This window comes from Castellaniella sp. (genome assembly GCF_041675725.1).
Lineage (GTDB): Bacteria > Pseudomonadota > Gammaproteobacteria > Burkholderiales > Burkholderiaceae_B > Castellaniella.
This window is the reverse complement of sequence record NZ_JBAYTI010000024.1, coordinates 1-41,117: the sequence shown is the minus strand read 5'-3', so window position 1 is coordinate 41,117 and position 41,117 is coordinate 1. Positions and strand designations below refer to the sequence as shown.

Here is a 41,117-nt window from a genome sequence, read left to right as displayed (position 1 = left end):
TTCCCTGGATCACGTTCCGTCAGAGGTCATCGACTACGCCCGTCATCTGGTGCTGGATGCCGTGGGTTGTGCGCTGGCGGCCCGGCCCGAAGCGTTCGCACACGTGTATTCAGCCGCTATTACCGAATTGGCGGGCGTATCGGGTGCCGCCTCGGATGCAGCGCACGGATGCGCCGTGATCGGCCAGGCGTTCCGCCTGCCGGTTCGTGAAGCGGCCCTGCTGAACGGCATCTTGGCGCATGGGCTGGACTTCGACGACACCCACATCGCCGGCATCGCGCATCTCAGCGTCGCGGTATGGCCTGCCGTGATGGCGCTTGCGGCGCACCATCAACGCTCTGGGCGACAGGCATTTCTGGCGTATGTCGTCGGGCTCGAGGTCGGATCCAGGGTGGCTGCCGCGGCGCCCGGGCTGTTTCACGCGCGCGGTTTCCACCCGACCCTGACCGTGGGGCTGTTCGCGGCTGCGGTGGCTTGCGCCCAGTTGCTGGGGCTCGATCGCGACGGCATTCATCGTGCCCAGGGTTTTGCGCTCTCCATGACGGGCGGCAGTCTCCAGTTCGTCGAGGATGGCGCCTGGACCAAACGCCTGCATCCAGGCTGGGCCGCCAGTTCAGGGATTGCATGCGCCATCCTGGCCCGCCATCCGATCCCGACGCCGGGCAAGGTCTACGAGGGCCGTTTCGGCCTGTTTCGTGCGTTTCTCGGCGATGCGAATCAGGATCAGGTCGCCCTGGGCCAGATCACCGATCACCTGGGCGCCCATTGGCAGCTCAAGGGCATCGGCGTCAAGCCCTTTCCGGTATGTCACTTCAATCACGCCTGTGCGGATGCGTCGATCGCGCTGCACCGGCGCCTGTTCCAGGCCGGTGCCAGCATCCGTTCCATCCGGCGCATCGAGGTGCGCGCTCCAAAGGGGGTGATGCCGTCGGTCTGCGAGCCAGCGGACATAAAACGGCATCCAACGACCGAATACGAAGCAAAGTTCAGTATGCATTATGCCGTCGCCTGCGGGCTGTTGCGCGGGCATCTTGGCTTGGAGGACCTGGCGCCCGACGCGATCGCCGATCCAGAGGTCGGGGCCTTGATGCGTCGGGTGGATTGCGTCGCGGATCCGGCGTCGACGTTTCCCCGGCACTACACAGGCGAAGTCGTGCTGTTCTTCGAAGACGGCACGACGATGGCGCACCGCGAAAACGTCAACCGCGGCCATGCAGAGCGCCCATTGGACAACGACGCGATCCAGGCCAAGTTTCGGGCCAATGCCGCGCGTGCCTTGTCGGCTGCACAGGTTCAGGCGCTCGAGCGCTTCATCGTGTCGATGGACGCGGATCTGCGCAGCCTGCGCACAATGGATTCGCTCGTCACCCCGGAGCCTCCTTCACCCCTATCCATTCAGGAGTCCCGCCCATGAACCAGCCTTCCGTTTCCAATCACGCGACACCGGCTCGGACGCCGCCGCTCCAGGGTATGCGCATCCTGGCCGTCGAGCAGTATGGCGCGGGTCCATTCGGCACTTCGTACCTGGCCGATCTGGGCGCAGAAGTCATCAAAATCGAAAACCCGGCCGGCGGGGGCGACGTCGGTCGTTATGTGGGGCCTTACTTCTTCGGGCCGGACGACAGCCATTTTTTCGAGACGTTCAACCGCAACAAGCGCAGTTTGACTCTCGATCTCAAGCAGCCCGATGGCCTGCAGGTATTTCATCGGCTCGTGAAGCGTGCCGACGCGGTGATCAACAATCTGCGGGGCGATCTGCCGGAAAAGATGGGCCTGACCTATGACGCATTGAAAGCGGTCAACCCGCGCATCGTGTGCACGCATTTGTCCGCCTATGGCCGCGAAGGCGCGCGCGCCTCATGGCCTGGGTACGACTATCTCATGCAGGCGGAAGCGGGCCACATGATGTTGACCGGCGAACCCGATGGCCCGCCGGTCCGGTACGGTCTCTCCATCGTCGACCTGATGACGGGCCTGGTTGCGGCGTTCGGCCTGCTGGCGGCCATCTGCAGCGCACGGGACACCGGAATCGGCGCGGATGTCGACACCTCTCTCTTTGACGTTTCCATCCATAATCTGAACTATCCGGGCACCTGGTATCTCAATTCGGCCGTCGTCACGGATCGTGCGCCCCGTTCTGGCCATCCGAGTCTGGTCCCCAGCGAGCTCTATTGCACGGCCGATGGCTGGATATTCGTCATGTGCAACAAGGAGAAGTTCTGGCCGTTGCTGTGCCACGAGCTCGGGCACGACGAATGGGCCACGGATGCCAGATTCTCGACTTTCAAGGACCGGCTCCAGAATCGGCAGGCCCTGACAGACCTGCTCGATTCGGTATTCACGACCCAAACGACGGCTTATTGGATCGAAAAACTATCCGGTACGGTTCCGGTCGCGCCCGTGCTTGGCATCGATCAGGCGCTGGATTCCAAGTTTGTGGCAGAGCGGGGCGCGGTTCGTCCCTTCGAACGTTCCGATGGCCAGGACATGCGTCTGTTGCGCAATCCGATCCGGATCGCCGATACCGCATTGCCAATGCGGGGCGCGCCGGGCCTCGGAGAAGACAACCAGAGCCTGCTCGAGGAAGTCGGCTTCAGCCAGGAAGAAATCCGCGCGTTGCGCAGCAGAAAGATCATCGGCGCCTAGCATCTCGGTCGCAAAGGCGCCGAGTCGCGGCCACTACATCGTGTTCAATGAAAATGCAAAATTCCTTTCTGTTTGTGCCGGGTGACCGGCCGGAACGTTTTGGCAAGGCGTTCCAGTCGGGGGCCCACAGGGTCATTCTGGATCTGGAAGACGCCGTGGCGCCAGAGCACAAGGCCGTCGCCCGGTCCGCGGTGCGGGCATTCCTGGCATCCGAAAAGGACTGCGTCGTGCGCATCAATGGCGTCGATTCCGCGTGGTTTGCATCAGACCTGGAGATGCTGCGCGACATGCAGCCGGCGGCGGTCATGTTGCCGAAGGCCGAATCGTGCGAGATGGTGGCCGAACTGGTTGCCGGCGTGGACGAGTCGGTGCCGGTGATCGCACTCATCGAAACTGCACAAGGGTTGGCGTCGTGCCGGACCCTGCTGCGCTCGCCGCAGGTGATGCGCCTGGCATTCGGTTCCGTGGATTTCATGTCCGACCTGGACATCCTGGATGATGATCAGGGCTTGCTGCTGGCGCGTTCCGAACTGGTGCTGGCGTCCCGGTTGGCCGGGCGCGCCGGCCCGATCGACGGCGTGACGCTCGCGCTCGATGATGACGCGATGCTCGAGGCGGACGTGGCGCGCGCGCGCCAACTGGGCTTTTCTGGAAAGCTGTGTATCCATCCGCGCCAAATCCCGATCGTCAATGCGGGTTTCCTGCCAGACCCGGCCGAGGTTGAATGGGCCCGGCGCGTTCTCGAGGCATCCAGTGCCCCAGGATCGGCAGGGGCCATTCGCGTCGACGGCAAGCTGGTCGACAGGCCGGTGATCGAGCGCGCAGCGCGGCTGGTGGCGGCGAGCCGGGCGCCTGGCGGTGGCGGGTAATGGGTAAAAGGGAATCATGGCGCCCGGCGTCCGACATGTCCGGACGCACGGATTCGGCCTCGGGCGGCCAGCGGCTGTATCAATTGAAACAGGAGAACAGGCATCGTGCACGCACATAAACAACTGGACAAACAGCGTTACCGGGAAACCTTTGGACGCTACTACGAGGAATTTACGGTCGGGGACGTCTACGAGCACCGGCCCGGCCGGACGATCACTGAAACAGACAACATCTGGTTCACCCTGCTGACCATGAACACCCATCCCATGCATTTCGACGAGGAATATGCCAAGGCCAGTGAGTTCGGGAAATGCATTATTTGCAGTCCCCTGACGGTGGCGCTGATGGTCGGCATGAGCGTCAGCGACGTCAGCCAGAAGGCGATTGCCAATCTGGGCTGGACCGACATCAAACTGGTGCACCCGCTGTTTGCCGGTGACACCCTGTATGCGGCATCCGAAGTCATCGGCAAGCGCGAGTCCGCTTCACGGCCGGATTCAGGGATTGTGACGGTCGAGACGGTCGGCAGCAATCAGGATGGCAAGACCGTTTGCACCTTCAGTCGGACGATACTCGTCGCAAAGAAGGGGCATAGCGTGGAAGACCGCGTCAATTACTGAGAGGCACGATATGGTCAGGGAAGCCAGGGCAGAGGAACAGCAGGCGTTTGTGGATGCCGTCGACGTCTGGGTACAGAAAGAATTGCGGCCCGTCGCCCGGAAATTCGATCAGGCTGACGAGTATCCGCATGAAATCGTCGAACAGATGAAGGCGATGGGCTTATTTGGCGCGACCATCAGCGAGCAATATGGCGGGCTGGGTCTCTCCGCGTGGACCTACGCGCAGATCGTCGTCAAGGTCGCATCGGTGTGGATGGCCCCCTGTGGCATTTTCAATTCCCATTTGATCATGGCCTCCGCGATCGAGCGAAATGGCACCGAGGCGCAGAAGGAACACTATCTGCCGCGCATGGCCACCGGCGAGTACCGGGGCAGCATCGGCCTGACCGAGCCCAATGCCGGCTCCGATCTGCAGGCCATCCGCACGGTCGCAAAGCGCGTGGGCGACGGCTATGTCGTGAACGGCGCCAAGACCTGGATCACCAACAGCATGTACGGCGACGGCACGCTCCTTCTGGTAAAGACCGATCCTGCCGCGCGGCCGGCCCACAAGGGCATGAGCCTGTTCATCGCAGACAAGGGGCCCGGCTTTACCGTGGTGGGCAAGCTGCAAAAACTGGGATACCGCGCGATCGACACCTGTGAGCTGACCTTCGATGACTATCACGTAGCGGCTGCCAGCCTCCTGGGGGGCGTCGAGGGGCGCGGCTTCATACAGATTGCCGGCGGGCTCGAGCTGGGGCGCATCAACGTGGCGGCCCGCGGCGCTGGCATTGCCGAAGGGGCTTTGAAGCTGGCCCTGGACTACGCCCAGCAGCGTACGGCATTTGGCAAGCCAATCTGCCAGCATCAGGCCATCCAGCTCAAGCTGGCCGACATGGTCACCCGCGTAGAAGGGGCGAAGCTGTTGATCCAGCAGGCGGCCACAAAGTACGACCTTGGCGAGCGCTGCGACCTCGAGGCGGCCATGGCCAAGCTGGCTGGTTCGGAAGCCGGCGCGTTCTGCGCGCAGGAGGCCATGCGAATCTTTGGCGGATACAGTTATTCCCTGGAATATGAAATAGAGCGCTTCTATCGCGACGCCATGCTGATGTGCATAGGCGAGGGCACGAACGAGATTCTTCGCCAGGTGATTGCGAAGCAGCTCGTCGCGCGTCACGCGGCCTGAGGCGCCCAGGCTGCCTGCCGGACGTCGGGCCTGGATGGCGGGGGTCGCAGGCCTCTTTGGGTTTTTCATTGAAAATTCCGGTGCGCATGGCAGGGCGTACCGGGCGTGGATTCAGCAACACAAGGACGAGATCACATGGACGTGCAGGAGCTGGCAGGCAGAACATTGCTCGATATGGGGGTGGAAACGGTTTTTGGTGTCATGGGCGAGGTCAATATGTACACCATGCACCATTTTGTGGCCGGCGGGGGCCGTTACGTCAAAGCCGCAGGCGAGGCGGGCGCCGTGCAGATGGCCATGGGGTATGCAAGCATCAGCGGGCGCATCGGGGTGGCGACCACGACCTGCGGGCCAGGTTTCACCAATACCATAACGGCGCTGACCGAAGGGGCCAGGGCGCATCATCCGCTCGTGGTACTCACTGGTCAGGGCCGCGACGATCTGCGTGGCTACATGCAGAGCGTGGATCAGCAGGCTTTCACCCGGCCGACCGGCGCGGGTTTCGAGCGCCCCGACAACATGGCCGACATCCAGCCCAGCCTCGTGCGCGCTTTTCGGCGGGCCCATGCCGAAAAACGGCCCATCGTGCATGAGCTGCCGCCCTACAACCTGCACAATGCGGTCGATATTCCTTACAGGCGCTACGCGTTGGATGCGCAACCAATCAGGGCGGAGCTCATACCGGGCGACGCATGGGACAGCGCCATCGGCATGATTGCGACCGCCAAGCGACCCCTGATTCTGGTGGGCTATGGCGCCGTGCTCGAGGGGGTGAGCCAAGAACTCTCCGCGTTGGCGGACAGGCTGGGGGCACCGATCGTCACGACCTTGCGTGCCAAGGACTACCTGCGCGATTCGGGCGCCTACCTGGGGTTGATGGGGGTTTCGTGCCGTTCGGAAGCGGTCGAGGCGATGCTTGCCAGCGATTGCGTCATCGCGTTCGGGGCCAGCCTGAATACCTACACCACGAGCAACGGCACGTACCTGCGGGGCAAGCGGGTCATTGCGTTCGACGGCATGGTGCGTGACGTCTCCAAGTATGTCATCCCGGACGTGGCCATTCACGTCAATCTCAGAGCGGCCATCAACTACATCATGCACTGGCTCGACGAAGCGGAGGTGCCGAACTCCGGATTTGCCGCCGAAGAGGTGGTCGTCAAGGCCTGCAGGGCGATCCGCACGCGCCGCACCCTCCAGAATCCCGAGTTCAACGCAGCCGACTTCCTGACGTACGACAAGGCGCTGGCCGTCATAGATGAAACAGTCGGTAAAAGGATTTTAGTGACCGAGGGCGGCCGGTACAAATACAGTGCGTGGCACAACCTGTTCGTGGACGACCCGCGGAATTTCGTCCCGAGCCTGAGCTACGGGTGCATCGGCGTCGGCCTGGGGCACGGGATTGGCGCTGCGGTGGCGGACCCCGAGTCGACGGTCGTCGTGGTGGTGGGGGATGGCGGCCTGATGAATGCCGGCCTGTCCGAATTGCAGACCATCCAAAATGAAAATCTCAAGGTTGTGGTGGTGGTTTGCAATGACAGTGCATACGGGGCCGAGTACCACAAGTTCGTCGAGCAAGGGCTCGATCCCGGGTTGACGCGGCTCAGGCAACCGGTATTTTCAACGGTGGCCGGCGCGCTGCAGGGCACCGGGATCCGGGTGGCCACGGTTGCCGATCTGCCGCGCCTGAAGCAGGCGATCGAGCAATGGAAGGGCGACGGCTTGCTGCTCGTCGAGCTCGTCGTGGACACGCGATCGTCCGAGTAAAAGCCATGATTTCGACCCCGTGCGGGCTGTGATACGCCGAGCGCATCCCATGGCGCCGGAGCCCGCCCGAAATCTGTTGACACTCGCAGATCACCATGTTAATTTGTACGGACCATTCAAATATAAGAGTGGATCACAATACTAGAGACATTAAAAAGTTTGCATAAAGCTGCGCTGAAAATGTCCGGTCAAAGAAGTACTCATTCATGACGGAGATCAGACTTGAGCAACAAAGGCAAGAACTATCGTCTTGGTTTCGACACCGGTGGCACTTTCACCGACTTCGCGCTGTTCGATGAATCCAGCAGCACGTTGCACGTCCACAAGGTGCTCAGCACCCCCCAAGATCCGGCGCTGGCTGTGATCCAAGGCGTACAGGATCTGGTTGGCCAATTGGGTATAGACCCCGCGCGCGACCAGCTGACCATCTACGGGGCCACCACCGTGGTCACCAATGCCGCGATCGAGCGCAAAGGCGCGGTCACAGCCTTGCTGGTCACCGAGGGCTTCAGAGACGTCCTCGAATTCCGCCGCGAGCAGCGCTACGACATCTACAACCTGTTCATGGAGCTGCCCAAGCCGGTGGTGCCGCGACATTTGGTGTACGGGATCAAGGGGCGCATCAACGCCGACGGGCACGAGGTCATGCCGCTGGATGAAGCATCGCTCGACCAGGCAATCGCCCAAATGCGTGAAGACGGGGTGCAGTCGGTCGCGGTCTGCTTTTTGCATTCCTACATCAACGGTGCGCACGAAGTCCAGGCGCGGGCGCGGATCGAATCCGCGCTGCCTGGTATCGACGTGACCCTGTCTTCAGAGCTCGTGCCCGAAATGCGCGAATTCGAAAGGGCATCCACAACCAGCCTGAATGCCTACACACTGCCGCTGCTGCGCGAGCACACCCAGAGCCTGAGGCGCCACCTCGGTGCGCTGGGTTTCAAAGACGACTTCTATCTGATGCTGTCCAGCGGCGGGATCCTCAGCTCCGAGCTCGCCCACAAAACGCCTGTCAAGGCCATCGAATCGGGCCCGGCCGCCGGCGCCATTGCGTGTACGTATTACAGCGCCTCGATGGGCTTTCCCAATATATTGTCGTTCGACATGGGGGGGACCACGGCCAAGGTATGCGTCATTTCCGAAGGGCAACCTTCCGTGACGAACCAGTTCGAGGTGGCGCGGGTCGCCCGCTTCGAGCGGGGCAGCGGCCTGCCCGTGCGCATACCGGTGATCAACATGATTGAAATCGGCACGGGTGGCGGCTCCATTGCGCGGGTAGACCATCTCGGCCTGATCCAGGTCGGGCCGCGCAGTGCGGGTGCCAGCCCCGGCCCGGCCTGTTATGGGCAGGGCGGGCGCGCGCCCACCGTAACCGACGCGAATCTCGTGCTTGGCTATCTCAATCCAGACTATTTTCTTGGCGGCTCGATGAATCTGGACCTCGATGCGGCCACTGGCGTCATCGAAACCGAGGTTGCCAAGCCTTCGGGGATCTCTCTTCAAGAAGCGGCGTGGGGGATCTACGCCATTGCCAACCAGAGCATGGTGCGCGCGGCCTCCGTTCACGTGGTCGAGCAGGCCAAAGATCCGCGCAATTTCACGATGATCGCATTCGGCGGGGCCGGTCCGCTGCACGCCTGCCGGGTGGCCAAGTCACTGGGCATCCGTACCGTCGTCTGCCCGTACGGCGCCGGGGTCACGTCGGCGGTCGGCCTGCTGGTCGCGCCGCTGGTGATCGACTTCGGTTTCACGCGTCGAATGCCGCTGGCGGATCTCGGTTGGGGCCAGGTGGCGGCCATCTACGCCGAGCATGAAGAATCGGCCAGGCAGCAAGTCATTCAGGCCGGCGCCGATCCCCAGAAAATAGCCGTCACCCGAACCTGCGACATGCGATATGTGGGTCAGGGCTACGAGATTTCCGTGTCATTTCCCGACACCGTCACCGGCGATACCGTTGCAGATACCCTGCGGGCAGCCTTCAATGAAGAATACCGCAGAATATTTGGCCATGAAATCGGCGGGGTCCCGATCGAGGTGCTGAACTGGCGCGGGGCGGTGCGGGGGGATTCGAACGCCCTGACGCTCCGGTCGGCGGCGCGCCAGGGCACCCAGACACTTCAAGACGCACTGCGGGGTACGCGCAAAATATACCTGCCCGAGCAGAACGGTTATGCGGACGTGCCGGTGTACGACCATGACCGGTTGCCATCGGGTGCAGAATTCCATGGCCCCGCCATTGTCGAGCAAAAGGAATCGACCACGGTCGTGATTCCCGGCAGCCACGTCAAAGTGGATGATCAACTCAATCTAATCGTTCAGCTGAACTAGGTGGGACGTTTCATGGCTTACGATCCTGTTACTTTGAAAATGATGTGGGACCGCCTGATCGCGGTTGTCGATGAAGCCGATACGGCCCTGGGCCGCATGGCATTCTCGACCGTGGTGCGCGAGGCGCATGACTATGTCACGGTCCTGCTCGACGACACCGGGCGATCCATCGCGCAGTGTACCTATAGCATTCCTTCGTTCATCGGCACGCTGCCGACGACGGCACGGCATATCCTCGAACGCATACCGGCCGACACGCTGCGTCCGGGCGACGTGGTGATCACAAATGACCCATGGCTGGGTACGGGGCACTTGCCAGACATCACGATGCTGTCGCCCATATTCCACCAGGGCCGGCTGATTGCGTTCGCCGGCAACGTGGCCCACATGCCGGACATCGGCGGCCGGGCGTTCTCGGCGGATGCCCGCGAAGTATTCGAAGAAGGCCTGCGTTTACCGCCCATGTTCCTGTACCGTGGCGGCGAGCCCGCACAAGAGCTTTTCTCGATCATCCGGCATAACGTCAGGGTACCCGAACAGGTTCTGGGCGATCTCGAGGCCGGCCGCAGCGCCAACGAGGTCATGGCGCGCCGGCTCGAAGGGTTCCTGACGGATTACGGCCTGACGGATCTGCGCGAACTGGGCGAAGAAATGTTCAGCCGCTCAGAAGCCAATATGCGTGCCAAGATCTCCGAGCTGCCCGATGGCGAATATTGCGATTCGCTGATCATGGACGGGTTCGACGAACCCCTGAAGATCAATACGCGGATCGTGATCAAGGGCGATCAGATTCTGGTCGATTATGCCGGCAGTTCGCCACAGATCGACCGGGCCATGAATTCGGTGCATAACTATACGTATGCCTACACAGTCTACCCCCTCAAGTGCATTCTGGACCCGGAGACCCCCAACAACGAAGGCTCGTTCCGGCCCCTCGAAATCACGGCGCCCGAAGGCAGCTTTTTGAACCCGCGCCTGCCGGCCGCGGTCAATGGGCGTCACCTCGTGGGCCATCTGCTCAGTTTCGCCATCTACGGCGCCCTGCGGAACATTATCCCCGAGAAAATCCTGGCAGATGGCGGTTGCGCGCCATCCTGGGTGCTGGTGCTCAATGGCCAGCACGACACCGGTCGGCCATTCTCCAGCTTCATGTTCTTTGCGGGTGGCCAGGGGGCGCGCCGTGGCATGGATGGGCCCGCCTCTCTTCATTTCCCGACGAATATCTCCTCGGTGCCGGCCGAACACATGGAAGCCACCTGTCCTGTACGCATAGAATTTCGCGAACAGATCCCCGACTCCGGCGGTGGTGGCCAGTGGCGGGGCGGCAACGGGGTGCGCATCATCTTGCGCAGTCTCGCGACCCGGCCGTGCGCCGTGACCCTGCAGTGCGAACGCATTCAGCATCCGCCCCAAGGGCTGTTCGGGGGCCAGGCCGGCTCGCCGGGGCGCGCGATCCTGAACGGCGAACCCATTGCGAAGCCTAAGGAACAATTCATACTGCAGCCCAACGATGTTCTGATGCTGGATTTGCCCGGCGGGGCGGGTTATGGAGACCCCTTGCTGCGCGCACCGGATGCGGTGCTGGATGACGTGCGTGCCGGCGTCATCACGGCTGCCAGTGCGAAAAAGGTCTTTGGGGTGGCGCTGTCGCCCGATGGCCGGCAGCTCGACGCCAAGGCAACGGAACGTCACCGCGCGGCGACCGCACAGGCCTAGCGGGTCCGGCCGATCGTCGTAACGAAAGTGTCCGCCGTGCTGACCTGGATGCCGAGCAGTTGGCCAAGGCGGACGTGTATACGATTGTGTTTCATGTCTCGTGATTCATGAAAACATTGTGGAGCCCCTGAATGCAAAAATCGGAACTGCAAGATCTGACGATCCATCAAATCAGACAGCACATTCGCGAAGGTGCCTATACCAGCGATACCATGGGCGTTGCGGATGGCTATGTCCAGGCCAACCTGGTGATCCTGCCAAAGGACGTCGCCTTTGATTTCCTGGTCTTTTGCCAACGAAACCCCAAACCCTGTCCGCTGCTGGACGTGACCCTGCCGGGTTCGCCCACGCCGGAATTGCTGGCGCCCGGGGCGGATCTGCGCACGGATGTCCCACGCTATCGGGTATTTCGGCAGGGTGAACTGGTCGATGAGCCCACCGACATCCGGTCTTATTGGCGGGATGATCTCGTAGCCTTTCTCCTGGGTTGCAGTGCAACCTTCGACAACGCATTGCGAAATGCCCGGATGCCCCTGAGCTTCCTCGAGCAAGGCATGGTGCCACCCGTATTCGAGACGAATGTGCAATGTTTGCCGGTCGGGCCATTTCATGGGCCCATCGTGGCAACGATGCGTCCCATACCCGATCATCTGGTGGTCAAGGCAGTCCAGTTGTCCGGCCGGTTCCCCTCGGCCCATGGCACGCCGATCCAGGTCGGGTACCCCGAAAAAGTCGGGGTGACCGACCTGTCCAAGCCGAAATATGGCACGCCTTTGGTAATGCAACCCACCGATGTACCGGTGTTCTGGGCCTGCGGCGTCACCCCCCAGGAAGTCGCGATGGCCTCGAAAACCGACTGGATGATCACGCATGCGCCGGGGCATATGTTCCTGAGTGACCGGCACTACGAACAGGACGCGGTCGTGTAACCAGGGTCGCATGGGCGGCCAGAATGAATCGTATACAAGGAAATTCATGATGAACGTGAAAATGGTGTACCTGAACGGTGACGTCGTTCCGTATGAACAGGCGTCCGTGCCATTGCTGAATACATCGTTCCGATATGGCGCGATGGTATTCGAAGGCATTCGTGCCTATTGGGACGACAAAACCAAGGCACTCAATCTGTTCCGGTTGGATGAGCACGCCGTCAGGTTGCTGGAATCCATCAAGCTCATGCGGTTTGAGGCCGCCTATACTCAAGAGCAGATCAGCCAGGCCGTGGTTGATTATCTGAAGGTGCTGGCCCCGACACAAGACGTCCATCTCCGGCAGATGGTCTTTCTGGACAGCGACGAATTCTATTACGCGCGCGGCCCGTTGCAGATGGCTGTTGCCGCCGTGCCCATGGGCCGTCGGCGCGGATTCGAAAAGGGCATCCATTGCAACATCTCATCCTGGCGGCGCATATCCGACCAGTCGGTTCCGCCGCGCATCAAGTGCGCGGGCAACTATCAGAACAGCCGGCTCGCGCATATCGAATCGATTGAATCGGGGTATGACTATCCGCTGATCCTGAACGATCGCGGCAAAGTATCCGAGGGCGCGGGTTCGGCGGTCATGCTGGTGCGCCATGGCGCGCTGGTGACCCCGCCCGTCACCGCCGATCTGCTCGAATCCATCACGCGCCAGACCCTGATCGAACTGGCACGAGACCGGCTGGGGCTCCGGGTCGAGGAGCGAGAGGTGGATCGGACCGAATTGCTGCTGGCCGAGGAAGTATTCCTGTGCGGCACAGCAGAAGAAGTGGTGCCGGTCGTCAGCGTGGATCGTGTGACCATCGGCGACGGCCGTCCGGGGTCGGTGACGTGCGGGCTTCAGGAAGAACTGCTGGCGGCTGCGCGCGGCGATTCCGAGCGCTATTCAGAGTGGCGCACCCGGGTACCGAACTAAAGCCATCTTCGAAGAGCCGGCATCGAGCTCTGGAAATCTGCAGCATCCACACTGGACGAATCAGGAAACGCCCAATGAGTTCAAACACCAGCTCCTTCGTCATTGCGGTCAGCAGGGTGTTGGCGTGGTTGGCCGGCCTGCTGCTTCTCGCGTCAGCGCTCATCGTCTCCATCGATGTGATCACCCGGGGCCTCGTGAGCCTGACGTTCCTGCAGAGTTTCGAGCTGAGCAGCTATGCTTTTGCGGCCGCCGTGACGCTTGGGCTGGCGTATACCCTGATTTCGCGTACCCATATCCGCATCGAGGTCATTTACGTCCTCCTGAAGCCCCGCCTGCGGGCCGTGCTCGATCTGTTGGCGATCTCGACGATGGCGGTCACCGCCATTGCCCTGGCCTGGTTCTCTTTCCAGACGGTCTGGTATTCATGGAGCATCAATTCGCACTCCAATACGACATTGGCGGTGCCCCTTGCGCTTCCGCAGGGGATCTGGCTTCTTGGGATCATCTGGTTCGCCTTTACGGCCGTCTGGCTCACCGTCCGGTCCATCAGGCACCTCATCCGCGGGCAATACCGGCTTCTGGCCAGCGAGATCGGGGTGCTGGCACTGCAAGACGAGCTTGATCAATCCGACATTCCGCTGGCCGACGTCGCCCAGGAAGATTCCGACGGGCGGGAAGGCGGATCCTCCTTACCCGGAAGCTGAGAACATCCATGCTATTTGTCGCTCTCGCCCTGCTGCTGGTCCTGATTGCTGCAAGCCTGCATGTTGCGGTGGTGCTGGGCCTGTTGGGCACTACGCTGGCCGACTTGTACAGCCCATTTCCGGTCTTTCGGGCGCTGGGCGAGCTGACCTGGAGCTCGAGCACCAACTTTTTGCTGCTTGCGGTTCCGCTTTTCATCATGATGGGTGAACTGCTGCTGCGTTCCGGCCTGACGGAAAAGATGTACGAGTGCCTGGATGCCTGGGTCGGGCGGATCCCGGGCGGGTTGATGCACACCAATGTGGCCGCTTCGGCCGTGTTTGCCGCCACATCCGGTTCAAGCCTGGCGACGGCGGCAACGATCGGGACGGTCTCGATCCCGAACATGAAGAAACATGGGTACAACCCCGCGTTGTTCCTGGGTTCGATTGCGGCAGGCGGCACCCTGGGGATCCTGATTCCACCCAGCATCAACATGATTCTTTATGGCAGCCTGTCCGATACGTCGGTATCGGCGCTCTATCTCGCGTCGTTCATACCGGGGGTTCTGCTGGCCGTGGCGTTTTCTGCCATCATCGCCCTCATCTGCATCATCAGGCCCGCCTTTGGCGGCGCACCCGCAAGAAAATACAGCTGGCCAGAACGCTTGCGCAGCCTGGTGCACCTTGGCCCGCCCACCATTCTTTTCCTGCTCGTCGTCGGCTCTATTTACGCGGGCCTGGCCACGCCCACCGAGGCCGCGTCGCTCGGGGTGATCGCCACGCTGCTGTTTACTTACGTTCGGGGCCGCTTGTCGGTACAGGTCTTGCTGCGCACCTTCGAGGCCACCGTGCGTACCACGTCCATGATCATCCTGATCGTGGTGGCCGCGTTGTTCCTGAATTTCGTGCTGTCGACGCTGGGGCTGACGAACCGCATCGTCGGGGCGGTCACGTCGCTTCAATGGCCGCCGCTGGGCGTATTGTTTGCCATTATCTGCCTCTATCTGGTTTTAGGCTGCTTTATTGAGACGATTACGCTCATGATCGCGACCACGCCCCTGGTGGTGCCTGTCATCAAGAGCCTTGGCTACGATCCCGTGTGGTTCGGTGTCGTGTTCGTCATTCTCATCGAGGCAGCGCTGATCACCGCGCCCATCGGCATGAACCTGTTCGTCGTCCAGACGATTCGTGGCGAAGGCCCCTTCAGAGACGTAATGATCGGTTCCTTGCCGTTTTTGTTCATGATGTTCTTCATGATTGCTTTGCTGATTCTCTTTCCGGATCTGGCTCTACTGCTTCCCAGGCTGTTCAATACGGGCTGAATGCCGTCCTGAATAGCCTCTCGCATACCTATACCCATTAGGAGACATTGAAATGAAAAAGACCCTACGTACGCTGCTTGGCGTCACCATCGCGAGCCTTTCGCTGATATCGGTGGCCGGCGCTGCCGAGGACATGCCAAAGGTGGAACTGGCTGCCGTGGGCAATCTCGGGATCACGACCCAATACAATGAGCTGGAAGCGCCCTTTTGGAACAAATGGATCCCCGAAGCCACGAACGGTGCGGTCACTGCCACGGTTCGCCCATGGAACGAAATGGGCCTGACGGGCCAGGAAGTATTCCGGCTTTTGCGGCTGGGCACCTACGATGTAGGCAATACCGTAATGGGATTTCTGGCGGGGGATGCGCCGATTCACGAAGGAACGGACCTTCCAGGGCTGACCTCTTCGATCGAAGAGCTGCGTGAAGTAACCAATGCGTTCCGGCCCGTACTCGAGGCCTATTACGCCAAAGACAACCAGGTCAAGGTTCTGGCGCTGACCTCGTACCAGCGTCAGGTTCTTTATTGCAGAGATGAACTCAAAGGGCTGGCCGACCTGAAAGGGCGGAAAATCCGCGTGGGCGGTACGTCTCAGGCGGATTTCATCGGGTTTTTCGGTGCAACAGGCATCCCGATGCCGTTTGCCGAGGTTCAGCAGGCGCTGGCAACCGGTGTGCTCGATTGTGCCATTACCGGAACGCTGGGTGGCTACAAGGCCAAGTGGTTTCAACCGGCGAAATACCTTTATACCCTGCCCATCAGCTGGGCCAGCTCGATCCAGGGCATGAACATCCATGCCTGGAACAAATTGTCGCCCGCCGAGCAGACCATCCTGATGGAGCAGGTGCATCGTCTCGAAAAGGCGATCGACGAGCAGAACATTCGTGAAGACGAGCTTGGCATCCAGTGCAATACGGGTGGCGCCTGTTCGGAAGGGCCGGCGGCCGATATGAAACTCGTGCCGGTAACCGACGAAGACCTCAAACTGAAGCGCGAGGTGCTGCTCGAGGTGGTTTTGCCCAAGTGGGCGCAGCGCTGCGGGGAAGCCTGTGCTGAATCATGGAACGAAACCGTCGGGAAAATGCTGAATCTCCAGGCTAAAGCCAAGTAAATCGTTTTCCGCATGCATCCTGGTGCCGCCCGATCATGCACGATGTGATACCTTGAAAAGCAGAGTGTATCGTTAGGAGATTGCAGGCATGGTTGTGCGGCTGGCTGAAAGCTCGACGTCGAATCTAACGCCAGAAGAAAACCAGGGGCTGGACGGCGGCTTTGGGGATGGTGGCACGGGCATGGAAATATCCGACAACGCTCAGCCGCGCTACCAGCAGGTGGCGCGGCAACTGACGGCGGCCATCGCCGACGGGCGTTTTCCGATCGGTTCGCAATTGCCCACCGAGATGGAAATCTGCAAGCAGTTGAGCCTCAGCCGGTTTACGGTCCGTGAAGCGATCCGGGTACTGGTCGATCGCGGTCTCGTCGTTCGCCGGCCCCGGGTGGGCACGATCGTCATCGCAACACCAGACGAAAGCCGCTATACCGTCAATCTGTCGTCCATCAAAGACCTGTTCCAGTACGCACAGCACACGGATTTGGTGCTTTCCAACATCAGGCAGGAATACGTGGACACAGACCTCGCGCTCGAGCTGGGCCTGCCTACCGACGAATCCTGGATATGCGCGACCGGGCTGCGCAGTGACACGGAAACATCCTCGCCCTTTTGCGTGACGCACCTGTACGTCAACCCACGGCTGAGCGGCATCGAGAAAAGACTGCGCAAACGCAAGACGGCGGTCTATTCGCTGCTCGAAAAAGAATATGGGGTGCGGATCAAGCGGGTGGAGCAGGAGCTGCAAGGCGTGATTTTCAACCAGGGCGACGCCGCGCTCCTGGGCCTCGATGGCTGTCATGCCGGGCTGCGCATCATCCGCCGTTATTTCGACGGCAGCGGGCGGCTGCTCGAGGTGGCCGACAATATTCACCGCAGCGATCGATTCAACTATCGCATGCACTTGTCCCGTTAGCGGGCCGGGATCCTGCCCGCCGGGCGCGATCCGAAGTGCTATATTGCACGCTGTCTTACGCGTCTTTCGGTTGTGCAGTGTCTCAGCAATCATCTGGTTCATGGTCCGAGCTGCTATCGGGTCGCAATGGCCTGCGCTCTCTGGCTCTGGCGGGCGGGGTCGCGCTGCATGCAGTCAATGTCTACATTGTGGCAACCGTGCTGCCCTCTGTGGTGGCAGACATCGGCGGCCTGGAATACTACGCATGGAACATGACGCTGTTCGTCGTGGCGTCCATCGTCGGCTCGGCGGTGACGCCCAAGGCGATCAGCGACGTCGGGCTGCGGCGCTCGTTTCTGGGGGCCATCGTGCTGTTCTCCGCGGCCACGGCAGTGTGCGCCACGGCGCCCTTCATGGGCTGGATGATCTTCGGCCGTAGCTTGCAGGGTTTTGGCGGCGGGATGCTCCTGGGCCTGAGCTATTCGAGCACGCGCATTTTGTTCCCAGAGCGGCTGTGGCCGCGGGCCATGGCTTTGCTGTCCAGCATGTGGGGCGTGGCGACGTTCATCGGGCCGGCAGTCGGGGGCATCTTCGCCGAAGCCGGCGCATGGCGCTGGGCCTTCTGGTCGGTGATTCTGGTCAGCGCCGGCTTGGCCGCGCTGGTGGTCACGCAGATAGACCGTCGCGACGCGGGGCGCAGCCAAGAGCGCGTGGGTGTGCCAATCCACCAGTTGCTCTGGATGGTCGCGGCCGTGCTGCTGGTATCGGTGGCCAGCCTGGCCGATCACTTGGCATGGAGCCTGTCGGGGGTGCTGGCCGGCGTGCTGATCACCGTCCATATCGCACGCATCGACCGCCGGTCGGCCACGCCCCTGATGCCGGCCGGCGGCTATCGCCTGGGCGGCCACCTGGGCAGCCTGTATGCCTGCCTGGCGCTGCTGAGCCTGGTGATGACCGCCGAGATCTTCATCCCTTATTTTCTGCAGATCATCCAGGGGTTTTCACCCTTGCTCGCAGGCTACTTCATGGTTCTGATGTCCGCGGGCTGGTCCACCGGATCGATCATCAGCTCGAGTCGGGCGCGGCCCACCACGAATTGGCTGATGCAGGTCGGTCCTGTGCTGACGACGTTCTCGCTGCTTGGGCTCGCATTGGTGCTGCCGTTGTATCGGCCGGCCGAACTGCAGCTGGTATCGGCCGGTATCGGTGTGCTCCTGTTTGGGGTGGGCCTGGGCATTGGCGTGATCTGGCCCCACTTGTTGACCCAACTGTTCCATGATTCGCCCAAGGGGCAGGAAAACATCGCTTCGGCCGCCATCATCACGGTTCAGCTATATGCCCTGGCGTTCGGGGCGGCGATTGGCGGCATGGTGACCAACGCCGCCGGGTTCACCGAACCGGGCGGGCTCGATGGTACCCGGCATGCCGCGCTGGCGTTGATGTGGGTGCTCGCTCTGGGGCCGGCCATGGCCGCCTGGCTGGTGCGGCCGGTCATCAGGCGCCGGCGGTCTGAATGACGCGATTGGCGCTATGCGATCCGCCCTTTATCCGCTGTGGCCGATCTGTATCCGTTGTGGCTGGCCAGAAATGGCGCGACCGAAATGCCCGCGGCCCGCAGCCGCTCACGAATCGATCTGGCCATGGCCACCGCGCCTTTCGTGTCCCCGTGTACGCAGACCGAGTCGACGGCCAAGCGGACGGATGAGCCGTCCAGGGTCGGCATGTAACCCGTGTCGAGAAACTGGATGAGCCGTTGGGCTGCCGCATCCGCATCGTGCAGGACGGCGCCTGCGCGGGTGCGCGGCACCAGCTGACCGTCTGGCAGATAGGCGCGGTCGGCGAAGACCTCGGCATACACCGGCAGGCCAGCGGATCGCCCTGCGTGTTCGAGCGCTGTTCCGGAGATGGCGAGAATGGCGAGCGCGCCGGGCAGTGCCTTGACGGCTGTGACGATGGCCTGTGCGACGTTGGCGTCGGCCGCCGCCAGATTGCTCAGCGCCCCGTGCGGTTTGACGTAGCGCACGGCCGTGCCGGCCAGCGCTGCGATGCCCTGCAGTGCCCCGACTTGGGATGCGACGAGGCGCGTGATTTCCCCAGGCGACAAAGCCATGGGCCGGCGGCCAAAGCCTTCGCGGTCCGGGTAGCCGGGGTGCGCGCCCACCACGACACCGCGCTGCACCGCGCGCTGCAGGGTCAGAAACATGGTTTCCGGGTCGCCCGCGTGCCCGCCGCAGGCGACGTTGGCCGAGCTGACCACGTCGAGCATGGCGGCGTCATCCCCCATCACCCACGGGCCGTAGGCTTCTCCCAGATCCGAATTGAGGTCGATTTGCATAGTGTGCCGTGGTGGTCCCAAAATGAGGCAGGGTTCGGCGGGCTCGGCATGCTTGCCGCGCACCGGGTCAAGACCGGTGGCCGGGTCTGCGTATCCTGCTTATCATAACGGAGTCCCGAGTGGGCGCATCGCCCGTGGTGCGCGCGGCGGGTCTGCCGCAAAGGCGGGTTGGCACCAGAGACGCAGAAAAGAGTATCCTGAATCCGTCTGTGAATGGAGATGACACATGCAACGATTCAACAATTTGATCGGCGGCGTATCGACACCCCCAGAGTCGGGCCGGTGGATGCCCAGCCTGGATCCATACAAGAACGAAAACTGGTGCGAAATCCCGGCCAGCGGGCCGGCCGATGTCGACAAGGCGGTGGCGGCCGCGCGGCAGGCATTCGAGTCACCCGCCTGGGCCGGCCTGTCGGCCACGGCGCGGGGGGCCCTGCTGCGCCGCCTGGGCGACTTGATCACCGAAAATGCCCAGCGCTTGGCTGAACTCGAAGTGCGCGACAACGGCAAGTTGCTGAACGAAATGCTGCTGCAATTGCGCACGATCCCACAGTGGTTCTATTACTATGCCGGCCTGGCCGACAAGGTCGAAGGGTCGGTGCTGCCGATCGACAAGGCCGATCAGTTCGTCTACACCCGCTGGGAACCCCTGGGGGTGGTGGCCGCCATTACGGCCTGGAACTCGCCACTGCTGCTGCTCACCTGGAAGATCGCGCCGGGTCTTGCCGCCGGCAACACGTTCGTGGTCAAGCCCTCCGAGTTCACCAGCACGTCCACCCTGGCTTTTGCCGAACTCTTCGAGCAGGCTGGTTTTCCGCCCGGGGTGGTCAACGTGATCTGCGGCACGGGCCAGGAGACCGGCGCCGCGCTGGTGGCTCATCCGGACGTGGCCAAGATCGCCTTCACCGGGTCGGACGGCGCGGGCAAGGCGATCAACCAGGCGGCCGCCGGCATGCTCAAGCAAGTGACGCTCGAACTGGGCGGCAAGTCGCCCAACATCGTCTTCGAGGATGCCGACCTGGATGCCGCGCTCGCGGGGGTTGCCTCGGGCATTTTTGCAGCGGCGGGGCAAACCTGCATCGCAGGCTCGCGGCTACTGTTGCAGCGCTCCGTGCATGACGCGTTCCTCGAAAAGCTGCGCACCATGATGCAGGGCGTGCGCATCGGCGATCCGTTCGATCCCGAAACCCAGATCGGTCCGATCGCCAATCGCCCCCAGTACGACAAAATCCTGACCTGCATCAACGAAGCGCGCGACGAAGGGGCCAACGTCTTCTGGGGGGGCCAGGCGCTCGAACACCCCAGTGGCGGCCTATTCGTCGAGCCCACCATCTTCACCGCCGTCGACAATACCTCTGTGCTGGCGCAGCGCGAGATTTTCGGGCCGGTGCTGGCCGTGATTCCCTTCGAAGACGAAGCCGAGGCGGTACAGATCGCCAATGGCTCGCGCTATGGGTTGGCGGCCGGTGTCTGGACCCAGAACATGCCCCGTGCGTTCCGCATGTCCAAGGCTTTGCAGGCGGGTACCGTGTGGATCAACACGTACCGCGCCGTGAATTTCATGGCGCCGTTTGGCGGGTACAAGGATAGTGGCCTGGGCCGCGAGAACGGACAAGAGATGATCAAAGCCTACCTGCAGCCCAAGACCGTCTGGATCAACAACTCCGCCCAGCCGCCCGGCAACCCGTTCGTGATGCGTCTCAACTAGCCCGCAGGGGGCCGGGGGCCGATTCATTCATTTTTTACCTTACTTTCGGATGGAGCCATTGCATGGTCACGCCAGAATCCCTCAGGGCCACGGCCGAGCGCTTGAAGTCAAAGATCAAAGTCGTGATGTTCGACCAATACGGGACGGTGGTGGACATGCAGCAGGGCCTGACCGACGTGGCCGCCCCCTTCCTGAAGGAAAAGGGCTGGGCCGGCAAGCCGGGTTCGTTCGTCACCTGGTGGCGTCGAACCCATTTCGAAAATTCCATGATCGACGCCCTGCTGCACAAGCAGCACACTTCTTACCGGGAAATCGGTGAGCGGGCCGTCGCCTACACCATGGATCGTGCCGGCATCCCGTACACCCAGGACGAGGTCCGCTACCTGGTGGGCTGCATCGAACGCCTGAAATGCTTTCCCGAGGTGCCCGAGGCCTTGGCCCGGCTACAGGCCCGGTACCCGCTCGTCGTCCTGTCCAATGGGGATCCCGACATGCTTGAAAATGCGAAACCCCATCACGGCATTCCGTTCGACCGGATCATTTCCGTGGCCGAGGCCAACAGCTTCAAACCCCATGTGGCCACTTACACCAAGGCCGCCGACATCATGGGCGTGGCAATGGACGAAGTCTTGTTCGTCGCCAACCACGCGTTTGATTGCCTGGGCGCCAAGGCGGCCGGCATGCACTCGGCGTTCATCGACCGGCGCCAGCGGCCGTTTGGCGCAACCCCCTACCAGCCAGACCTGTGGCTGGACAACATGACGTCGCTGGCCGACCTGATGGCATGATGCGGGGGCGTGCCCAGGCGGGGGCGCACCCTAGCCGTGGCGGGCGGTCACGGTCTTGATCCGCGTAAACCCATACAAGGCCTCGAAGCCTTTTTCGCGGCCATGGCCCGACTGGCCCACCCCGCCAAAGGGCAGCTCGACGCCGCCACCCGCCCCGTAGTTGTTCAGATAGACCTGGCCGACGTTCAACTGCCGCGCCATGCGCATCTGACGCCCGCCATCGCGGGTCCAGACCCCGGCGATCAGGCCATACACCGTGCCGTTGGCAATGCGCAAGGCATCGGCCTCGTCTTCGAACGGGATAAGCACCTGCACCGGGCCGAAGATTTCCTCCTGGGCGAGCCGGTGGTCGGGGGGCACTTCGGAAAACAGCGTGGCGCGCACGAAATGACCGTCCGGGCTGGCGTCGGGCCGGATGCTGCCCTCTGCGGCCAGGTTGAGTTCGGCCTTGCCCCATTCGATGTAGCGGCCGACCAGCGCCTTTTGTCTGGCCGAGATGAGGGGGCCCAGGTCATGGCCATCGATGGCCGGGCCGGCCACCAGCCCACGATACATGTCCGCCATGCGGTGCTTGACCTCATCGTACAGGCCCCGCTGGACCAGCACCCGCGACGCGGCCGAGCAGGTCTGGCCGGCATTCTGCATGCAGGCGCCCACCAGTGTCGGCATGGCATCGTCGAGGTCGCAGTCGTCGAACACGATGTGGGGTGATTTGCCACCCAGTTCGAGCGTGACGGGGACCACGTTGCGCCCCGCCGCGGCCTGAATGCGCTGGCCGGTGGCCACGGACCCCGTGAAGGACAGGTGGTCCAGGCCCGGGTGCTCGGAAAGCGCTGCCCCCGCCTCGGCGCCCAACCCGGTGACCACATTCAGTACGCCGGCCGGCAGACCGGCCTCTTGTGCGATTGCGGCAACGGCCAGGGTGGATACGGACGCGTCTTCGGCTGGCTTGACCACGCAGGTGTTGCCCGCCGCCAGGGCGGCCGCCACGCCGCGCCCCAGGATTTGCATCGGATAGTTCCATGGGATGATGATGCCCGCCACCCCGTGCGGCTCGCGCAGGGTATAGACGGTGAACCCATGTTGGTACGGAATGGTGGTGCCCATGAGCTTGTCGGCCGCCCCCGCGTAGAATTCCAGGTAACGGGCCAATGCCCTGGCGTCATTCAGCGACTGGTGCAGCGGCTTGCCGACGTCGAGCGCCTCGATCATGGCCAGGGCTTCTGCGCGTTGCTGCACCAGTTTGGACATCTCCATCAGGATGCGCCCGCGCTCGGCGGCCGGGGTGCGGCCCCAGGGGCCTTCGAACGCGTGGCGCGCGGCGTCGATCGCCGCGTCGATGTCGGCGGCATCGCCGCGGGCGATCTGGCCCATGACCTGGCCTGTCGAGGGGTTTTCGACCGGCAGGACGTGGCCCGAAGCGCATGGGCGCCATTGCCCGTCAATGAGGATTTTGGCTGGGTCAAACCAGAGTACCGACTGCAGTTCGGTGGACGTGCGCGCGCTGGCTGGGGTATGGGGTGCGGATGCCATGATCATGTTGGATGGATTGAATGTAAAAGGGCGCATGCCCGGTGGCGCGCGCAAGCTGCCATTATCGCTCCGCGCACGCCGGCTGTGCACGTGGCCTTTGCGCCAGCGCCGTGCCACCGCCCTGCAAAGGAAAGCGGGACAGTGCAAAATAACGGATGCAGCATCATGACGGCCCCGCGGTCTGGCCGCGCAACCCTGTTTTCGGGCCCTGCATGGATGGCTCGGGCACGCTTTTACTGGAGAATACACATGTCGATTACTCATGACCCGCAGACTCATCCCGAACTGTGGGTGGGCGGGCAATGGCGTCGGGCGAGCCGTACCGGCCGGATCGACGTCATCGATCCGGCCACGGGCGCCGCGATGGGGTCGGTGGCCGATGCCAGCGCCGCCGATGCCATGGCGGCAGTCGATGCCGCAGATTCGGCGGCCGCTGCCTGGGCGGCCACGGCGCCGCGCCAGCGTTGCGAAATCCTGCGCAAGTGCTTCGAACTCATGATGCGCGATGCCGAGGCGCTGGCCCGGCTGATTGCACTCGAAAACGGCAAGGCGATCAAGGATGCGCGGGGCGAGGTGGCCTATGCGGCCGAATTCTTTCGCTGGTTTTCCGAAGAAGGGGTGCGCGTGCGCGGTGATCTGGGCACGGCGCCTTCGGGCAACAATCAGATTCTCGTGCAATATCAGCCGATCGGCGTGTCTCTGCTGATCACGCCCTGGAATTTTCCGGCGGCCATGGCCACCCGCAAGATTGCGCCGGCCCTGGCCGCAGGCTGCACCTGCATCCTCAAGCCGGCCACGGCCACTCCCCTGACCGCCTATGCCGTGGCCAGGATCCTGGCCGAGGCCGGGGTGCCAGACGGCGTCGTCAACGTGGTCACGTCGTCGACCACGGCCGAGGTCGTCGATGCCATGCTGGACGATCCCCGCGTACGCAAGCTTTCGTTCACCGGCTCCACCGAGGTCGGGCGGGTGCTGCTGCGCAAGGCGGCCGGGCAGGTCATCCACAGCTCCATGGAATTGGGCGGCAATGCCCCGTTCCTGGTGTTCGAAGACGCCGACATCGACCAGGCGGTCGAGGGGGCCCTGATCGCCAAGATGCGCAACGGCGGCGAAGCCTGTACGGCGGCCAACCGCTTCCTGGTCCAGCGGTCGGTGGCCGACGCTTTTACCGAGCGCCTGACGCAGGCCATGTCGGCCCTGAAGTTGGGCCCCGGCATCGAGGATCAGACCGATTGTGGCCCCCTGCTGGATGCGCCGGCCCTGAACAAAGTCTCCGAACTGGTCGATGACGCCAAGGCTCGCGGTGCGCGGGTGCGCTGTGGCGGCGAGCGCCCAGCCGGGCCAGGCTACTACTATCCGCCGACCGTGCTGGACCAGGTGCCGGTCGACGCAAAAATGTTCCGTGAAGAAATCTTCGGGCCGGTGGCGCCGATTTACGTCTTCGATACCGAAGAAGAGGCGGTTCGCATGGCCAATGACACCGAGTATGGCCTGATCGCCTATCTCTATACGGGGGACACCGGCCGCGGGATGCGGGTGTCCACGGCGCTCGAGGCCGGCATGGTGGCCCTGAACCGTGGGTTGGTATCCGATCCGGCCGCGCCGTTTGGGGGCGTCAAGCAAAGCGGGCTGGGTCGCGAGGGCGCGCAGCACGGGATCCTCGAATTCATGGAGACCAAGTACATCGCCACCCGTTGGTGAGCCGGTCGTGGCGGGGGGCTGGTCAGGCGGGCTCACCTCTGGCGCCGTCAGGCCGCCAGTCCCACGGCATGGCGTGCTATCGTCACGGTACGGCAACAAATAGCAGGGTCACGTTGATGGCGAGCGCACTTTTCTCTCACGCCAATGGCGAACTCCGGGGGTTAGAGCTGAATCATCTGTTCGATGTCATGCCCATGTCTCTGTGGCTCGAAGACTACAGTGCGTTGTATGTCTTGTTCGAGCAATGGCGCCAGGATGGCGTCCAGGATCTTGCCGCCTGGCTGGCCGAAGACGACAGCCGGCTCACCGCCTGTGCGGCCTCCATGCGGATCGTGCGGGTCAATCGCCAGACCCTTGCCCTGTATGGCGCCCAATCCAGCGAAGAGCTCATGGCGCGCCTGGGCGAGGTGGTCCGCGACGACACCATGGCAGGGTTCGCGGCCGAGCTCGTCCAGCTGTGGCAGGGCATCGGCGCTTTTCACAGCGTCAGCGTCAACTACACGCTCGATGGCGGGCGCCTGGACATTTCGCTCAAGGGGGTGGTGCTGCCCGACCGCGAACGGCCCTGGGACCAGGTGCTGGTCATGGTCGAAGACGTCACCGAGCTGCAGGATGCGCGCCGCCTGGCGCAGGCCAACGAACGCTTTGCACGCGAGCTGTTCAGCCAGGCGCCGGTGTCGCTATGGGTAGAGGACTTCAGCCAGATCAAGGTGCTGCTAGACGAAGTCCGGGCGCAGGGCATCAGCGATTTCCGTACGTTTCTCGACGTGCATCCCGAATTCGTGCGGCGTTGCCAGGCTGAAATCCGCGTCCTGGACGTCAATGACTACACCTTGAAGATGTTCCGGGCGCGCAGCCAGCCAGAGCTGTTGGGGCGCCTGTCAGACGTCTTCCACGACGAGATGCACGAGTCCTTCGCCGAACAGCTCAATGATCTCTGGCACGGGCGTCTCTACCAGCAACGCGAAGTCCAAAACCGCAACTTGAATGGCGACATCCTGTACATCCACATGCAGCTGTCGGTCTTCGATGGCCACGAAGACAGCTGGAGCATGGTGCTCGTCGCACTCACCGACATCACGGCGCGCAAGAAGGCCGAAGCCTATCTCGAGTACCTGGGCCAGCACGACGTACTTACCAAGCTCAAGAACCGCATGTTCTATACCGACGAGATCGATCGCTTGTTGCGCAAGCGTGTCAAGCCGATCTCCTGCATTTCACTGGACCTGAACAATCTGAAAGAGTCGAATGACCTGGGGGGGCATGCGGTGGGCGACGGCTTGTTGCGCCGCATGGGCGAAGTCCTGTCCAAGGCGGTCGACCCGCCCGCTTCGGTATCGCGCATCGGGGGCGACGAGTTCATGGTGCTGTTGCCCGGCGTGGATCGGGCGGGCGCCCTGGCCGTGGTCGACGACATCCATCGGCTGCTCGAACTGAACAACCAGTTCTATGGGGGGGTACCGCTGAGCGTGTCGGTGGGCGTGGCCTCTGCCGACACCCATGAGGTCCTGGAAAAAGCCCTGCACCTGGCCGACCTCGAAATGTATCGCAACAAGCGCCTGTATCATGCCTATCGGCAATCTGGGGCCACATGAGCGGCTACGGCGGGGTTCGGATCCATCGGGGTGTCACGTGGGGCCCAGCGGCAGCGCCGTCTTGTACAGGACCTGCTTGAGTGCAAAGCTCGAGCGGATCTGCTCGATCCCCGGGATGGGGGTGAGCTGCTCGAGGATGAACCGCTCGAGTGCGGGGATGTTCGGTACGGCCACCCGGATCAGATAATCCGAATCCCCCGTCATCAGATAGCATTCCATGACCTCGTCGTGCTCGGCAATACGCTGTTCGAATTCGGCCAGTGACTGCTTGTTCTGGGATTTCAGGCTGATCGAAATAAATACATTCAGGCCCAGGCCCAGCGCCGCTGCATCCGCGAGGGCGACGTAGCGCACGATGACGCCGTTGGCCTGCAGTGCCTTGACCCGGGTCAGGCAGGGCGAAGGCGACAGGTGGACCCGGCGGGCCAACTCGACGTTGCTCAGCGAGCCGTCGCGCTGCAACTCGTGCAATATGCGCAAGTCGATCGTATCCAGTTTCATGTGCTGAAAAATAATGGTTTTGCAAAATTTCATGCTGTTTGGAGGGGCCATGATACCGCAGGTCGATATCAAATTTCACGATCGCTGGTTCATAATGGAAACCGCTGAATCCGCTGTTTCGCCCATCCAAGGATATGAATCCGACACCCTACACTTTGCTGGAATCCCATCCGGCCAGACATCAAGACGACGATCCGCAGGAAACCGCCGAATGGCTGGAATCCTTCGATGCCCTGCTGGCGCATGGGGGGTCGGCGCGCGCTGCTTTCATGCTGGATGCGCTGTGCGAGCTGGCCTGGCAGCGCCGGCTGGGCTGGCAGCCGCCGCTGGGTACGCCAAACGTCAATACCATCCCGCCCGAGGCACAAGCGCCCTATCCGGGTGATCTTGATCTTGAAAAGCGCCTGGCGGGCATGATTCGCTGGAACGCGCTGGCGATGGTGGTGCGCGCCAACGAAGCCTATGGCGGTCTGGGTGGGCATATTGCCAGCTACGCCAGTGCCGCAGATCTGTTCGAGGTGGGCTTCAATCATTTCTTCAGGGCCCGCAGCGCCCAACAAGACGGGGACCTGCTCTTTTTGCAGCCACATAGCGCCCCCGGCGCCTATGCCAGGGCGTTCCTCGAGGGTCGGCTCACCGAAGCCGATCTGCTGCACTTTCGGCAGGAACTCACCGGCCCGACCCAGGGCGCCCGCGGCCTTTCCAGCTACCCGCATCCCCACCTGATGCCCGATTTCTGGCAATTTTCCACAGGATCCATGGGGATTGGCCCCCTGCATTCGATCTACCAGGCCCGCTTCATGCGCTACCTGACCCACCGCGGGTTGCTCGACTGCGCCGGGCGCACGGTCTGGGGCATGTTCGGCGATGGCGAAATGGACGAGCCTGAGTCCACGGCTGCGCTGGGCCTGGCCGCACGCGAGCAGCTCGACAATCTCGTCTGGGTGGTGAATTGCAATCTTCAGCGGCTGGACGGGCCGGTGCGCGGCAATGCGCGCATCATCGAAGAGCTCGAAAAATTGTTCCTGGGGGCTGGCTGGAACGTGATCAAGGTGTTGTGGGGCAGCACGTGGGACCCGCTCTTTGCGCGCGATCGGCACGGCGTGCTCGCGCGCGCCCTGACCGACACGGTCGACGGCCAGATGCAGACCTTCGCGGCGCGCGACGGGCGCTATAACCGCGAACGTTTCTTCGGCCAGAATCCGCAGCTGGCCCAGTTGGCCGAGGGCCTGAGCGACACGCAGATCGACGAGCTCGCGCGCGGCGGCCATGATCCGCTGAAAGTCCATGCGGCGTATGCCGCCGCGCGGCAACATCGCGGGCGCCCCACGGTCATTCTGGCGCACACCAAAAAAGGGTACGGCATGGGCGCGTCCGGCCAGGGGCGCATGACGACGCATTCGCAAAAGAGCATGAAAGAGGCCGATCTGCTGGCGTTTCGCGACCGTTTCGGCCTGCCCCTCAGCGACGCGCAGGCGCTGCGCCTCGAGTTCTACCGGCCGGCCGACGATAGCCCAGAATTGCGCTATTTGCGCGCGCGCCGGGCTGCACTGGGGGGGCCGCTGCCGGCCCGCCATTCCGGCTGTGCGCCGTTGGCCGTGCCACCCGTCGAGCAATACGCCGGGTTTGCCCAGCGCCCTGCCGCACGCGAATACTCCACCACCATGGCGTTCGTCCGGATTCTGGGCGGCCTGCTGAAAGACCCGGTGCTGGGCCCGCGCATCGTCCCCATCGTGGCCGATGAAGCCCGCACGTTCGGGATGGCGAGCCTGTTCCGGCAGGTGGGTATCTACTCCAGCGTAGGGCAGCGCTACGAGCCAGAGGACGAAGGCACGCTGGTCAGCTACCGCGAAGCCATCGACGGCCAGATCCTCGAAGAAGGCATCAGCGAGGCCGGTGCGATCTCCAGCTGGACGGCCGCGGCGACCAGCTACAGCAATCATGGCTTTGCCATGCTGCCGTTCTATATTTATTACTCGATGTTCGGTTTCCAGCGGGTGGGCGACCTGATCTGGGCGGCGGCCGACCAGAACCCGCGCGGCTTTCTCATTGGCGCGACGTCGGGTCGCACGACGCTGGCCGGCGAAGGCTTGCAGCACCAGGACGGTGCCAGCCATCTGTGGGCCAGCGCCTACCCCAACTGCAAGGCCTATGACCCGGCCTTTGCGGCCGAGCTGGCCGTGATCATCGACCACGGTGCCCGCGAGATGCTGGAAGCGCAGGCCAACGTGTTCTATTACATCACGGTCATGAACGAGAACTACGCGCAGACGCCCTTGCCCGAAGGGGTCGCGGCGGATGTGCTGCGCGGCGCCTACTGCCTCGAGCACATAGAGGCCGAGCCTGGCGTCGAATGCGGTGCGGCCGGCCAAGAAGGGCTTGCCGCTCGGGCGCCCCGCGTCACCCTGATGGGTTCGGGGGCGATCCTGACCGAGGTGCGTGCAGCCGCCCGGATCCTGGCCACAGAGGGCGTAGGCTGTACCGTGTTCAGCGTCACCAGCTGGAGCGAACTGGCGCGCGATGGCCAGCGTTGCCTCGAAGCGGGCCCGGACCCCGATGGCGGCAGGCCGGTGCCGCATATTCAGACGCTGCTGGGCGACCCGGGTGCCAAAGGCGAGCCCATCATCGCCGCCACCGATTACGTTCGGCTGGTTCCCGAGTCGATCCGTGCTTACCTGCCCGGCGCACGGCCCTACGTCACACTGGGGACCGACGGCTTCGGGCGCAGCGATACCCGTTCCGCCCTGCGCCGCTTCTTCGGCGTCGATGCCACCCGCATCGCCGACGCGGCGCGGCAGGCCCTGCGTACTGCAGCCGTTCAGCGACGCAGTGAAACCGATCCGTCGGCAGGCTGACCATGCCGGCTGACAGATACCCACGAATCGTTAAAATAACCCGCCCGATGGTGGGTCAAGGAGATATGAATCTATGAATTATGCAATACACCGTGGAAGGTACGGTCAGGCCGCAGGCAGCGGTCTGGCGAAGGTCGTGCTCGGGGCCGTGGCGGGCGTGTCGATGGCGCTGATGATCATGCATGCCCCGATGGCTGTGGCGGCGGATGACGATCAGGCCATGGACCCGGAACAATTCGCGCAGCAGCACATCGCCGTCAACGACGCCATTCTGGACAAAGGTCCAGGTCGATGAATCCGCGCGTGCCCTGTTGCCCGCGAAAATCCGGGATTCGGGCCAACTGGACTGGGCCTCGCGCATCGGCATCCCGCCAGGCTATTTCCTGGCGCCCGACGGCAAGACGCCATTGGGCTACGAATACACGCTGATGGCGGCCATTTCCAAGGTGCTGGGGCTGACGCCCAATATTTCCACGTTCGAGTGGCAGGCCTTGATCCCCTCTCTCGAGGCGGGCCGGGTCGATGCCATCATGGCCCTGATGAATGACACTGAAGAGCGCGAACAAAAGGTGGATTTCATCAACTACATCTATGCCGGCCTGGCGTTCGTGATTCCCAAAGACAACCCCCGCGGGTTCAAGGGGCCGGACGACTTCTGCGGCCAGACCGTCACCGTGACCATCGGCGGCACCCAAGAGGCATTTGCCAAGCAGGTGTCCGAAAAATGCGTAGCGGCGGGGCAAGCGCCAATCCGCATCATGGGCGACAACAGCATCGCCCAGGCCCAGATCTTCGTGGTAACCCGGCGTGCGGACATCCATATCACCGATGGCCCCTCGGCCGGGTACTCGGTGGCGACGCGACCCGACGACCTCGAGTTGCTGCAGGTGCCGGCCATCTCTCATGCGGCGCAGTATGGCATTGCCGTGCGCAAGGCCGACGACACGCCGCGCGAAGCCATCCAGGCCGCGTTGCAGAGCTTGATGGATGGCGGTCTCTACCAGGACATCATGCAAGACTGGGAGCTCGATGGCGTCTCGCTGAAGACGGCCACGATCAACGGCATCGGACAGACGCCGCCGGGCCCGGGGCGTTGATTCCCCACAGGCCGCCGCCGAATCGGCGGCCGCGCCCCGCACGGGCGCCACGGTCTGCGCATGGCGCAGCCATGGCGCCCGTCTCGATGACTCGTTTTTGCCGTATCCTCCATGAAAAAAGAGCCTGAAGCGCGGGCGTCGGCTACGACGGACGACAGATTCCACCTGGATCTGCCGGAGCGCCCCATCATTCATTGGTCCCGGCCCATCGTGGCCCTGCTGGTGCTGCTGCTGGTGGTTTTTGTCGTGCTGTTGTTTTGGCGCGCCAAGATCAACTATGCTTCGGTGCCCAAGTATTTCATGGCGCCGCTCATGCTCGAGGGCGTCTGGAATGCCATCAAGCTGGCCTTGCTGGCCCAGACGCTGGCGATCGTGGTCGGCTCGATTCTTGCCGTCATGCGGCTGTCCAAGAACGCAGTCAATCGCCACATCGCTTCGCTCTACGTCTGGTTCTGGCGCGCCGTCCCTGTACTGGTGTCCCTGCTGATCTGGTTCAACCTGGCGCTCGTGCTGCAAAGAATCCAGATCCCCGACCCATTTTCCGGGGGCTATCTGATCGACCTGAACACCAACGACGTGCTTACACCGTTCGTCGCCGCCTTGATCGCGCTGACCCTGAACGAGAGCGCCTACATGGCCGAGATCATCCGCGCCGGGATTCTGGGGGTCGACTCGGGCCAGATCGAGGCGGCGCGCGCCTTGGGCATGAACGACAGGACCATACTGCGGCGCGCCACGCTGCCGCAGGCGACGCGATTGATCATCCCGCCGACGAGCAACGAGCTGATCAACATGATCAAGGAAACCTCGTTGGTGTCGGTGATCTCGTACATCGAAATCACCGAGGCGGCGAACCGGCTGTCCGCAGCCAATCTGGACATCATCCCGGCGTTGTTCGCCGCCGTGGTCTGGTACCTGATCCTGGTGACCATCGCGACATTCTTCCAGCGTTGGGTGGAAGACCGGGTCAGTCATTCGAACAGCCGGCCCAGAGGGGGGCGGCGCCTGTTCCGGACGCTGCTCGGCAGCTGGAACCCACTGACACTGGCCAAGCGCTGAGAGCCGAACATGACCGCTATTCTCGACGTCATCGACGTTCATAAAAAATTCGACCGTCCTGTTCTGAACGGTGTCTCGCTGTCGCTCAACCAATCCGAGGTGGTCTGCGTCATTGGCCCCTCGGGCGGCGGCAAGAGCACTTTGCTGAAATGCGTCAACTGGCTCACACCCCCGGATTCGGGCGGTGTTTTCGTCCAGGGCGAGCGCATGGGCTTCGAACGGCGCAACGGGTACTGGAAGCAGCTGAGCGAGAACGCGATCGCACGGCAGCGCAAGAACATCGGCATGGTCTTCCAGCACTTCAATTTGTTCAAGAACCGGACTGCGCTGGAAAACGTGATCGAAGGCCTGGTGGTGGTGCATGGCGTGCCCCATGCGCAGGCGGCCGAAAAAGGCGGTGCCTTGCTCGAGCGCGTCGGCCTGAGCCACCGGGCCGACGCGTACCCCCATGAGCTTTCCGGGGGCCAGCAGCAGCGCGTCGCCATTGCCCGCGCGGTGGCCGCCAACCCGGCCCTGATCCTGTTCGACGAGCCGACTTCTGCACTGGATCCCGAACTCGTGGGCGAAGTACTGGCCGTCATCAAGGATCTCACCAGGGAAAAGAGCGCCATGATGATCGTGACCCACGAAATCAAGTTCGCACTGGACGTGGCCGACCGGGTGATATTCATGGACGAGGGGGTGATCGTCGAGCAGGGGGCGGCCGCGCAAGTCATCCAGAGCCCCAAAGAGCCGCGTACCCGCCAATTTCTCAATGCCATATGATGCCATCGCCGGCCGGTTCGTACGGCGGTGGGGGCCAAAGGAGCTGATTTGAAATGATCCGAGATCGACAGGACGGGCCGGCCAAGGACGCGCCGACCGACTTCAAACATCTGTGGCCGCTGGATCCGCAGGTCAAGCATCTGAATCACGGCGCGTATGGCGCCACGCCGTGCTCCGTGATCGCCGAACAGGATCGCCTCCGGCGGCTGGTCGACCGCAACCCCCACAAATGGTTCAGCCAGATGCTCGAATCCCGGGTGGTCGAGGCGCGGACCCGTCTGGCCGGTTTTCTGCATGCCCGACCAGAGCGTGTCGCGCTGGTGGACAACGTCAGTGCCGGCGTGTCGGCGGTGCTGGCCAGCTTGCCGCTCACGGCCGCCGATCAGATCCTGGTCACGGACCATCTGTATGGCGCCGTGCGCTTTGCCGTGGAACGGCTCAGCGCCCGCACGGGTGCGCAGGTCTGCGAGATCCACATTCCGCCCGGTGCGGCGGCGGACGATGTCGTCGAGCGCCTGATCAGCCGCGTCGGCAGCCGGACCCGTCTGGCCGTCGTCGATCACGTGTCGGCGAATACCTGCATGCTGTTTCCGGTGCGTCAGCTGCAGGAACAATTTCGGGCCCGCGGGGTGCGGGTGCTGTGGGATGGCGCTCATGTTCCCGGCATGCTGCCGGTCGATCTGGACGGCCTTGCGCCGGACTTCTGGGTAGGCAATTTCCACAAATGGGCCTTTGCTCCTCGGGGAACGGCCCTCCTGTACGTGCGCGATCCGGCCGAGACGCCGATACGGTCCAATGTCGTTTCATGGAACGAGACCGAACCCTACCCGCGCAACTTTGATCGCGTCGGTACCAGCGATCTCACGGCCTGGGTCGCCGCACCCAGCGCACTGGATTTCATCCACGAGCTCGGTGAAGACCGTTTGCATGCGCACAACAATGCGCTGGCTCGCCATGCGCAGCAGGTGATCGCCGAGGCCATCGGGGTGGACACAGCCCGATTGTGGGGGGATGACGCGCTCAGCATCCGTGCGGTTCCCCTGCCCGAGGGGCCAGTAACCTCCAGGCAGAGCGCCATGGCGCTGCAGTCCCTGATTTCCGACCAGTACCGCATCGAGACGGCGATTCGGCCCCTGGGCGGCTCCGGCATCCTGAGGGTCTCGGCGCAACGCTACAACACCATCGAAGAGTTCGAAGAATTGGCCGGCTGCCTCAGGGCCTTGTTCTGAGCCACCGCCTGCCGGGCGCGTTCAGCTGGCGATTACCACGACGCTGGCCAGTACGGTCAGCACGCTGATGATCGACGTTTCCATGCGCGGCAGGATGAAGGGCTGGCCAGGCAGGCGTCGCCGCTTGCGTTCGCGCACGACGTGCACGATCACGAACCCCAGGCAGATCACCACGCTGAGCGTCAGCAGGACGATGCCATGCTCGGGGTGGCTGACCCCCCAGCGCAGGAAAAGCAGGGCGTTGGCGATCAGCGCGAGGCTGGTCCGCAGCCAGGCAATGGATGTGCGTTCGGGCTGCAGGCCCGGACGCGTGGGGTGGGTCATTATTCGAACAGCAGCCATAATGCCGTGCCACCGGCCAGGACGGCGATGGTGATGGCCAGCCAGAGAATCAGTGTGGACAGGGGCAGGGCGCGGTCCAGGCGCATGGCATGCTCGTTGTTGCGCCAGCGGAAATAAGCGCTCAGGCCGATGATGCCGGACACCGCGGCCAGGATCACGCTGAGCACGAAAAAGGCCTGTTGGGGCGCCTGGCTGCTGCCGGCAAATTGCCTCAGGATGATGGCCACGGCCAGGATGGCCAGGGCTGTGCGTATCCATGCCAGGAACGTGCGCTCGTTGGCCAGGGAAAACCGATAGTCTGGATCCTTGCCTTCATCGTGCCAGGCCATGGGGGGTGCTCCGTGTGCTGAATCTGCTCCGATTATAAAAAGAAAGGACGGGCCTAAACGGCGGATTTGCCAAGCCAGTGAACTTTGTTCAGAATGGTCGGTTCATTTTTCTCCCTGGCTTGTTGATTCGCATGTCGCGGTATTTGCCCGTTTTCCTGCAAAGGCCCTGGCGTGCAGAGATCCTCGCCACGATTACACTGGGCCTGCCCCTGATCAGTGCCCAGCTGGCCCAGATGGCCATCAACATGACCAACACGCTGGTCTTGGGGCGGCTCGGGCCAGACGAACTGGCCGCGTCCGTGCTGGGCTGGCAGCTGTTCTTCGTGGTCTGGATATTGGGCACCGGCTTTGGCTTCGCCGTCATGCCTCTGGTGGCGGGTGCTGCAAGCAGCCAGGATGCCCGTGGGATCGCCCGCTTCGTGCACATGGGGCTGTGGGTTTCCCTGGCCTATACCGTGCTGATGGCCTGGCCGCTGTCGAACGCAGAGCCCATCTTCCTTGCGCTGGGCCAGGAGGCGTCGATTTCGCAGCTGGCGGCCGAGTACGTGAGGGTATTGCAGTGGTCGATGTTTCCCCAGCTTGCCATCATTGTGCTGCGTTCATTCCTGGGCGGGGTGCAGCGGCCCACCATCGTCGTGATCGCGCTGGCCGGTGGGGCCGTGGTCAATCTGGTACTGAATGTAACACTGGTGTTCGGGGTCGCCGGCCTGGTCCCGGCCCTGGGCATGCGTGGCGCGGCCTGGGCGACGGTGCTGGCCACCACGTGTGTGGCGCTTTTTCTGTTCTGGTTTGCCGCCCGGCACCGCTCGGTGCGCAAGCACCGGCTGGGCCGCAGGATACTGCAGCCCGACCGGCCCGCCCTGAACGACATTTTCAGGTTGGGCTGGCCGATCGGGATCACCCTGGTGGCCGAAGTAGGGCTGTTCACCGCGACATCCGTGATGATGGGCTGGCTGGGCGCCCATGAGCTGGCGGCGCATGGCATCGCTGTGCAGCTCAGCGGTGTGGCCTTCATGGTGCCGCTGGGTCTTTCAGCCGCGTCCACCATTCGCACCGGTTGGGCTCGGGGGCGGGATGATCGGGATGGTGTGGCCTGTGCGGCCTTGTCGGCGATTTTCATCGGGCTGGGCTTTGCCGGCTTCTCGGCCATGGCATTCTTGCTCTTGCCAGCCTGGCTGGTCGGCTTGTATCTGGATTTGCACGATACCGGTGCGCGCCAGGTGCTGTCGATCGCCATTGGCTATCTTGCCGTGGCTGCTGCCTTCCAGTTGTTCGACGCCCTGCAGGCCCTGGCCAATGGGGCCTTGCGCGGCCTGAAGGACACCCGCATCCCCATGGTGCTGGCACTGGTCAGCTATTGGCTGCTGGGCGTGCCGACCAGCTACGTGCTGGGGTTCATCCTGGATTGGGGGGGCATCGGCGTTTGGTGGGGGCAGGCGACCGGCCTGGGTGCGGCCGCCATTCTTCTGGGCATGCGGCTGGTCCGCCAGATCAGGGCCATGCCGCGTACGGCCTAGCGCCCCAACTGCTGGTTATAGGCGGCCCGGGCCTGCAGGAACCGCTCGAACGGAAACTTGATGGGCACGCCTTCGAGGGCGGCCGCCAGCATGTCCAGGTGCCCTTCGAAGCCGGCGCAGGCCTTGGCCGGGTCTTCGTCGGCGGGTACGGTGACCGTGAGTACCAGTCGCGCGCCTTCGGGCGTATCGGACAGCGCCCAGCGCAGCGGACGCTCGGGCTCCGAGCCGCTGCTCCAGGAATAGGCCAGCACGTGTTCGGGTGCCAGTTCGAGCAGGGTGCTTTCGATCACGATGCCGCTGTCTGCAAAATCGATCTTGACCGCGCCCCCTTCCTTCAATGTGATCTGGCCGGGCGCCAGCCATTGCGCCATTTTGTCCTGTTCGGTCAGCATGGCCCAGAGTGCCTGGCGGTCGTGGCCAGGAAATATTCGGCTCAGCAGGCCTTCGTGCCGGCCGTCCGGCAGGGTTTTCAGGGTGCCGATGGGCAACTCGTCCGTGCTCATGTCAGTTCTCCGTTGTCGTGTGAGTGGATGATAAATCGTGTGTGGGGCGCGGCCGCTCGCTGGCCTGTTCGATACAGACGGCGTCGCAGTCGTCGAACGCATTGGGCTTGCAGATCCGGATGCGCGCCTGCAGCACGTCGGGAAAGCCGTCCAGGATGCGCCGCAGGCAGCGCTGCACGAGGGTCTCGAGCAGGTCCACATGACCTTGTGTCATCTCTTGGATCAGGGCGTCGCGCAGCAGACGATAATCCAGGACGGTTGCCAGGTCGTGGTCGTCGACCGGCGTCTCGGCGCAGACTTCGAACCAGGCATCTACCGACAGGGGCTGGCGGGCCAGGCGTTCGTGTGCCAGCATGCCGATGGACGCCTGCAGGCGCAGCCCCTGCAGGAGGATGGTGCGCGTGTTCATGGCCTGGCCGTGTCGGTACGGCGAAGCTGGTGCTTCAGGGCGCGGTCTTTGGCCAGGCGCACGCGGTAGCGGCGCAGTTCATCGCGTCGGAATACGTGTGCGACCACCCGGTCTCCGGGCCGGTGGCTGGCCAGGAGACGCGCCAGGGCGGCTTCATCGCCGACCTGCAGGCCGTCGAGGGCGATCAGCAGATCGCCGGCCGACAAGCCCGCGCGGTGGGCGGGGCCTTGTTCATAGACGGTGCTCAGGCGGACGCCGCCGACGTCGTTGCGGGTACGGACATCCAGTGTCGGATGGGGGTGCGCCGGGTGGGATTCAAGCACAATACCCAAGCGCGCCAGCGCGGTTTCCAGCGGAACGTCTGCGCGGCCGTCGACATGGCGGGCAAGAAAATCCGCTACGTCCACGCCGGTGGCTTCGAGGATCAGGCCCTGCATGGCCGGCTCGGGCACGCCTTGCGGCGGGCGCCCATAGAAGCCGCGGCCATGACGCTGCCAAAGCAGGCGCATGACGTCGTCCAGGCTGTGTCGTTCGGCGCTGCGCCAGCGGATTTCGAGGTCCAGGCCCAGCGCCACAAGAGCCCCTTTGGTGTAGTAGCTGACCAGTGCGTTGGGCGAATTTTCGTCCTGCTTGTAATAGCGCGTCCAGGCATCGAAGGAGCTTTCCGCCACGGACTGCTTGTGGCGGCCGCCGCCGCGCAGGACGCCGTCGATGGTACGGGCCAGCAGGCCGAAATAGGTCGCTTCATCGATCACCCCGGCGCGCAACAGCAACAGATCGTCGTAATACGAGGTAAAACCCTCGAAGACCCACAGCAGCCGGGTGAAGTTCGGCCGATCCAGGCGGTAGGGCGCAAACGCCGCCGGCTTGATCCGCTTGACGTGCCAGGTATGGAAATATTCGTGGCTGACCAGCCCGAGAAACCGCTTGTAGCCGTCCGGTTCGGGCTGTCCCAACGTGGGCAGGTCGCTGCGCTGCGTGATCAGGGCGGTGGATGCCCGGTGTTCCAGCCCGCCATAGCCGTCGGCGGTGATCGTCACCAGGAACACGTAGCGTGGCGCCGAATCCAGAAACGGTGCCTGCCGGGTCTCGGGCTCGAACAGCGCGATCTGTGCCTGGCAGATCTTCTGTACGTCTTGCACGATGCGGTTCAGGTCGAGCTGCGGCGCGACGCCCGTGAATACCAGTTCGTGTTGCGCGCCGCAGGCCTCGAACGAGACGTGCAGCGGCGTGCCGATTTCTACCGGATGATCGATCAGGGCGTCATAGTCGGGCGCGCGATAGCAGCCGAAACCATGGCGCGGAGCGGCATCGGGTTCATCCGCTGCTTCGGGCAGGCTGGTGAAGACCTGCCAGCGGCCGGTGTGTGCCGGCGGGCATAGCTCGAGCAGGCAGGGCCGGTCTTCCTGGCCGACGACGGCCAGAAACAGGCTGCAGCCGTTGAAAAAGGCGTGGCTTTCGTCGAAATGGGCGCCCCGCACAGAGAGATCCCAGGCATAGACAGTGTATTCTACGGTCAGCAGGCCCTGTGCCGGGGCACATTGCCAGGTATGGCTGTCGGTTTTATGGCAGTCGATGGGGCCGCGTGCGTCGAATGCCTGCAGGCTTTCGATCTGTCGGGCAAAATCACGGATGAGATAGCTGCCGGGAATCCACGCGGGCAGGCGCAGGGTCTGCCCGCGGGGCTCGGGTTGGGGTATCGTCAGGCAGAGGGTGAAACGGTGCCCGGCCGGATCGGCCAGCCGCACCTGATAGCGTATCGTCGAATTTTTCATGGCAACAGTTTACTTTGGAGACATCATGAACGAATCTTTCGTCAAGGTCGAGACCCGGGGCCGCGTGGGCCTGCTGACCCTGAACAGGCCCCAGGTGCTGAACGCGCTCAGCAACGAAGTCATCGATCAGCTGTACGACGCGGTGCAGGCCTTCGAGGCCGACGACAACATCGGCGCCATGGTGCTCACGGGCAGCACCAAGGCTTTTGCGGCGGGCGCCGACATCGCCGCCATGGCGGGCTGGTCCTACATGGACGTCTACAAGGCGGACTACCTGGGCGGCAAGTGGGAAGACCTGCGCCGTACGCGCAAGCCCATCATCGCCGCCGTTGCGGGCTATGCCCTGGGGGGCGGGTGCGAACTGGCCATGCAGTGCGACTTCATCATCGCGGCCGAAAATGCCAAGTTCGGCCAGCCGGAAATCAAGCTGGGGGTCATCCCCGGCTATGGGGGCACCCAGCGCCTGCCTCGCGCCGTGGGCAAGGCCAAGGCCATGGATCTGGTGCTCACCGGGCGCATGATGGATGTCCACGAAGCCGAGCGCGCCGGTCTGGTCGCCCGCATCGTCCCGGTCGAGCGTGTGCTCGACGAAGCCATCGAAGCGGCCACGGTCATTGCATCCATGTCGCTGCCGGCCGTGATGATGGCCAAGGAATGCGTCAATCGGGCGTTCGAGACCACGCTCGACGAATCCCTGCTCTTCGAGCGGCGCAACTTCCACGCGCTGTTCGCCACCGAAGATCAAAAAGAGGGCATGCAGGCCTTTGTTGAAAAGCGTACGCCGGCGTTCAAGCATCGGTAGTCATTCTGGGCTAAAATGGTGCGCTCTTTGGGGGTGCCATTTGATGGCAATCACAAAAAACCGCTATACTTGAATAGTTTGACTACCGGTTGGTGGGTGGCTTTGAGGGCTACAGATTCGGGCGATGCGCTGGTGCTTTCTGCTGAAGATCGCGCCCACATTGCCCGCCGTTCCAGGACAGGGCTTTTGCGGGCCCTGGCTGCGCAAGCCGGCACGGGCATGCTGGTGGTGCTGCTGGCCTGGCTGATCGCGGGAACAAACGCGGCCGTATCCGCCTTGTTGGGTGCTGCGGCCTATTTTGTACCCAATGCCTTCTTTGCCTTGCGTTTGCTGGCAGGCTACTGGGCCCCTGCGCGGGCTGGCTCGCTGGTTTTTTTTTGGGGCGAGGCCTTCAAGCTGCTGGCGGCAGCCGGGGTCGTGGTCCTGGTGGCATGGCACTGGGGGGGCTGGCTGAACTGGCTGGCTTTCCTGCTCGGGCTGCTGGGGGTCATGAAGGGGTACGTGGTATTGCTGGCATTGCGCCGCCTGCCATGAATTGAATGAAAAAAAGGGTTTTCCGATGACCGACGTTGTCACGACGCCTCAGTCCGAATATATTCAGCATCACTTGGTTCACCTGAACAACCTCGGTCACAAGCAGGACATCATCGCCAACTTCGATGTCGTCAACTACGACTCGCTGTTCTGGTCGGCCCTCATGGGTTTCATCGTGCTGTATTTCCTGTGGCGTGCCGCGCGTCATGCCACCACCGACGTCCCGGGCCGTTTCCAGATGTCCGTCGAAATGCTCGTGGGCATGGTCAACGAAGAAGCCAAGAACATCGTTCCCAACGCCACCTCGCGCCAATTCGCCGCACCGCTGGCGCTTACCGTATTCCTCTGGATCACCCTCATGAATGCGCTCGACCTGATCCCGGTCGACCTCATGGGGTGGATCTTCCAGGCCATCGGCCTGGGCAGCACCCACGACGACCCGTTGTATTACCATCGTATCCTGCCTACGGCCGATCTCAACATCCCCATGGGGATGTCGCTGGGCGTGCTCCTGCTGATGCTGTATTACGGCATCAAGATCAAGAATCCGTTCGGTTTCGTGAAAGAACTCTTCACGGCCCCCTTCCATGCGCACGGGGTCGGGGCGATCATTCTGGCGCCATTCAACCTGCTGCTCAACCTCATCGAATACGTCGCCAAGACGGTATCGCTGGGCATGCGGCTGTTTGGCAACATGTATGCAGGCGAGCTGCTGTTCATGCTGATCGCC

Annotated in this window: 37 protein-coding genes; 29 read left to right on the top strand and 8 right to left on the bottom strand. The window is 63.0% G+C overall.

The features are described from left to right. The 15 genes from WCZ84_RS06850 to WCZ84_RS06780 all read left to right on the top strand — a co-directional run. The coding region (locus WCZ84_RS06850; protein WP_372685517.1) for an MmgE/PrpD family protein at window positions 1-1,414 on the top strand (1,414 nt) is incomplete at its 5' end. Next, complete coding sequence (locus WCZ84_RS06845) at window positions 1,411-2,646, top strand: CaiB/BaiF CoA transferase family protein (protein WP_372685516.1); 1,236 nt, start codon at window positions 1,411-1,413, stop codon at window positions 2,644-2,646. The genes WCZ84_RS06850 and WCZ84_RS06845, both read left to right, overlap by 4 nt. 53 nt (window positions 2,647-2,699) lie before the next feature. After that, window positions 2,700-3,515 (top strand): CoA ester lyase, encoded by an 816-nt coding sequence (locus tag WCZ84_RS06840; protein WP_372685515.1) that lies wholly within the window; start codon window positions 2,700-2,702, stop codon window positions 3,513-3,515. 105 nt (window positions 3,516-3,620) lie between these two features. Next, window positions 3,621-4,136, top strand: a complete 516-nt coding sequence (locus WCZ84_RS06835; RefSeq protein ID WP_372685514.1) for a MaoC family dehydratase — start codon at window positions 3,621-3,623, stop codon at window positions 4,134-4,136. A gap of 10 nt (window positions 4,137-4,146) precedes the next feature. After that, on the top strand, window positions 4,147-5,304 hold the full coding sequence (locus WCZ84_RS06830; protein ID WP_372685513.1) for an acyl-CoA dehydrogenase family protein: 1,158 nt from the start codon (window positions 4,147-4,149) through the stop codon (window positions 5,302-5,304). Window positions 5,305-5,439: 135 nt separating this feature from the next. Next, window positions 5,440-7,068 carry a thiamine pyrophosphate-binding protein gene (locus WCZ84_RS06825; protein WP_372685512.1) on the top strand — a complete coding sequence of 543 codons (1,629 nt, stop codon included), beginning with the start codon at window positions 5,440-5,442 and terminating at the stop codon, window positions 7,066-7,068. 222 nt (window positions 7,069-7,290) lie between these two features. Next, on the top strand, window positions 7,291-9,393 hold the full coding sequence (locus WCZ84_RS06820) for a hydantoinase/oxoprolinase family protein (RefSeq protein WP_372685511.1): 2,103 nt from the start codon (window positions 7,291-7,293) through the stop codon (window positions 9,391-9,393). 12 nt (window positions 9,394-9,405) lie between these two features. Continuing rightward, the gene (locus WCZ84_RS06815; protein ID WP_372685510.1) at window positions 9,406-11,109 is read left to right on the top strand and encodes a hydantoinase B/oxoprolinase family protein; all 1,704 of its coding nucleotides are present in this window, start codon (window positions 9,406-9,408) and stop codon (window positions 11,107-11,109) included. A gap of 131 nt (window positions 11,110-11,240) precedes the next feature. After that, window positions 11,241-12,038, top strand: a complete 798-nt coding sequence (locus tag WCZ84_RS06810; protein ID WP_372685509.1) for a putative hydro-lyase — start codon at window positions 11,241-11,243, stop codon at window positions 12,036-12,038. Between the two features lie 46 nt (window positions 12,039-12,084). Next, window positions 12,085-13,002, top strand: a complete 918-nt coding sequence (locus WCZ84_RS06805) for a branched-chain amino acid transaminase (protein ID WP_372685508.1) — start codon at window positions 12,085-12,087, stop codon at window positions 13,000-13,002. Between the two features lie 74 nt (window positions 13,003-13,076). Next, window positions 13,077-13,706, top strand: coding sequence for a TRAP transporter small permease subunit (locus tag WCZ84_RS06800; protein ID WP_372685507.1), 630 nt, complete (start codon window positions 13,077-13,079; stop codon window positions 13,704-13,706). An 8-nt stretch (window positions 13,707-13,714) separates the two neighbouring features. Beyond that, on the top strand, window positions 13,715-15,007 hold the full coding sequence (locus WCZ84_RS06795; protein WP_372685506.1) for a TRAP transporter large permease: 1,293 nt from the start codon (window positions 13,715-13,717) through the stop codon (window positions 15,005-15,007). 142 nt (window positions 15,008-15,149) lie between these two features. Beyond that, the gene (locus WCZ84_RS06790) at window positions 15,150-16,118 is read left to right on the top strand and encodes a TRAP transporter substrate-binding protein (RefSeq protein ID WP_372685505.1); all 969 of its coding nucleotides are present in this window, start codon (window positions 15,150-15,152) and stop codon (window positions 16,116-16,118) included. Between the two features lie 88 nt (window positions 16,119-16,206). Beyond that, a complete protein-coding gene (locus WCZ84_RS06785) occupies window positions 16,207-17,031 on the top strand; it encodes a GntR family transcriptional regulator (protein WP_372685504.1) in 825 nt (274 codons plus the stop codon). Window positions 17,032-17,108: 77 nt separating this feature from the next. Then, complete coding sequence (locus WCZ84_RS06780) at window positions 17,109-18,527, top strand: MFS transporter (RefSeq protein WP_372685503.1); 1,419 nt, start codon at window positions 17,109-17,111, stop codon at window positions 18,525-18,527. 11 nt (window positions 18,528-18,538) lie between these two features. Here the strand turns inward: WCZ84_RS06780 and WCZ84_RS06775 are convergent, their stop codons facing one another. Continuing rightward, window positions 18,539-19,345: a LamB/YcsF family protein gene (locus tag WCZ84_RS06775; protein WP_372685502.1), complete on the bottom strand. Its 807-nt coding sequence runs from the start codon at window positions 19,343-19,345 to the stop codon at window positions 18,539-18,541. 226 nt (window positions 19,346-19,571) lie between these two features. On the opposite strand from WCZ84_RS06775, the gene WCZ84_RS06770 reads away from it, so the two are divergent. Continuing rightward, the gene (locus WCZ84_RS06770; RefSeq protein ID WP_372685501.1) at window positions 19,572-21,053 is read left to right on the top strand and encodes an aldehyde dehydrogenase; all 1,482 of its coding nucleotides are present in this window, start codon (window positions 19,572-19,574) and stop codon (window positions 21,051-21,053) included. Between the two features lie 62 nt (window positions 21,054-21,115). After that, window positions 21,116-21,841, top strand: coding sequence for a haloacid dehalogenase type II (locus WCZ84_RS06765; RefSeq protein ID WP_372685500.1), 726 nt, complete (start codon window positions 21,116-21,118; stop codon window positions 21,839-21,841). Between the two features lie 30 nt (window positions 21,842-21,871). On the opposite strand, the gene WCZ84_RS06760 is transcribed toward WCZ84_RS06765, so the two are convergent. Beyond that, on the bottom strand, window positions 21,872-23,374 hold the full coding sequence (locus WCZ84_RS06760; protein ID WP_372685499.1) for an aldehyde dehydrogenase family protein: 1,503 nt from the start codon (window positions 23,372-23,374) through the stop codon (window positions 21,872-21,874). Window positions 23,375-23,623: 249 nt separating this feature from the next. On the opposite strand from WCZ84_RS06760, the gene WCZ84_RS06755 reads away from it, so the two are divergent. Then, window positions 23,624-25,075, top strand: coding sequence for an NAD-dependent succinate-semialdehyde dehydrogenase (locus WCZ84_RS06755; protein WP_372685498.1), 1,452 nt, complete (start codon window positions 23,624-23,626; stop codon window positions 25,073-25,075). 116 nt (window positions 25,076-25,191) lie between these two features. Next, entirely contained in the window at window positions 25,192-26,670 is a 1,479-nt protein-coding gene (locus WCZ84_RS06750) for a diguanylate cyclase domain-containing protein (protein WP_372685497.1), read from the top strand. A gap of 33 nt (window positions 26,671-26,703) precedes the next feature. Here WCZ84_RS06750 and WCZ84_RS06745 read toward each other — a convergent pair whose 3' ends face one another. Then, window positions 26,704-27,171, bottom strand: coding sequence for an Lrp/AsnC family transcriptional regulator (locus WCZ84_RS06745; RefSeq protein ID WP_372685496.1), 468 nt, complete (start codon window positions 27,169-27,171; stop codon window positions 26,704-26,706). Between the two features lie 134 nt (window positions 27,172-27,305). On the opposite strand from WCZ84_RS06745, the gene aceE reads away from it, so the two are divergent. From aceE to WCZ84_RS06715, 6 genes are all read left to right on the top strand, one after another. Next, on the top strand, window positions 27,306-30,026 hold the full coding sequence (aceE, locus tag WCZ84_RS06740; protein ID WP_372685495.1) for a pyruvate dehydrogenase (acetyl-transferring), homodimeric type: 2,721 nt from the start codon (window positions 27,306-27,308) through the stop codon (window positions 30,024-30,026). A gap of 73 nt (window positions 30,027-30,099) precedes the next feature. Beyond that, window positions 30,100-30,321, top strand: coding sequence for a hypothetical protein (locus WCZ84_RS06735; RefSeq protein ID WP_372685494.1), 222 nt, complete (start codon window positions 30,100-30,102; stop codon window positions 30,319-30,321). A 16-nt stretch (window positions 30,322-30,337) separates the two neighbouring features. Further along, the gene (locus tag WCZ84_RS06730; protein WP_372685493.1) at window positions 30,338-31,123 is read left to right on the top strand and encodes an ABC transporter substrate-binding protein; all 786 of its coding nucleotides are present in this window, start codon (window positions 30,338-30,340) and stop codon (window positions 31,121-31,123) included. A gap of 111 nt (window positions 31,124-31,234) precedes the next feature. Further along, entirely contained in the window at window positions 31,235-32,182 is a 948-nt protein-coding gene (locus WCZ84_RS06725) for an amino acid ABC transporter permease (RefSeq protein WP_372685492.1), read from the top strand. Between the two features lie 9 nt (window positions 32,183-32,191). Continuing rightward, on the top strand, window positions 32,192-32,947 hold the full coding sequence (locus WCZ84_RS06720; RefSeq protein ID WP_372685491.1) for an amino acid ABC transporter ATP-binding protein: 756 nt from the start codon (window positions 32,192-32,194) through the stop codon (window positions 32,945-32,947). 53 nt (window positions 32,948-33,000) lie between these two features. Continuing rightward, window positions 33,001-34,176 carry an aminotransferase class V-fold PLP-dependent enzyme gene (locus tag WCZ84_RS06715; RefSeq protein WP_372685490.1) on the top strand — a complete coding sequence of 392 codons (1,176 nt, stop codon included), beginning with the start codon at window positions 33,001-33,003 and terminating at the stop codon, window positions 34,174-34,176. A 21-nt stretch (window positions 34,177-34,197) separates the two neighbouring features. Here the strand turns inward: WCZ84_RS06715 and WCZ84_RS06710 are convergent, their stop codons facing one another. Both WCZ84_RS06710 and WCZ84_RS06705 read right to left on the bottom strand, forming a co-directional pair. After that, window positions 34,198-34,500 carry a DUF202 domain-containing protein gene (locus WCZ84_RS06710; RefSeq protein ID WP_372685489.1) on the bottom strand — a complete coding sequence of 101 codons (303 nt, stop codon included), beginning with the start codon at window positions 34,498-34,500 and terminating at the stop codon, window positions 34,198-34,200. Next, window positions 34,500-34,847 carry a YidH family protein gene (locus WCZ84_RS06705; protein ID WP_372685488.1) on the bottom strand — a complete coding sequence of 116 codons (348 nt, stop codon included), beginning with the start codon at window positions 34,845-34,847 and terminating at the stop codon, window positions 34,500-34,502. The genes WCZ84_RS06710 and WCZ84_RS06705 overlap by 1 nt, the downstream gene beginning before the upstream one ends. Before the next feature lie 131 nt (window positions 34,848-34,978). Here WCZ84_RS06705 and WCZ84_RS06700 point away from each other — a divergent pair, with 131 nt between their 5' ends. Next, on the top strand, window positions 34,979-36,364 hold the full coding sequence (locus WCZ84_RS06700; protein WP_372685487.1) for an MATE family efflux transporter: 1,386 nt from the start codon (window positions 34,979-34,981) through the stop codon (window positions 36,362-36,364). Here WCZ84_RS06700 and WCZ84_RS06695 read toward each other — a convergent pair. Genes WCZ84_RS06695 through WCZ84_RS06685 form a run of 3 tightly spaced genes read right to left on the bottom strand, consistent with a single transcriptional unit; the run spans window position 36,361 to window position 39,051 of the window. Further along, window positions 36,361-36,867, bottom strand: a complete 507-nt coding sequence (locus WCZ84_RS06695; RefSeq protein ID WP_372685486.1) for an SRPBCC family protein — start codon at window positions 36,865-36,867, stop codon at window positions 36,361-36,363. The two genes, WCZ84_RS06700 and WCZ84_RS06695, sit on opposite strands and share 4 nt — an antisense overlap. A gap of 1 nt (window position 36,868) precedes the next feature. After that, window positions 36,869-37,276 (bottom strand): dihydroneopterin aldolase, encoded by a 408-nt coding sequence (locus tag WCZ84_RS06690; RefSeq protein WP_372685485.1) that lies wholly within the window; start codon window positions 37,274-37,276, stop codon window positions 36,869-36,871. After that, window positions 37,273-39,051 carry a M61 family metallopeptidase gene (locus tag WCZ84_RS06685; protein WP_372685484.1) on the bottom strand — a complete coding sequence of 593 codons (1,779 nt, stop codon included), beginning with the start codon at window positions 39,049-39,051 and terminating at the stop codon, window positions 37,273-37,275. The genes WCZ84_RS06690 and WCZ84_RS06685 overlap by 4 nt, the downstream gene beginning before the upstream one ends. A 25-nt stretch (window positions 39,052-39,076) precedes the next feature. On the opposite strand from WCZ84_RS06685, the gene WCZ84_RS06680 reads away from it, so the two are divergent. The 3 genes from WCZ84_RS06680 to WCZ84_RS06670 all read left to right on the top strand — a co-directional run. Beyond that, window positions 39,077-39,853 carry an enoyl-CoA hydratase gene (locus WCZ84_RS06680; RefSeq protein WP_372685483.1) on the top strand — a complete coding sequence of 259 codons (777 nt, stop codon included), beginning with the start codon at window positions 39,077-39,079 and terminating at the stop codon, window positions 39,851-39,853. Between the two features lie 102 nt (window positions 39,854-39,955). Next, the gene (locus WCZ84_RS06675; protein ID WP_372685482.1) at window positions 39,956-40,387 is read left to right on the top strand and encodes an ATP synthase subunit I; all 432 of its coding nucleotides are present in this window, start codon (window positions 39,956-39,958) and stop codon (window positions 40,385-40,387) included. Between the two features lie 25 nt (window positions 40,388-40,412). After that, on the top strand, window positions 40,413-41,117 hold a 705-nt coding region (locus WCZ84_RS06670), incomplete at its 3' end, for a F0F1 ATP synthase subunit A (protein ID WP_372685481.1).

What these genes read in the sequence shown, in the direction of transcription:
- WCZ84_RS06845 (WP_372685516.1), top strand. Translation starts at nt 1,411, where the DNA reads ATGAACCAGCCTTCCGTTTCCAATCACGCGACACCGGCTCGGACGCCG.
- WCZ84_RS06840 (WP_372685515.1), top strand. Translation starts at nt 2,700, where the DNA reads ATGCAAAATTCCTTTCTGTTTGTGCCGGGTGACCGGCCGGAACGTTTT.
- WCZ84_RS06830 (WP_372685513.1), top strand. Translation starts at nt 4,147, where the DNA reads ATGGTCAGGGAAGCCAGGGCAGAGGAACAGCAGGCGTTTGTGGATGCC.
- WCZ84_RS06825 (WP_372685512.1), top strand. Translation starts at nt 5,440, where the DNA reads ATGGACGTGCAGGAGCTGGCAGGCAGAACATTGCTCGATATGGGGGTG.
- WCZ84_RS06815 (WP_372685510.1), top strand. Translation starts at nt 9,406, where the DNA reads ATGGCTTACGATCCTGTTACTTTGAAAATGATGTGGGACCGCCTGATC.
- WCZ84_RS06810 (WP_372685509.1), top strand. Translation starts at nt 11,241, where the DNA reads ATGCAAAAATCGGAACTGCAAGATCTGACGATCCATCAAATCAGACAG.
- WCZ84_RS06805 (WP_372685508.1), top strand. Translation starts at nt 12,085, where the DNA reads ATGATGAACGTGAAAATGGTGTACCTGAACGGTGACGTCGTTCCGTAT.
- WCZ84_RS06800 (WP_372685507.1), top strand. Translation starts at nt 13,077, where the DNA reads ATGAGTTCAAACACCAGCTCCTTCGTCATTGCGGTCAGCAGGGTGTTG.
- WCZ84_RS06795 (WP_372685506.1), top strand. Translation starts at nt 13,715, where the DNA reads ATGCTATTTGTCGCTCTCGCCCTGCTGCTGGTCCTGATTGCTGCAAGC.
- WCZ84_RS06785 (WP_372685504.1), top strand. Translation starts at nt 16,207, where the DNA reads ATGGTTGTGCGGCTGGCTGAAAGCTCGACGTCGAATCTAACGCCAGAA.
- WCZ84_RS06775 (WP_372685502.1), bottom strand. Translation starts at nt 19,345, where the DNA reads ATGCAAATCGACCTCAATTCGGATCTGGGAGAAGCCTACGGCCCGTGG.
- WCZ84_RS06770 (WP_372685501.1), top strand. Translation starts at nt 19,572, where the DNA reads ATGCAACGATTCAACAATTTGATCGGCGGCGTATCGACACCCCCAGAG.
- WCZ84_RS06765 (WP_372685500.1), top strand. Translation starts at nt 21,116, where the DNA reads ATGGTCACGCCAGAATCCCTCAGGGCCACGGCCGAGCGCTTGAAGTCA.
- WCZ84_RS06760 (WP_372685499.1), bottom strand. Translation starts at nt 23,374, where the DNA reads ATGGCATCCGCACCCCATACCCCAGCCAGCGCGCGCACGTCCACCGAA.
- WCZ84_RS06755 (WP_372685498.1), top strand. Translation starts at nt 23,624, where the DNA reads ATGTCGATTACTCATGACCCGCAGACTCATCCCGAACTGTGGGTGGGC.
- WCZ84_RS06750 (WP_372685497.1), top strand. Translation starts at nt 25,192, where the DNA reads ATGGCGAGCGCACTTTTCTCTCACGCCAATGGCGAACTCCGGGGGTTA.
- WCZ84_RS06745 (WP_372685496.1), bottom strand. Translation starts at nt 27,171, where the DNA reads ATGAAACTGGATACGATCGACTTGCGCATATTGCACGAGTTGCAGCGC.
- aceE (WP_372685495.1), top strand. Translation starts at nt 27,306, where the DNA reads ATGAATCCGACACCCTACACTTTGCTGGAATCCCATCCGGCCAGACAT.
- WCZ84_RS06735 (WP_372685494.1), top strand. Translation starts at nt 30,100, where the DNA reads ATGAATTATGCAATACACCGTGGAAGGTACGGTCAGGCCGCAGGCAGC.
- WCZ84_RS06725 (WP_372685492.1), top strand. Translation starts at nt 31,235, where the DNA reads ATGAAAAAAGAGCCTGAAGCGCGGGCGTCGGCTACGACGGACGACAGA.
- WCZ84_RS06720 (WP_372685491.1), top strand. Translation starts at nt 32,192, where the DNA reads ATGACCGCTATTCTCGACGTCATCGACGTTCATAAAAAATTCGACCGT.
- WCZ84_RS06715 (WP_372685490.1), top strand. Translation starts at nt 33,001, where the DNA reads ATGATCCGAGATCGACAGGACGGGCCGGCCAAGGACGCGCCGACCGAC.
- WCZ84_RS06710 (WP_372685489.1), bottom strand. Translation starts at nt 34,500, where the DNA reads ATGACCCACCCCACGCGTCCGGGCCTGCAGCCCGAACGCACATCCATT.
- WCZ84_RS06705 (WP_372685488.1), bottom strand. Translation starts at nt 34,847, where the DNA reads ATGGCCTGGCACGATGAAGGCAAGGATCCAGACTATCGGTTTTCCCTG.
- WCZ84_RS06700 (WP_372685487.1), top strand. Translation starts at nt 34,979, where the DNA reads ATGTCGCGGTATTTGCCCGTTTTCCTGCAAAGGCCCTGGCGTGCAGAG.
- WCZ84_RS06695 (WP_372685486.1), bottom strand. Translation starts at nt 36,867, where the DNA reads ATGAGCACGGACGAGTTGCCCATCGGCACCCTGAAAACCCTGCCGGAC.
- WCZ84_RS06690 (WP_372685485.1), bottom strand. Translation starts at nt 37,276, where the DNA reads ATGAACACGCGCACCATCCTCCTGCAGGGGCTGCGCCTGCAGGCGTCC.
- WCZ84_RS06685 (WP_372685484.1), bottom strand. Translation starts at nt 39,051, where the DNA reads ATGAAAAATTCGACGATACGCTATCAGGTGCGGCTGGCCGATCCGGCC.
- WCZ84_RS06680 (WP_372685483.1), top strand. Translation starts at nt 39,077, where the DNA reads ATGAACGAATCTTTCGTCAAGGTCGAGACCCGGGGCCGCGTGGGCCTG.